General features: G+C 71.3%; 45 protein-coding genes, 5 tRNA genes and 1 pseudogene (1 of these 51 running past the window's edge). 31 read left to right on the plus strand and 20 right to left on the minus strand.

Annotated features, from left to right (window positions below):
* Nucleotides 1-244 precede the first annotated feature (244 nt).
* The 7 genes from CSC68_RS12315 to cyoA form a co-directional block, all read right to left on the minus strand.
* Complete coding sequence (locus tag CSC68_RS12315; RefSeq protein WP_162203851.1) at nt 245-793, minus strand: response regulator transcription factor; 549 nt, start codon at nt 791-793, stop codon at nt 245-247.
* Nucleotides 786-2,162 carry an ATP-binding protein gene (locus CSC68_RS12320; protein ID WP_162203852.1) on the minus strand — a complete coding sequence of 459 codons (1,377 nt, stop codon included), beginning with the start codon at nt 2,160-2,162 and terminating at the stop codon, nt 786-788. Before CSC68_RS12320 ends, CSC68_RS12315 begins: the two co-directional genes overlap by 8 nt.
* Nucleotides 2,125-2,940 (minus strand): SURF1 family protein, encoded by an 816-nt coding sequence (locus tag CSC68_RS12325; RefSeq protein WP_162203853.1) that lies wholly within the window; start codon nt 2,938-2,940, stop codon nt 2,125-2,127. The genes CSC68_RS12320 and CSC68_RS12325 overlap by 38 nt, the downstream gene beginning before the upstream one ends.
* A 63-nt stretch (nt 2,941-3,003) precedes the next feature.
* Complete coding sequence (gene cyoD / locus CSC68_RS12330) at nt 3,004-3,423, minus strand: cytochrome o ubiquinol oxidase subunit IV (protein WP_162203854.1); 420 nt, start codon at nt 3,421-3,423, stop codon at nt 3,004-3,006.
* On the minus strand, nt 3,420-4,055 hold the full coding sequence (gene cyoC / locus CSC68_RS12335; protein ID WP_162203855.1) for a cytochrome o ubiquinol oxidase subunit III: 636 nt from the start codon (nt 4,053-4,055) through the stop codon (nt 3,420-3,422). The genes cyoD and cyoC overlap by 4 nt, the downstream gene beginning before the upstream one ends.
* Nucleotides 4,048-6,024, minus strand: coding sequence for a cytochrome o ubiquinol oxidase subunit I (cyoB, locus tag CSC68_RS12340; protein ID WP_425501250.1), 1,977 nt, complete (start codon nt 6,022-6,024; stop codon nt 4,048-4,050). The genes cyoC and cyoB overlap by 8 nt, the downstream gene beginning before the upstream one ends.
* A gap of 99 nt (nt 6,025-6,123) precedes the next feature.
* Nucleotides 6,124-7,182 carry a ubiquinol oxidase subunit II gene (cyoA, locus tag CSC68_RS12345; protein ID WP_162203857.1) on the minus strand — a complete coding sequence of 353 codons (1,059 nt, stop codon included), beginning with the start codon at nt 7,180-7,182 and terminating at the stop codon, nt 6,124-6,126.
* 199 nt (nt 7,183-7,381) lie between these two features.
* Here cyoA and CSC68_RS12350 point away from each other — a divergent pair, with 199 nt between their 5' ends.
* The 5 genes from CSC68_RS12350 to lolD all read left to right on the plus strand — a co-directional run bounded on the left by CSC68_RS12350 (nt 7,382) and on the right by lolD (nt 11,434).
* Nucleotides 7,382-8,710, plus strand: coding sequence for an MFS transporter (locus CSC68_RS12350; RefSeq protein WP_162203858.1), 1,329 nt, complete (start codon nt 7,382-7,384; stop codon nt 8,708-8,710).
* A gap of 145 nt (nt 8,711-8,855) precedes the next feature.
* On the plus strand, nt 8,856-9,053 hold the full coding sequence (locus tag CSC68_RS12355; RefSeq protein WP_246193562.1) for an FAD assembly factor SdhE: 198 nt from the start codon (nt 8,856-8,858) through the stop codon (nt 9,051-9,053).
* Between the two features lie 22 nt (nt 9,054-9,075).
* Complete coding sequence (locus CSC68_RS12360) at nt 9,076-9,453, plus strand: hypothetical protein (protein ID WP_246193559.1); 378 nt, start codon at nt 9,076-9,078, stop codon at nt 9,451-9,453.
* A gap of 39 nt (nt 9,454-9,492) precedes the next feature.
* A complete protein-coding gene (locus CSC68_RS12365; protein ID WP_162203861.1) occupies nt 9,493-10,734 on the plus strand; it encodes a lipoprotein-releasing ABC transporter permease subunit in 1,242 nt (413 codons plus the stop codon).
* A complete protein-coding gene (gene lolD / locus CSC68_RS12370; RefSeq protein ID WP_211365750.1) occupies nt 10,727-11,434 on the plus strand; it encodes a lipoprotein-releasing ABC transporter ATP-binding protein LolD in 708 nt (235 codons plus the stop codon). Before CSC68_RS12365 ends, lolD begins: the two co-directional genes overlap by 8 nt.
* A 27-nt stretch (nt 11,435-11,461) precedes the next feature.
* Here the strand turns inward: lolD and CSC68_RS12375 are convergent, their stop codons facing one another.
* The gene (locus CSC68_RS12375) at nt 11,462-11,755 is read right to left on the minus strand and encodes an Rdx family protein (protein WP_162203862.1); all 294 of its coding nucleotides are present in this window, start codon (nt 11,753-11,755) and stop codon (nt 11,462-11,464) included.
* 176 nt (nt 11,756-11,931) lie between these two features.
* Here CSC68_RS12375 and CSC68_RS12380 point away from each other — a divergent pair, with 176 nt between their 5' ends.
* From CSC68_RS12380 to CSC68_RS12440, 13 genes and pseudogenes are all read left to right on the plus strand, one after another.
* Nucleotides 11,932-14,337, plus strand: a complete 2,406-nt coding sequence (locus tag CSC68_RS12380; RefSeq protein WP_162203863.1) for a DNA internalization-related competence protein ComEC/Rec2 — start codon at nt 11,932-11,934, stop codon at nt 14,335-14,337.
* 145 nt (nt 14,338-14,482) lie between these two features.
* A complete protein-coding gene (locus tag CSC68_RS12385) occupies nt 14,483-15,151 on the plus strand; it encodes a MotA/TolQ/ExbB proton channel family protein (RefSeq protein WP_162203891.1) in 669 nt (222 codons plus the stop codon).
* Nucleotides 15,152-15,160: 9 nt separating this feature from the next.
* Nucleotides 15,161-15,580, plus strand: a complete 420-nt coding sequence (locus CSC68_RS12390) for an ExbD/TolR family protein (protein WP_162203864.1) — start codon at nt 15,161-15,163, stop codon at nt 15,578-15,580.
* Nucleotides 15,577-17,328 carry a lipid A export permease/ATP-binding protein MsbA gene (gene msbA / locus CSC68_RS12395; RefSeq protein ID WP_162203865.1) on the plus strand — a complete coding sequence of 584 codons (1,752 nt, stop codon included), beginning with the start codon at nt 15,577-15,579 and terminating at the stop codon, nt 17,326-17,328. The genes CSC68_RS12390 and msbA overlap by 4 nt, the downstream gene beginning before the upstream one ends.
* Nucleotides 17,329-17,401: 73 nt before the next feature.
* Nucleotides 17,402-18,459: pseudogene (lpxK, locus tag CSC68_RS12400) on the plus strand (tetraacyldisaccharide 4'-kinase).
* Between the two features lie 82 nt (nt 18,460-18,541).
* Nucleotides 18,542-19,318, plus strand: a complete 777-nt coding sequence (gene kdsB / locus CSC68_RS12405; RefSeq protein WP_162203866.1) for a 3-deoxy-manno-octulosonate cytidylyltransferase — start codon at nt 18,542-18,544, stop codon at nt 19,316-19,318.
* Nucleotides 19,315-19,812, plus strand: a complete 498-nt coding sequence (locus tag CSC68_RS12410) for a low molecular weight protein-tyrosine-phosphatase (protein ID WP_162203867.1) — start codon at nt 19,315-19,317, stop codon at nt 19,810-19,812. The genes kdsB and CSC68_RS12410 overlap by 4 nt, the downstream gene beginning before the upstream one ends.
* Nucleotides 19,809-21,221 (plus strand): redoxin domain-containing protein, encoded by a 1,413-nt coding sequence (locus CSC68_RS12415; protein ID WP_162203868.1) that lies wholly within the window; start codon nt 19,809-19,811, stop codon nt 21,219-21,221. Before CSC68_RS12410 ends, CSC68_RS12415 begins: the two co-directional genes overlap by 4 nt.
* The gene (gene uvrC / locus CSC68_RS12420) at nt 21,218-23,092 is read left to right on the plus strand and encodes an excinuclease ABC subunit UvrC (protein WP_162203869.1); all 1,875 of its coding nucleotides are present in this window, start codon (nt 21,218-21,220) and stop codon (nt 23,090-23,092) included. The genes CSC68_RS12415 and uvrC overlap by 4 nt, the downstream gene beginning before the upstream one ends.
* Before the next feature lie 5 nt (nt 23,093-23,097).
* A complete protein-coding gene (gene pgsA / locus CSC68_RS12425; protein WP_162203870.1) occupies nt 23,098-23,730 on the plus strand; it encodes a CDP-diacylglycerol--glycerol-3-phosphate 3-phosphatidyltransferase in 633 nt (210 codons plus the stop codon).
* A 37-nt stretch (nt 23,731-23,767) separates the two neighbouring features.
* Nucleotides 23,768-23,843, plus strand: a tRNA-Gly gene (locus CSC68_RS12430).
* Nucleotides 23,844-23,960: 117 nt separating this feature from the next.
* Nucleotides 23,961-24,034: transfer RNA gene (locus tag CSC68_RS12435), tRNA-Cys, on the plus strand.
* 26 nt (nt 24,035-24,060) lie between these two features.
* Nucleotides 24,061-24,136 (plus strand) — tRNA-Gly (locus CSC68_RS12440).
* A gap of 102 nt (nt 24,137-24,238) precedes the next feature.
* On the opposite strand, the gene CSC68_RS12445 is transcribed toward CSC68_RS12440, so the two are convergent.
* A complete protein-coding gene (locus tag CSC68_RS12445; protein WP_281353870.1) occupies nt 24,239-25,249 on the minus strand; it encodes a LacI family DNA-binding transcriptional regulator in 1,011 nt (336 codons plus the stop codon).
* Between the two features lie 113 nt (nt 25,250-25,362).
* Here CSC68_RS12445 and CSC68_RS12450 point away from each other — a divergent pair.
* The 7 genes from CSC68_RS12450 to CSC68_RS12480 all read left to right on the plus strand — a co-directional run bounded on the left by CSC68_RS12450 (nt 25,363) and on the right by CSC68_RS12480 (nt 37,777).
* Nucleotides 25,363-25,449, plus strand: a tRNA-Leu gene (locus tag CSC68_RS12450).
* An 84-nt stretch (nt 25,450-25,533) separates the two neighbouring features.
* Entirely contained in the window at nt 25,534-26,832 is a 1,299-nt protein-coding gene (locus tag CSC68_RS12455; RefSeq protein ID WP_162203872.1) for a nucleotide sugar dehydrogenase, read from the plus strand.
* A gap of 66 nt (nt 26,833-26,898) precedes the next feature.
* Entirely contained in the window at nt 26,899-28,521 is a 1,623-nt protein-coding gene (locus tag CSC68_RS12460) for an FMN-binding glutamate synthase family protein (RefSeq protein ID WP_162203873.1), read from the plus strand.
* A 258-nt stretch (nt 28,522-28,779) separates the two neighbouring features.
* Nucleotides 28,780-28,854: transfer RNA gene (locus CSC68_RS12465), tRNA-Val, on the plus strand.
* Between the two features lie 136 nt (nt 28,855-28,990).
* On the plus strand, nt 28,991-30,817 hold the full coding sequence (locus CSC68_RS12470; protein ID WP_162203874.1) for a sensor histidine kinase: 1,827 nt from the start codon (nt 28,991-28,993) through the stop codon (nt 30,815-30,817).
* Nucleotides 30,814-31,257 (plus strand): response regulator, encoded by a 444-nt coding sequence (locus CSC68_RS12475; RefSeq protein ID WP_162203875.1) that lies wholly within the window; start codon nt 30,814-30,816, stop codon nt 31,255-31,257. Before CSC68_RS12470 ends, CSC68_RS12475 begins: the two co-directional genes overlap by 4 nt.
* 4 nt (nt 31,258-31,261) lie before the next feature.
* Nucleotides 31,262-37,777 carry an alpha-2-macroglobulin family protein gene (locus CSC68_RS12480; RefSeq protein ID WP_162203876.1) on the plus strand — a complete coding sequence of 2,172 codons (6,516 nt, stop codon included), beginning with the start codon at nt 31,262-31,264 and terminating at the stop codon, nt 37,775-37,777.
* 75 nt (nt 37,778-37,852) lie between these two features.
* Here CSC68_RS12480 and CSC68_RS12485 read toward each other — a convergent pair whose 3' ends face one another.
* The 5 genes from CSC68_RS12485 to CSC68_RS12505 form a co-directional block, all read right to left on the minus strand.
* The gene (locus tag CSC68_RS12485) at nt 37,853-38,059 is read right to left on the minus strand and encodes a cold-shock protein (protein WP_013535008.1); all 207 of its coding nucleotides are present in this window, start codon (nt 38,057-38,059) and stop codon (nt 37,853-37,855) included.
* A gap of 94 nt (nt 38,060-38,153) precedes the next feature.
* Nucleotides 38,154-38,921, minus strand: a complete 768-nt coding sequence (locus CSC68_RS12490) for an S-methyl-5'-thioinosine phosphorylase (protein WP_162203877.1) — start codon at nt 38,919-38,921, stop codon at nt 38,154-38,156.
* A gap of 4 nt (nt 38,922-38,925) precedes the next feature.
* Entirely contained in the window at nt 38,926-39,513 is a 588-nt protein-coding gene (locus tag CSC68_RS12495) for a hypoxanthine-guanine phosphoribosyltransferase (RefSeq protein WP_162203878.1), read from the minus strand.
* 42 nt (nt 39,514-39,555) lie between these two features.
* Complete coding sequence (nagZ, locus tag CSC68_RS12500; protein WP_162203879.1) at nt 39,556-40,554, minus strand: beta-N-acetylhexosaminidase; 999 nt, start codon at nt 40,552-40,554, stop codon at nt 39,556-39,558.
* 86 nt (nt 40,555-40,640) lie between these two features.
* Nucleotides 40,641-41,159 (minus strand): CYTH domain-containing protein, encoded by a 519-nt coding sequence (locus tag CSC68_RS12505; protein ID WP_162203880.1) that lies wholly within the window; start codon nt 41,157-41,159, stop codon nt 40,641-40,643.
* 150 nt (nt 41,160-41,309) lie between these two features.
* Between CSC68_RS12505 and CSC68_RS12510 the strand changes: the two genes are divergently transcribed.
* Nucleotides 41,310-43,373 carry a GGDEF/EAL domain-containing response regulator gene (locus CSC68_RS12510; protein ID WP_162203881.1) on the plus strand — a complete coding sequence of 688 codons (2,064 nt, stop codon included), beginning with the start codon at nt 41,310-41,312 and terminating at the stop codon, nt 43,371-43,373.
* A gap of 41 nt (nt 43,374-43,414) precedes the next feature.
* On the plus strand, nt 43,415-45,049 hold the full coding sequence (locus tag CSC68_RS12515; protein ID WP_162203882.1) for an acyl-CoA dehydrogenase family protein: 1,635 nt from the start codon (nt 43,415-43,417) through the stop codon (nt 45,047-45,049).
* Between the two features lie 9 nt (nt 45,050-45,058).
* On the opposite strand, the gene CSC68_RS12520 is transcribed toward CSC68_RS12515, so the two are convergent.
* The 4 genes from CSC68_RS12520 to CSC68_RS12535 form a co-directional block, all read right to left on the minus strand.
* Complete coding sequence (locus tag CSC68_RS12520) at nt 45,059-46,825, minus strand: ABC transporter transmembrane domain-containing protein (RefSeq protein ID WP_162203883.1); 1,767 nt, start codon at nt 46,823-46,825, stop codon at nt 45,059-45,061.
* Nucleotides 46,822-47,427, minus strand: a complete 606-nt coding sequence (locus tag CSC68_RS12525) for an IMPACT family protein (RefSeq protein WP_162203884.1) — start codon at nt 47,425-47,427, stop codon at nt 46,822-46,824. Before CSC68_RS12525 ends, CSC68_RS12520 begins: the two co-directional genes overlap by 4 nt.
* Before the next feature lie 33 nt (nt 47,428-47,460).
* Nucleotides 47,461-48,219 carry a hypothetical protein gene (locus CSC68_RS12530; RefSeq protein WP_162203885.1) on the minus strand — a complete coding sequence of 253 codons (759 nt, stop codon included), beginning with the start codon at nt 48,217-48,219 and terminating at the stop codon, nt 47,461-47,463.
* Nucleotides 48,220-48,458: 239 nt separating this feature from the next.
* Entirely contained in the window at nt 48,459-49,016 is a 558-nt protein-coding gene (locus tag CSC68_RS12535) for an RNA polymerase sigma factor (protein ID WP_162203886.1), read from the minus strand.
* 183 nt (nt 49,017-49,199) lie between these two features.
* Here CSC68_RS12535 and CSC68_RS12540 point away from each other — a divergent pair, with 183 nt between their 5' ends.
* Nucleotides 49,200-52,088, plus strand: a complete 2,889-nt coding sequence (locus CSC68_RS12540) for an EAL domain-containing protein (protein WP_246193560.1) — start codon at nt 49,200-49,202, stop codon at nt 52,086-52,088.
* A gap of 16 nt (nt 52,089-52,104) precedes the next feature.
* Here the strand turns inward: CSC68_RS12540 and CSC68_RS12545 are convergent, their stop codons facing one another.
* A complete protein-coding gene (locus CSC68_RS12545; protein ID WP_162203887.1) occupies nt 52,105-53,532 on the minus strand; it encodes an aldehyde dehydrogenase family protein in 1,428 nt (475 codons plus the stop codon).
* 135 nt (nt 53,533-53,667) lie between these two features.
* On the opposite strand from CSC68_RS12545, the gene ispG reads away from it, so the two are divergent.
* Entirely contained in the window at nt 53,668-54,936 is a 1,269-nt protein-coding gene (ispG, locus tag CSC68_RS12550) for a flavodoxin-dependent (E)-4-hydroxy-3-methylbut-2-enyl-diphosphate synthase (RefSeq protein ID WP_162203888.1), read from the plus strand.
* Nucleotides 54,917-55,618 carry a phosphatase PAP2 family protein gene (locus tag CSC68_RS12555; protein ID WP_125111835.1) on the plus strand — a complete coding sequence of 234 codons (702 nt, stop codon included), beginning with the start codon at nt 54,917-54,919 and terminating at the stop codon, nt 55,616-55,618. Before ispG ends, CSC68_RS12555 begins: the two co-directional genes overlap by 20 nt.
* 1 nt (nt 55,619) lies before the next feature.
* On the opposite strand, the gene CSC68_RS12560 is transcribed toward CSC68_RS12555, so the two are convergent.
* A complete protein-coding gene (locus CSC68_RS12560; RefSeq protein WP_162203889.1) occupies nt 55,620-56,717 on the minus strand; it encodes an SGNH/GDSL hydrolase family protein in 1,098 nt (365 codons plus the stop codon).
* A 467-nt stretch (nt 56,718-57,184) separates the two neighbouring features.
* Here CSC68_RS12560 and CSC68_RS12565 point away from each other — a divergent pair, with 467 nt between their 5' ends.
* Nucleotides 57,185-57,671: the 5' end (the start) of a Fic family protein gene (locus tag CSC68_RS12565; RefSeq protein WP_029577187.1), read on the plus strand. The gene runs 635 nt beyond the window's last position; only the first 487 of its 1,122 coding nucleotides appear in the window; its start codon is at nt 57,185-57,187; the stop codon falls past the right edge of the window.

The following is a 57,671-nucleotide window of genomic DNA, read 5'->3' on the forward strand; positions in this document are numbered from 1 at the left end:
CCAGCTTCGGCTTCACGCAGGAAGCCGATGATCTGCTCTTCGGAAAAGCGCTTCTTCACGTCCAATCTCCGTCTGGTTGGGGATTGGACTCCAAATCGACCTGCTACTCAAAGATGGGGGGACGTCGCCGCCAGCGCGGTCACCGCAGCGGATGGTGCGCTCCACCCGCTGGGTGACGCACCCATCGGGAATGTCGGTCGCATGGACGCCTTCTTACCAATCACCAATCCCGAATCCCCGCAGGCTACTTGACCTGCTGCTTGCCCAGCTTGCGGGCGAGGGTGCGGCGGTGCATGCCGAGGCGGCGAGCGGTTTCGGAGACGTTGAAGCCGGTTTCGGCCAGGACCTCGTGGATCCGCTCCCATTCCAGGGTCTTGATCGAGGTCGGGCGCTCGCCAAGGCCGACTTCGGCATTGCCCTGGGCCTTGCCGAAGGCGGCCTCGATGTCGTCGGTGTTCGAAGGCTTGGCCAGGTAGTGGCAGGCGCCCAGCTTGATGGCTTCGACCGCGGTGGCGATGCTGGCATAGCCGGTCAGCACCACGATCAGCATCTCCGGGTCGTGCGCATGCAGGGCCTGCACGCAGGCCAGCCCGGAGCTGCCGCCTGCCAGCTTCAGGTCGACCACGGCGTACCCCGGTTCGAAGACCTGCAGCACCGCGTCGAGCTCGGCCTGGCCGGGAACATGCCGCACTTCGTAGCCACGCCGTTCGAAGGAACGGACCAGGGTGCGGGCAAAAGCCTCGTCGTCCTCGACGACCAGCAGCCTGCGCGGCTGCCCAACAGGTTCACTCATCGTCATCGGCATCCGGATCAGGGGGCGCGGGCTGGGGCGGAACCAGGGCCGACAGGGGCAGTTCCAGCACCACCTTGGCGCCTCCGGTCGCGCGGTTGGAGGCGTTCAGGCGGCCGCCCAGGCTGCGCGCCACGTTGAGCGAAAGGAACAATCCGAGGCCGCCACCCGGACGGCCCTTGGTCGAATTGTACGGTTTGCCGAAATTGGCCAGTGTCTCGTCGCTGAACCCGGGGCCTTCATCGCTGACTGCAAGCACGAGCATCTGGCCATCGGCGCCCTCGAGCCTGACCTCCATGCCCACCCATTCGGGCGAGGCCTCGAGCGCGTTGTCGAGGATGTTGCCGATCATCTGCTTGAGGCCGGAGTCGGAAATGATCGGCAGGTCAACGTCGAGGTGGCGGCGGTAGTCCAGCGTGCGAACCGGGCGAGTGGCGCTCCATTCGCTGACCAGGCCGTCGAGGAAGGTCGCCAGGGTGGTCTGCGCGGGCGCTTCGCCGCGGGCGTCGCCGGCCGACAGCAGGATGCCGGTGACGATCGACTTGCAGCGACCCAGCTGGGCCTGCATCTCGTCCAGGTCCTGCTGCAGTTCGGGATGCTCGGTGAACGGCGCCATCCGCCGCCAGTCGCCCAGCAGGACCGAGAGCGTGGCGAGGGGCGTGCCCAGTTCATGGGCGGCACCGGAAGCCAGCAGTCCCATGCGCACGATGTGCTCCTCCTCGGCCGCCTGCTGGCGCAGCGCGGCGAGGCGCGCGTCGCGGTCGCGCAGGATGCGGGCGATGCGCCCGATGAACAGGGCCGCCAAGGTGGCGGTGAGCAGGAAGCACGCCAGCAGGCCCTGGACATAGGGATCGGCGATCCCGCGCGCCGGGTCGGCGTGGATCGTGACCGGGCTGGGGAACATCACCATGCCGAGCACGCCCACGCAGGTCGCGCCCACGACCACCCAGCTGGCCCAGGCGGGCAGGAGCACCGCACCCAGGGCGACCTGCAGCAGGTAGAGGAAGACGAATGGATTGGTGATGCCGCCGCTGAGGTAGAGCTGGGCGCTCAGCGCGCCCACGTCGACCAGCAGCCCGGCCAGCAGGGCCACGTCGCCGACTTCGTGGCGCGGCCGCCAGAACACCAGGCTGGCGAGATTGAAGGCGGCCAGGCAGCCGGCGATGCCGAGCATGGTGACCAGCGGCAGCTCGATGCCCAGCGCGAAGTGGACGAAGCCGATCGTGAGCATCTGGCCCACGATGGCGTACCAGCGCAGCTCGATGAGCTGCTGCATGTTGCGCAGGCCGGCGCCGTGGCCGCCGTCGCTGGGTACCGACTCGAACAGGTCGGGATTAGCGGGTGTCGACGTCCCGGGACTGCGGGGATCCATCCGGAAGCTCCGTGTTGCGCTGGCGCCAGTGGCGGCGGATGCGCCGTTCCTCCAGCGCGAAGCGCCAGGCGCCGAAGGCCACCAGCAGGGCCAGCGCGAACCAGGTCAGCGCGTACCCCAGGTGGTTGTCGCGGAACCGTACCACCGTCAGGCCGCCACGCGGCCACGGGGTGCCGGCCTGGACCGCGGAAGCGGCATCGGCATCGATGAAGTAGGGCAGGGCGTCCGTGAGGCCGCGGTGCGTGGCGATGGCTTGCACGTCGCGCGAGTACCAGCGTTCCTGCTCGGGCGCGTTGCGCCGCAGGAAGCCGCCATCCGGCTCGCTCAGGCGCAGCAGGCCGGTGACCTCGACCGTGGCATCCGGATCCGGTGCCGGCGGCTCCCAGCCTTCGGGCACGAAGCCGAGGTTGACCAGGACCACGCTGCCGTCTGCCCGGTGCAGCGGCCGCAGCAGCCAATAACCGGCGCCGGCCTCGCTCAGCGCCTGGGTGCGCGTATCCAGGCCAGGCAGCCAGCGGCCACGCACGCTCACGCGACGGTATTCGTGGTCGACGGGTGCCGAAGCCTGCCAGGCGGCGGCATCCGGTGCGGAAACAGGGGCGGCATGGACCCGCGCTTCCACGCGGGCGATCAGGTCGTGCTTCCAGCCCAGGCGCTGGACCTGCCAGAGGCCGAGCGACAGGAAAAGCAGGAACCCGGAAACGAAAGCCACCGCCAGGAGGACGGTGGCGATCGGGCCGTGTGGCCGCCGCGCGGCGGCCTCAGGCAGGCTGTTCATGGCGGTGGACTCTGGAACCGTTGTCCATGTGGCCAGCGTAACAGCCGCGGCACGAAGCCAGCGTCAGGGCATGACCCGCGCGTCGTGGGTGGAGATGTGCGGCATCATGTTGGCGTTCATGTGGTGCATCACCCACAGCGAGCCGGCCAGCACGATGACCACCAGGACCACGGTGAACATCAACGCGAGCATGTTCCAGCCGCCTTCCGACCGCGCGTTCATGTGCAGGAAGTAGACCATCTGCACCACGATCTGGACCACGGCGAAGCCGAGGATCACCAGGGCGGTGGTGCCCGGGTCCTGGATCACGTTGCCCATCACCAGCCAGAACGGGATGGCGGTGAGGATCACCGACAGCACGAAGCCGATGACGTAGTCGCGCATGCTGCCATGCGCGCCTTCCTCGTGGGCGTGGTGCTCGCCGCCGTGCTCGTCGTGGGAATGGCCGTGGGCCATGGCATGGGTGTCGTGGGGCTGGCTCATGGCAGCACTCCCATCAGGTAGACGAAGGTGAAGACGCCGATCCAGACGACGTCCAGGAAATGCCAGAACAGCGACAGGCACATCAGGCGGCGGCGGTTGGCCTCGTGCAGGCCGAAGCGCCGCACCTGCACCATCAGCACCACCAGCCACACGATGCCGAAGGCCACGTGCAGGCCGTGGGTGCCGACCAGGGCGAAGAACGAGGACAGGAACGCGCTGCGCTGCGGGCCGGCGCCTGCATGGACCAGGTGCGCGAACTCGTACAGCTCCAGGCCCAGGAAGGCCAGGCCGAACAGGCCGGTCACCGCCAGCCAGCCGAGCACGCCGGCGGTGCTGCGACGCTGCATGGACAGCATCGCGAAGCCGTAGGTGATCGACGACAGCAGCAGCATGGCGGTGTTCACCGCCACCAGCGGCAGGTCGAACAGGTCAGCGCCGGTGGGGCCGGCGGCGTAGCTGCGCCCGAGCACGCCGTAGACCGCGAACAGGCAGGCGAAGATGAGCAGGTCGCTCATCAGGTACAGCCAGAACCCCAGCAGGGTGCCGTTCTGCGGGTGGTGGTGGCCGCCGGTGTCGTAGAACCGGGTCGGATCGCCGGCTAGCGGCGAGGAGGCGAGGGCAGCGTCAGACATTGGCGTTCTTCAGCAGTTCGGTACGGGCGGCTTCCGTCGCGGCCACGGTTTCGGCCGGGATGTGGTAGTCGCGCTTGTAATTGAAGGTGTGCACGATCGAGGCGATCACGGTCGCGGCGAAGGCGGTGCCAGCCAGCCACCAGATGTGCCAGATCAGGCCGAAGGCGCAGGCCGTGCTCAGGCCGGCGATGACCACGCCCGCGGCGGTGTTTTTGGGCATGTGGATCGGCAGGAAGCCGGACAGGGGGCGCTGGGCGCCGCGCTGCTTCATGTCCCACCACGCGTCGTTGTCATGCACCACCGGGGTGAAGGCGAAGTTGTACTCCGGCGGCGGCGAGGAGGTGGACCACTCCAGGCTGCGGCCGTCCCACGGGTCGCCGGTCACGTCGCGCAGCTGCTCGCGCTTGCGGAAGCTGACGAAGATGCAGATCAGGAAGGCGGCGATGCCGATGGCGACCAGCACCGCGCCGAAGGCGGCGACCTGGAACCAGATCTGCAGCGACGGATCGGTGAAGTGGCTCATGCGGCGGGTGACGCCCATCAGGCCCAGCACGTAGAGCGGGGTGAAGGCGAACCAGTAGCCGGCCAGCCAGAACCAGAACGAGACCTTGCCCCAGAACGGATCGAGCTTGAAGCCGAAGGCCTTGGGGAACCAGAAGGTCATGCCGGCGAACAGGCCGAAGACGACGCCGCCGATGATCACGTTGTGGAAGTGGGCAATCAGGAACAGGCTGTTGTGCAGCACGAAGTCGGCCGGCGGGACGGCCAGGAGCACGCCGGTCATGCCGCCCACCACGAAGGTGACCATGAAGCCCACCGTCCACAGCATCGGCACCTCGAAACGGATGCGGCCGCGATACATGGTGAACAGCCAGTTGAAGATCTTCGCGCCGGTGGGGATCGAGATGATCATCGTGGTGATGCCGAAGAACGAGTTGACGCTCGCGCCCGACCCCATGGTGAAGAAGTGGTGCAGCCACACCAGGTACGACAGGATGGTGATGCACACGGTCGCGTAGACCATCGAGCTGTAGCCGAACAGGCGCTTGCCCGAGTAGGTCGACACGATCTCCGAGAAGATGCCGAACACCGGCAGGATCAGGATGTAGACCTCCGGGTGGCCCCAGATCCAGATCAGGTTCACGTACATCATCGGGTTGCCGCCGAGGTCGTTCGTGAAGAAGTTGGTCCCCACGTAACGGTCCAGCGACAGCAGCGCCAGGACGGCGGTCAGCACCGGGAAGCTGACCACGATCAGCACGTTGGTGCACAGCGCGGTCCAGGTGAACACCGGCATCTTCATCAGGGTCATGCCCGGCGCGCGCATCTTGACGATGGTCACGATCAGGTTGACGCCCGACAGCAACGTGCCGACGCCTGCGATCTGCAATGCCCAGATGTAGTAGTCCATGCCCACGTCGGGGCTGTACTCGATGCCCGACAGCGGCGGGTAGGCCAGCCAGCCGGGCTTGGCGAACTCGCCCACGAACAGCGACAGCATGACCAGCACCGCGCCGGCGGTGGTCATCCAGAAGCTGAAGTTGTTGAGGAACGGGAAGGCGACGTCGCGGGTGCCGATCTGCAGCGGCACCAGGTAGTTCATCAGGCCCGTGACCAGGGGCATGGCCACGAAGAAGATCATGATCACGCCGTGGGCGGTGAACACCTGGTCGTAGTGGTGCGGCGGCAGGTAGCCCAGGTTGTCACCGAAGGCGATCGCCTGCTGGGCGCGCATCATCAGCGCGTCGGCGAAGCCGCGCAGCAGCATCACCAGGCCCAGCACCATGTACATGATGCCGATCTTCTTGTGGTCGATGCTGGTGAACCAGTCGCGCCACAGGGTGCCCCACAGCTTGTACTTGGTGATGACGGCCAGCAGGGCCAGGCCGGCCACGCAGGTGCCGATGAAGGCCGACAGGATCACCGGGTCGTGCAGCGGGAAAGATTCCCAGCCCAGGTAGCCGGTCAACGGGTTGTATGGAGCCGAGGTGGAATGCGGGGAGGACATGTTTCGGGACTTCCGTCGTCAGGCCGCCGCGCCACGTTGCGGGCGCGGCGACGGACCGCTTCAGGGAGCGGAGCGGGAGAGGGTGGTGACCAGGCCGGGCGCCGGGGCATCGCCGGAGGCGCACATGGCCGACTGCACGTAGCGCCCGCCACGCAGGTCGCCGCGGCTGCGCGCCTCCAGGCCTTCCATGCGGGTGCGGCCCGGGCCGTTGCCGGCATCGATGGCCATCATCTCGTGCATGCACATCCGGCGCGGGTCGACGCAACGGTTGAGCACGGCCTCGTACAGGGCCGGGTCGACCGAGGCGAAGTGGTGCACCGGCTCGCGGACGCTGGGCTTTTCGAGCTCGAGGTAGCCTTCGCGGCCCAGTTCCTGGCCGCTTTCGCGGACCTTGCCGACCCACTGCTCGAATCCGGCCTCGTCCAGGGCGTGGAAGCGGAAGCGCATGCCGGAGAAGCCGGCGCCGCTGTAGTTGGACGAGAAGCCCTCGTACTCGCCCTGGGTACCGATGACCGCGTTCAGCTCGGTCTGCATGCCCGGCATTGTGTAGATCATGCCGGCCAGCGCCGGGACGTAGAACGCGTTCATCACCGTGGAGGAGGTGAGCTTGAAGTGGATCGGGCGATCCACCGGCGCCGCCAGCTCGTTCACGGTGGCGATGCCCTGCTCGGGGTAGATGAACAGCCACTTCCAGTCCAGCGAGACCACCTCGACCACCAGCGGCTCCACGCCCTCCGGCACCGGCTTGCCCTCGGCGATGCGCTCGAGCGGCCGGTACGGGTCCAGGGTGTGGGTGCTGATCCAGGTGATCGAGCCCAGGGCGATGATGATCAGCAGCGGGGCCGACCAGACCACCAGCTCCAGCTGCAGGGAGTGGTCCCAGTCCGGCTTGTAGGTCGCCTTCCGGTTCGAGGCCCGGTACCGCCAGGCGAAGAACAGGGTGAGGGCGATCACCGGGACGATGATGATCAGCATCAGGATCGTCGCGATGATGATCAGGTTGCCCTGCTGGCGGGCGACGTCGCCCGGGGCGTTCAGCAGGATGGTATTGCAGCCGCCCAGCAACACGGCCAGGCTGGCAGCCGCCATGAGGCGGCACAGGGTCTTGGGAAGGGACATCGTGCTAGGTTTCGCGCTTGGCGGGGATGCGCTGCACCGCGCACTTTAACTCCGGCGGCCTGGGGCGGCGATTGGACGTTTTGTCCTATCGCCGGGGCAACGGTTTGGTGTCACCCTGCCCGGGCCGGGTTGTATACCCGGCCGTGGCCGTGCAACCTTGGCCGCAGCGACACCTTTCCCGCCGCTTGCTCAGTTGCCGATGACCTCGATTCCCGTGTCCAGCCATACCGTCTCCGTCCACGGCCAGGATGCCGCCCAGCACGAGGTCGCGCCCGGCGAGATCGCCGTCGGCGTGGTCATCGGCCGGGCCTCGGAGTACTTCGACTTCTTCGTCTACGGCATCGCCTCGGCCCTGGTCTTCCCGAAGGTGTTCTTCCCCTTCGCCGAGCCGCTGCAGGCGACCCTCTACTCCTTCGCGGTCTTCGCCCTGGCCTTCATCTCCCGGCCGCTGGGCACGGCGCTGTTCATGCGCATCCAGGCCCGCTGGAGCCGGGGCACCAAAATGACCGCGGCCCTGTTCCTGCTGGGTACGGCCACGGCCGGCATCGCCTTCCTGCCCGGGTACGCGCGGCTGGGGGCGACGGCAATCGTGCTGCTGGCCCTGCTGCGCCTGGCCCAGGGCGTGGCCCTGGGCGGATCCTGGGACGGCCTGCCGTCGCTGCTGGCGCTCAATGCGCCCAAGCACCGCCGCGGCTGGTACGCCATGCTCGGCCAGCTCGGCGCGCCGGTGGGCTTCATCGTCGCCGCGGCCCTGTTCGCCTTCCTGCTGTCCAGCCTGCCGGCCGAGGATTTCTATGCCTGGGGCTGGCGTTACCCGTTCTTCGCGGCCTTCGCCATCAACGTGGTGGCGCTGTTCGCCCGCCTGCGCCTGGTCGTGACCCACGAGTACGAGCAGCAGATGGGCCAGCGCGAGCTGGAGCCGGTGCCGCTGCGCGAGCTGTTCCACGAGAAGGGCCGGCACGTGGTGATCGGCGCCTTCGCGCCGCTGGCCAGCTATGCCCTGTTCCACATCGTCACCATCTTCCCGGTGTCGTGGATCCTGCTGTTCTCCGAGCAGCCGATCACCGACGTGCTGCTGGTGCAGGTGGTGGGCGGCTTCCTCGCCATCGGCGGCGTGCTGGCCTCCGGCCTGATCGCCGACCGGTTCGGCCGGGTCCCGACGCTGGGCGCCCTGGCCCTGGCGATCGCCATGTTCAGCGGCTTCGCCCCGACCCTGCTGGGCGGGGGAGAGGTGGCCCAGTCCGTGTTCCTGCTGCTGGGCTTCGTCCTGCTGGGCCTGTCCTACGGCCAGTCCTCCGGCGCGGTGACCCGCAATTTCGGTTCGCGCTACCGCTACACCGGAGCGGCGCTGACCTCGGACTTCGCCTGGCTGATCGGCGCGGCCTTCGCCCCGCTGGTGGCGCTGGGCCTGTGCGCGAACTTCGGCCTGGCCTACATGGGCGCCTACCTGCTGTCCGGCGCGCTGTCCACGCTGCTGGCCCTGCTGGTCCATCGCTGGCTCAAGCAGCGCGAGGGTGCGGCCGCCTGATCCGGTGGCCGTGGTCCCGCCGGCGTTGCGGCGGGGCGCCGGCTAGAATGGCGCCTCCGCCCGTCGTGATCCGTTTGCCGTGACCGCTCCTGACACCGATTCCGAAGTCCAGCTCCGCCGGATCCGCTGGCGCTGCCGGCGTGGCATGCGCGAGCTGGACCAGCTGTTCGAGCGCTGGCTGGCGAACCGGTGGGAGCAGGCTTCCGACGCCGAGCGGGCGGTATTCCTACGGATGCTCGATTGCGAAGACGATAGGCTCTGGCGCTGGTTCATGGGTTACGAGGCCTGTCCGGATGCCGAGCTCGCCGAACTCATCGCCCGCATCCGCGCCCTTCCGGCTTGAGTGGCGGCCATCGCGCTGGCCGGTGCTGGCGCTGCTGGTCCTTGCGCCGTTCTCGGCGGCCTGCGTCCTGCTGTCGGGCATTCCGCCGCTCCCGGCGCGGCTGCTGGCCGGAGCCGCCTTGGCGTGGGGGCTGTGGCAGGCGCGCTCCCAGGCGCGGCGCCAGCCGCACGCCCTGGTCGTGGACGCGGATGGCGTCGCGATCCTCGACGGATGCGCCGTGCAGCGGTGGAAGGTCCACTGGCGCGGACCGCTCGCGTTCGCGCAGTTGGTGGACGTCGCCGGCCGCAGGCACACCCTGGCCTGGTGGCCGGATACGCTGCCGGCGGCGGCGCGGCGTGAACTGCGACTGGCCGCGCGACGCGGCCACGCTTCGCTGCACACACCGCCGATGGCACCATAGCGGCCCCAAGCCGGGTCCCCGGCGCACTCCCAAGGCCCCATGTTCAGACCGGTATCCGTCGCCATCGGCCTGCGTTACCTGCGCGCGAAGCGCCGCAACGCCTTCATTTCCTTCATTTCCCTGGCTTCGATCATCGGCATCGCCCTGGGCGTCATGGTCCTGATCACGACCATGGCGGTGATGAGCGGCTTCCAGAAGGAGATCCGCGACCGCCTCCTGCAGTTCGCCGCGCACGCTACGGTGTCCGCCAGCGGCGAGCCGATGCGCGAGTGGCAGGAGGCGCTGGACGTGGCCGCCCGCGATCCGCGCGTGGCCGCCGCCGCCCCTTACATCGAGACCGAGGCCCTGCTGTCGGGGCCGCGGCGGCAACCGGCCATGGTCCGGGGCGTGGTCCCCGCACTGGAGGAGCAGGTCTCGGAAGTGGGCCGGAAGATCAAGAACGGCAGTGCCAGTTCGCTGGAACCCGGGTCGTTCAACATCCTGCTGGGCCGGGAACTGGCGCTGTGGCTGGGCGTGGACGTCGGGGACCAGGTGCTGGTGATGCTGCCGGAGTTCCAGGGCTCGCCGATGGGCGCGATGCCGCGCTACAAGCGCTTCACCGTCAGCGGCGTGTTCGAGGCCGGCTACAACGACATCGATCGCGGCCTGGCGATGGTGCACATGGACGACCTGCAGCGGGTGCTGCGCGTGGACGGGGCGACCGGCGTGCGCCTGAAGCTGCACGACCTCAACCGTTCCTACGAGGTCGCGCGCGACCTGGCCGTCCAGCTCCCGGGCTTCTACCGCGTCAGCGACTGGACCCAGGAGAACGCCAACCTCTACCAGTCGCTGAAGATGGAAAAGACAGTGATGGGCATCCTGCTGTCGCTGATCATCCTGATGGGCGCCTTCACCCTGGTGAACTCGCAGGTGATGCTGGTCACCGACAAGCAGGCCGACATCGCCATCCTGCGCACCCTGGGCCTGACCCCGGGCGGCGTCATGCAGGTGTTCATGGTGCAGGGCACGCTGATCGGCATCGTCGGCACCGTGCTCGGCTTCATCGGCGGCGTGGTCCTGACCTGGAACCTGGAGCGCATCCTCGACGCGATCGAGGCCATCTTCGACATCACCCTGCTGCCGGAGGACGTCTACTACATCACCGGCCTGCCCACCGACATGCAGACCGGCGACGTGGCCACGACCCTGGTGGTGGCGCTGGTGATGAGCTTCCTGGCCACGCTCTATCCCGCCTGGCGCGCGGCCCGTACCCAGCCGGCGGAGGCGCTGCGCTATGAGTGAGCCGACCATGCATACCGAGGAGGCGCTGCGCGCCGAGGGCCTGGGCAAGACCTACGCCGAGGGCAAGCTGCGCACCCATGTGTTCGACGGCCTGGACCTGCGCGTGGCGGCGGGCGAGACGGTCGCGATCGTCGGTGCCTCGGGCGCCGGCAAGAGCACCCTGCTGCACCTGCTTGGCGGGTTGGATACGCCCACCGCCGGCGAGGTCTACGTGGCCGGACAGAAGATGTCCGCGCTTTCCGATGCCGCGCGTGGCCGCCTGCGCAACCGTGCGCTGGGCTTCGTCTACCAGTTCCACCACCTGCTGCCGGAGTTCACCGCGCTGGAGAACGTGATGATGCCGGTGCTGCTGGCCGGCGGCGAACCGGCCGACGCGCGTGCGCGGGCGGTGGCGCTGCTGGAGGCGGTGGGGCTGGCCAAGCGCCTGGACCACAAGCCCGGCGAGCTGTCCGGCGGCGAGCGCCAGCGCGCCGCGGTGGCGCGGGCGCTGGTCAACCGCCCCGCCTGCGTGCTGGGCGACGAACCGACCGGCAACCTCGACGAGAAGACCGCGGCGACCGTGTTCGATCTGATGCTCGGGCTCAACCGTGCCCAGCGCACCAGCCTGGTCCTGGTGACCCACGACCGGCGCCTGGCTTCACGCCTGGACCGGGTACTGGAGCTGCACGAAGGCCGCCTGCGCGAGCTGCCGGCCGCCTGATCCCGGCGCCGTCGCGCGGCGCGCCGATCAATCCTGCGCGGGGCCGGCGTGCCGGTCCACGTGCCCCAGGTCGCGTCCTGGCGCGATGCGGTCGCGCACCCGCTGCTTGAGCTCGGCGATGTCGGGGAAACCGCCGTCCGCGGCACGCGACCAGATGCGCTCGCCGTCGGCATGGACCTCGAACACGCCGCCCGTGCCAGGCACCAGCGACAGCCGGGCCAGCTCGTTCTGGAAGGTGGAAAGCAGCTCCTGCGCCATCCAGGCGGCCCTCAGCAGCCAGCGGCAGCGCGTGCAGTAGTGGATCTCGACGTGGTGTTCCAAGGCGGTCCTCCGGTGCGACCGGCAGTATCGCGCGCGTAAGCCGCGGGTGCAGCCGGCGTCACGTCGCTGCCGTCCGGAAAAATTCCTACAGGCGACGACACGCGTCCTGATGGAACCGCCGCACCGCCTGGCTAGGCTGGTTGCCAGTGGGAGGCGCAGGGACGCGGATGGAGGCGATGGCGCGGAATGCCGGCCCCGGGCTGGCGGAGGCCGTGGCGGTGGCTGTCGGCGAAGGCCCCGGGCAGGGAGCCGGGCAGGGCACCCGCGCCCCCGGCCTGGCCTGCGCCGCGGCGGTGCTGGCGGGGGTGACCGCCTGCCTCTTCCTGCCCGTGCTGCCCTCCGCGCCGCTGCTCTGGCTGGCCGCGCTTGCCGGCTTCGGAGGCTGGGCGTGGCCATGGCGGGGACGCATCCTGGGGGCGCTGGCCCTGGGGTTCGGCTGGGCGGGGTTGCACGCGGCATGGGGCCTGGCCGCGCAGCTGCCGGCCGCGCTGGAAGACAGCGACGTGCGGGTGGAGGGGCAGGTGGTGGGCCTGCCGGCGCATGAGGCAAGGCGCACCCGCTTCCTGTTCCGGGTGGACGACCAGGCCCGGCCGGAACTGCGTGGGCGGCTGCTGCAGCTGTCCTGGTATGACGATTTCGAGGCGAAGGAACCCGGGCCGCGCCTGCGGTTGCAGGCCGGGGCGCGCTGGAACATGTATGTCCACCTGCGCGCACCGCGTGGACTGTCCAACCCGGGCGGCTTCGACGCCGGCCGGCACGCGCTGGCCCAGGGCATCGCCGCCACGGGCTACCTGCGCGCCCCGCAGCTGGCCCGCGAGGTGGCGCCCGCCGACGGCATCGACGCCTGGCGCGGCGCGATGGCCGCGCGCATCGACGCAGCGGTCGCGTCGCCCGCCGCGCGTTTCGTGCGGGCGCTGGCACTGGGGGATACCCGTGGACTCGGGGATCCGGACTGGGCGGCCCTGCGCGCCGTGGGCCTGACCCACCTGATCGCGATCTCGGGCTTCCACGTGGGCCTGGTCGCCGGATTCGGCGCATGGCTGGCGATGGGGGCCTGGTGGCTGCTGCCCGGCCTGGCCCGGCGCCTGCCACGGTCGCAGGCGGCGGCGCTGGCGGCAGTGGCGGCGGCCCTGGGCTACGCCGCGGTCGCCGGCTTTGCCCTGCCGACGGTGCGCACCGTGCTGATGATCGCGGTGGTGGCGCTGGCGCGGCTGGTCCGGCGTCCGCTCGGGCGGTGGGAAGGCCTGGCGCTGGCGCTGCTGGCGATCCTGCTGGTGGCGCCCCTTTCGGTCCTGCAGGCGGGCTTCTGGCTCAGCTTCGCCGGCGTGGCCTGGCTGGTCTGGTGCCTGCCGCCCGAAGGCGGCCGCAACTGGCTGCGCGAGTTCCTGCAGGCCCAGGGCGTGGCCACGCTGGGGCTGCTGCCGCTGGGTGCCGTGCTGTTCCAGCAGGCCTCGCTTGCCGGGCCACTGGCCAACCTGCTGGCGATCCCGTGGTGGAGCCTGGTCGTGGTGCCCTTGTGCCTGCTGGGCACGCTGCTGGAAGCGCTTTGGCAAGGGGGCGGTGGCTGGGCCTGGCGGCTGGCCGCAGCCTGCTTCGACCCGAGCTGGCGCCTGTTCGAGGCGATGGCTGGCAGCCGGTTCGCCCTGTGGTGGCTGCCGGAGGCGCGCGCCTGGGCCGTACTGCCGGCGCTGGCCGGGGCGTTCTGGCTGCTGCTGCCGCGTGGCGCGCCCGGCAAGCCACTGGCCGTGCTGCTGTGGCTGCCGCTGCTGTGGCCGGACCGCGAGTTGCCGCGGCCCGGCGGGCTGGAGCTGCATGTATTCGACGTGGGGCAGGGGCTGGCAGTGCTGGTACGCACCGCCAACCATGCCCTGCTGTACGACGCCGGGCCCGCCGTCCGCGACGGCTACGACGCCGGTGAGCGCGCGGTGCTTCCGGCGTTGCGCGCGCTGGGCGTGGACCGGTTGCACCGGGTGGTGGTCAGCCACGGGGACAATGACCACGCCGGCGGCTGGCCGGCGGTGCGCGAAGCCGTTGCCGTGGACCTGGCGCTGGCGCCCGAGGGTTCTGCGGTGGAGGTGGAGGAACCCTGCCTGCGCGGCGTTGGCTGGCGCTGGGACGGCGTGGATTTCCGCTTCCTGCATCCGCCCCGGCATTTCCCCTACCTGCGCAACGAGGCCAGCTGCGTGCTGCGGGTCGAGTCGCCCCACGGCGCGGGGCTGCTGCCGGGCGACATCGGCGAGGTGATCGAACGGCGCCTGCTGCGGCAGCCCGCCGACCTGCGCGCGGAAGTGGTGGTGCTGCCGCACCACGGAAGCGCCACGAGCTCCGGCCCGGGGTTCGTGGCCCCCCCCGGCGCCCGCCTGGCCCTGGTGGCGGCCGGCCATGGCAACCGCTTCGGCCATCCGCATGCGGGCGTGGTCCGGCGCTGGCGCCACCACGGCGCCGAGGTGCTGGCCACGCCGCGTTCCGGCGCCATCCGGGTCTGGCTGGATGCCGACGGGCTGGCCGTGCGCGAGCGCCGGGCCTGGCGGCGGAGGCTCTGGGACAGGCCCGTCCCCCCGCCCGGTGGACCAGGGGAGTAGGGGGATGCCCGCCCCATGGACCCCGCCGGTGGTCCGGGGGAGCGGCGCCGGCATGCGCCTCCGTCTGGTGGGCTGGCGTCATGCAGGCGTTTGCCGTCATCCTTACGCCCCTGTGCAAGTCGGCCGCGGGCCGGAGGTGATTCAGGTGTGGGAACTGGTCAAGGCTGGCGGCTGGCCGATGTTGCCGTTGATCCTGTTGGGGCTCGTGGCACTGGCGATCATCATCGAGCGGCTGTGGAGCCTGCGCCGGGTGGAGGTGATGCCGCCCCGCCTGGGCGAGGAGGTCCGTAACTGGGCTTCCCGCGGCGAGCTGGACCCGGCCCACATCGAATCGCTGCGGCGCAACTCGCCGCTGGGTGCGCTGCTGGCCGCCGCGCTGGACGTGCGCAACCGGCCGCGCGAGCTGATCCGGGAGCGCCTGGAGGACACCGGCCGCCACCTGGTGCACCGCATGGAGCGATTCCTGAACGCGTTGGGCACGATCGCCTCAGCCGGGCCGCTGCTGGGCCTGCTGGGCACCGTGGTCGGCATGATCCAGATGTTCCTGGGCATCCTCGACCACGGACTGGGCGACGTGAACCAGCTGGCCGGCGGCATCGGCAAGGCGCTGGTGTGCACCGCCACGGGCATGATCGTGGCCGTGCCGTCGCTGATGTTCCATCGCTTCTTCCGCAGCCGCATCGCCGGCTACGTGATCGAGATGGAAGAGCAGGCGACCGCCCTGCTGGACGCGCTGGAGCGCACCCCCGGCGCGGCGGCCGCACGCCCGGCCCGCCCGGCGCAGCGGCCGGCGACGGCCCCGGTGCGCGGCTGAGGGCCGGCCATGCGTATCCGGGACCAGCGCGCCCATGACGAGCCGGCCATCGACCTGGTGCCGCTGATCGACGTCATCCTGGTGCTGATCATCTTCTTCGTGATCACCACCACCTTCGACGTGCGCTCGACCCTGCAGTTGCAGCTGCCGGTGGCCAGCGCGCAGCAGCCGGCGCCGCCGAAGACCCTCAACATCCTGGTCAACGCCGACGGCCGCTACTTCGTCGGCGAGCAGGAGGTCCTGCGTACCGACGTGGAGGCGGTGAAGCAGGCCATCGCCGCGGCCGCCGGCGACGACCGCGAGCTGCCGGTGATGCTGCGCGCCGACGCCCGCACCCCGTACCAGGCGGTGGTCACCGCCCAGGACGCGCTGGCCCAGCTGGGCTTCCGCCGCATCGCCATCGCCACCGCACCGGAGCCGCAGTCTTGAGTCGTACCCCCCGGCAACCGGTCTGGCCGATCTACCGCCGCCTGCTCGGCTACACCGCGCGCTACCGCGTGTTCCTCGGCGCCGCGCTGCTGGGCATGCTGGTGGAGGCGGGGGCCGGCGCGACCTTCATCTGGCTGATGGAGCCGCTGACCAACCGCGGCTTCGTCCAGCCCGAGCCGCAGATGGCCGTGCTGCTGCCGCTGGCCATCATCGGCCTGTTCGTGCTGCGCAGCCTGGCCACCTTCGTCACGGACTACGGCATGGCCCGCACCGGGCGCAGCGTGGTCCGCGACCTGCGCGAGGAAGTGTTGTCCAAGTACCTGCGCCTGCCGTCGAGCCAGTTCGACACCGAGGCCACGCCGGTCATGGTCAGCCGGCTGAACTTCGATACCGAGCAGGTCACCCAGGCCAGTTCCGAGGCGCTGAAGACCCTCATCACCGACAGCCTGACCATCGTCTACCTGCTGGGGCTGATGCTCTACATGAGCGTCAAGGTCACCCTGGCGATGCTGCTGATCACGCCGCTGATCGGCCTGATCGTGTGGTACGTGGGCAAGCGCTACCGCCGCATCAGCGGCGGCATCCAGGACGGGATGGGGCGGATGGCGGCCAGCGCCGAGCAGTCGCTGTCGGCCCAGCAGGACGTGAAGATCCACGGCGCCCAGGAGCTGGAGATCTCGCGCTACTCCGGCCTGGCCAACCGCATCCTCGGCCTGAACATGAAGGTCGAGAGCACCCGCGCCGCGGCCTCGGGCCTGGTCCAGCTGCTGGCCGCGCTGGCGCTGTCGCTGATCGTGGCCGTGGCCACCCGCGAGGCGCTGGCGGGGCGGCTCAATGCCGGCCAGTTCATCAGCCTGATGACGGCGATGATGGGCATCATTCCGTCGCTGCGCCGGGTGACCAGCGTGCAGACGGCGGTTTCGCGCGGCGTGGCGGCCGCCGAGCGGCTGTTCTCCATCCTCGACGCCGAGGAGGAGGTCGACGACGGCACCCGCCCGCTGCAGCGCGCACGTGGCGAGCTGGCGTTCGAGCACGTCAGCCTGCGCTACCGCGACCAGCCCGGCTTCGCCCTGGACGATGTCAGTTTCGTCGCCACGCCCGGCACGGTGACCGCGATCGTGGGCCGCTCCGGCTCGGGCAAGACCAGCCTGGTGCGGCTGGTGCCGCGCTTCTACGAGCCCAGTGCCGGGCGCATCCTCCTGGACGGAGTGCCGCTCGACGAGTACCGCATGAGCGACCTGCGCCGGCAGATCGCCCTGGTCGGGCAGAAGGTCATGCTGTTCGACGACACCGTGGCGGCCAACATCGCCTACGGCTCGGATGCGGACCATGCCGCGATCCGCGCCGCGGCCGAGGCGGCCAACGCCTGGGAGTTCATCGAACGGCTGCCGCAAGGCCTGGACACGCCCATCGGCGAGAACGGCGCGCTGCTGTCCGGCGGCCAGCGCCAGCGCCTGGCGATCGCCCGCGCGATCCTGCGCGACGCCCCGATCCTGATCCTGGACGAGGCCACCGCGGCGCTGGACAACGAGTCCGAGCGCCTGGTGCAGGATGCGCTGCAGCGGCTGATGCCCGAGCGCACGACCCTGGTGATCGCGCACCGCCTGTCGACCATCGAGCATGCCGACCAGGTGCTGGTGCTGGACCAGGGCCGTATCGTCGAGCGCGGCACCCATGCCGAACTGCTCGCCGCCGGCGGCCTCTACGCCCACCTCCACAGCGCGCAGTTCCGCGAGCGCCAGGCGTGATGGACGGAAGGCTGGACACGACGCGGCCGGCGCCCGTTGCGCCCGCCCGCCGCATGCACCGGGAGGGCGGGCGGTGAGCCGCGGCGCCCCGAAGACGCCTTCCTGGTGGTTCGACGGCGGCCCGGTTCCGCGGCCGGCGCGGCTGCTGGCGCCGGTCTACGCGGGTGCGATCGCCCTGCGCCAGCGCCTGTTCCGCTGGGGCCTGCTGCGGAAGGAAAGCGTGCCGGTCCCGGTGATCGTGGTCGGCAACCTCGCCGCCGGCGGCGCCGGCAAGACCCCGCTGACCCTGGCCCTGGTCGAACGCCTGCGCCAGGCGGGCTGGCGCCCGGGCGTTGCCAGTCGCGGCTACGGCCGCGCCGACACCGCGCCGCGCTGGGTGCTGCCCGAAACCCCGGTGGAGCAGGGCGGCGACGAACCGGTGCTGATCGCCCGCCGCGCCGCGGTGCCGGTGCGGGTCGACCGCAACCGCGTCGCCGCCGCCCGCGCCCTGGTCGAGGCCGGTTGCGACGTGGTCGTGTGCGACGACGGCCTGCAGCATTACCGACTGGAGCGCGACGTCGAGATCGAGGTGATCGACGGCGCCCGCCGCTACGGCAACGGCCGCATGCTGCCGGCCGGTCCGCTGCGCGAGCCGGCCGAACGCGGGCGGCGCTGCGATTTCCGGGTGGTCACCTTGGCCATGGCGGCGCCCCCGTGACCGCGCCTGGCACCGGGCGCGCGCAGGCGCGGGCCACGCCGGTCGGCGAGACCGGTTTCGGCGAATGGCCGATGTACCTGCGCACCCGCAACGTGCTGCCGCTCGCAGGCGGCCGCCCGCGCCCCCTGGCGGCCCTCTCCGGGTTGCGCGTGCATGCGGTGGCAGGGATCGGCAACCCGGAACGCTTCTTCGACACGCTGCGCGCGGCAGGGATCGGCGTGGTCCCCCACGCGTTCGCCGACCACCACGCCTACCAGCCGTCCGACCTGGAGTTCGGCAGCGACCTGCCGGTGCTGATGACCGAGAAGGACGCGGTCAAGTGCGCCGCCTTCGCCGACGACCGCTGCCACGCGGTGCCGGTCGATGCCGAGCTGCCGGCGGCGTTCTGGGTGGCCCTGCTGGACCGCCTCGGTCCGCCGCCCCACGGATCCTGAGCTTTCCCGCCTCCCGGGAGGCAGGATCCGGGCGCATCCGGCGCGGGCTTCCTACAATGGCCCATCCCTTCGGAGAGAGCGCATGTCGCAACTGGATTTCGTCGTCGCCGTCCCGGCCCGGTACGCCGCCAGCCGCCTGCCAGGCAAGCCGCTGCGCCTGCTGGGTGGCGAGCCGCTGGTGCTGCACGTGGCGCGGCGCGCGCTGGCAGCTGGCGCGCGCGAGGTCTGGCTGGCCACCGACGACGCGCGCGTGGCCGAGGCGGTGGCCGGGGAGGCGGGCGTGCGCGTGGCCATGACCTCGCCCGACCATGCCTCCGGTACCGACCGCCTGGCCGAGTGCGCCGCGATCGCCGGCTGGGACGACGACACCCTGGTGGTGAACCTGCAGGGCGACGAGCCGTTCGCCCCGGCCAGCGGCATCCGCGAGGTGGCCCGCACCCTGGCCGACAGCGGCGCCGCCATGGCGACCCTGGCCGCGGTGGTGCAAGAGGCGGGGGTCCTGTTCGACCCCAACACGGTCAAGCTGGTGCGGGCCGCCAATGGCGATGCCCTGTATTTCAGCCGCGCGCCGCTGCCGTGGCCGCGCGATGCCTTCGCCCGCGACCGCAGCGTCCTGCCCGAAGGCGGGCACTGGCTGCGCCACATCGGCATCTACGCCTACCGGGCCGGCTTCCTGCGCGCCTTCGCCGCCATGCCGCCGGGCGTGCTGGAGCGGATCGAATCGCTGGAGCAGCTGCGCGTGCTCGAGGCCGGGCACCGCATCGCCGTGGCCCTGACCCCCGAGCCGTTCCCGGCGGGGGTGGACACGGCGGAGGATCTGGAGCGCGCCGAGCTCCGCCTGCGGGAGTCGCGCGGATGAGCACCACCCGGATCCTGGTCGTGTGCCTGGGCAACATCTGCCGCTCGCCGATGGCCGAAGGCGCGCTGCGGGCACGCATCGCCGGCTCGCACCTGGCCGGGCGGGTGGAGGTGGATTCGGCCGGCACCGGTGGCTGGCACGCCGGCGAGCCGCCGGACCGCCGCGCCATCGCCTGGGCCCGCCGCCATGGCGTGGACATCGGCGGACTGCGGGCCCGCCAGGTCCGTGCCCGCGATTTCGAGGACTTCGACTGGCTGCTGTGCGCCGACGCGGACAACCTGCGCGACGTGCGCCGCCTGGCCCCTCCCGCCGCGCGCGAGCGGGTGGCGCTGCTGCTGGACTGGGCCGGCACCGTGCCCGGCGGAGAGGTGCCCGATCCCTATTACGGCGGCGATGACCACTTCGAGGAAGTCTGGGAAATGGTCGACGCGGCGGCACTGGCTGCGATCGAACGTCTTTCCAGCAGCGCCGGCTCCGGCATAATCGTCCCATGAACGCGGCGACCCTCCAGGAACTGCCTGCCGGCCTCGACTGGCTCAATGCCAACCCGGCGTCCCTCAACGCATTGCGCGGCCGCCCGGTCGTGCTGGCCTTCGTCAATGCCGCCTCGGCCTGGTGCGCCCAGCGCCTGCAGGAACTGGCGTACTGGCAGGCCCGCAACCCGGGCAAGCTGCACGTGCTGGTGCTGCAGGTGCCGCGCTTCGACAGCGAACGCCAGCCGCAGCGCTCGCTGAAGCTGCTGCGCCGCCACGGCAGCGCCTTCCCGGCGGTGCTGGACGCCGACTGGGCGGCCTGGCAGCGTTACGGCATCGAGTCCTGGCCGACCCTGCTGCTGGTCGACGCCCAGGGGCGCGAGCGCGAGCGCATCGTCGGCCTGGCGACCGACCTCGACCGCGCGCTGACGGCGCTGGCCGCGGATGCGCCGCCGCCGGGTCCCGAGGAGATCCGGCTGGTGGAGACGGTGCCCGAGCCGCGGCTGACGCTGCGTTTCCCGGCGGCCGTCGCCGCCAATGCCGAGCGCCTGTTCATCGCCGACAGCGGCAACCACCGCATCCTCGAGTGCACCCATTCCGGCCGCATCCTGCGCCAGTTCGGCCTGGGCACGGCCGATGCGATGGACGGCCCGCACGACCATGCCGCCTTCAACCGGCCGCAGGGCCTGGCCCTGGAGCGCGAGTACCGGTACGTGGCCGACACCGGCAACCACTCGCTGCGCCGGATCAACCTGCTCAACGGGACGGTCGACACGCTTTGCGGCAACGGCCGCGCCGGCGACCCGGTCGAAGGCCCGGTCGCCAGCACCCATACCTCGCTCAACCACCCGGTCGGCCTGGCGGTGGCCGCCAACCAGGTGCACCTGGCCTGCGCCGGCGACAACCGGCTGTGGAGCTACGACCTGGGCCGCGGCGAACTCACCCTGCGGGCCGGCACCGGCCGCCTGGAGATGCGCGACGGCAACGCACGGACAATGGCCTCGTTCGCCCAGCCCGCCGCCGTGGCGGCGGTGCAGCAGGTGCTGTACGTGTGCGACGCGCTGGGCTCGGCGATCCGCTCGCTGCAGCTGCGCAGCGACCTGGTCCAGACCCTGGTGGGGCACGGCATGTGGGACTTCGGCGATGCCGACGGCCCGCGTGCCAACGCCCGCCTGCAGCATCCTCAGGGCATCGCCCTGAGCGCGGATGCGCCGCTGCTGTGGATCGCCGACAGCGGCAACGGCAGCCTGCGTACCCTCCGTCTTGGCGGCGGCGAGCTGAGCACCGTCAGCCTGCCGCGGCGTCTCCATGGCCCCTCCGGCCTGGCCATCGGCGGCGGCGCGGTCTGGATCGCCGAGACCGACGCCCATGCCGTGCTGCGCTACGACATCGTCACCGGCGAACTGGGCGACGTGAACATCAGCGAATGAGCAGTACCGCGGTGCCGGAGTTCGATGGCAAGGCCTTCGTCTCCGGCCTGAGCCTGGCCCCGGGCGTGTACCGCATGTACGCGGCCGACGGCAGCCTCCTGTACGTCGGCAAGGCCGGCGCGCTGAAGCGGCGCGTGGCCAGCTATTTCAGCAACACGCCCAAGAGCCCGCGGATCCAGGCGATGGTCGCCCAGATCGCGCGCATGGAGGTCACGGTCACCCGCACCGAGGCCGAGGCGCTGCTGCTGGAAAACCAACTGATCAAGTCGCTGTCACCGCGCTACAACGTCTCGCTGCGCGACGACAAGAGCTATCCCTACGTGCTGCTGACCCGCGAGGAGTGGCCGCGGCTGGCCTTCCACCGCGGCCCGCGCGCGGTGCCGGGACGCTACTTCGGCCCGTATGCCAGCGCCGGCGCGGTGCGCGAGACCATGAACCTGATGCACAAGCTGTTCCGCCTGCGCAGCTGCGAGGACAGCGTGTTCCGCAACCGCAGCCGGCCCTGCCTGCAGTACCAGATCGGGCGCTGCAGCGCGCCGTGCGTGGACCTGGTCGCGGCCGCGGACTACGCCGAATCGGTGCGCCGCGCCTCGCTGTTCCTGGAGGGCCGCAGCGACGAACTGGGCAAGGAACTGTCGGCGGCGATGGAGAAGGCCAGCCAGGCGCTGGAGTTCGAGGAGGCCGCGCGCCTGCGCGACCTCATCACCCAGCTGCGCGGCATGCAGGCGCGCCAGTACGTGGACGGCCATGCCGCCAACCTGGACGTGATCGCCTGCGAGATGCAGGGCAGCCATGCCTGCGTGCTGCTGCTGGCGTTCCGCGATGGCCGCAACCTGGGGACCCGCGCGTTCTTCCCGCGCACCAATGGCGAGGACAGCGCCGAGGAAGTGCTGGCCGCGTTCGTGTCGCAGTACTACGCCGAGCAGCCGGCGCCGCCGGAGATCGTGCTGGACCGGGCGATCCCCGACGCCGACGTGATCGAGGCCGCGCTGGCCGAGGGTGCCACCCGCAAGGTGGTGCTGAAGTCCAGCGTGCGCGGCGAGCGCGCCGGCTACCTCGAACTGGCACGACGCAACGCCAGGGTCGCGCTGGCCAGCGAACTGGCCAGCCGCAACGCGCAGCACGCCCGCAGCGAGGCGCTGCGCGAGCTGCTGGGACTGGAGGAAGTGCCTTCCCGGGTGGAGTGTTTCGACATCAGCCACACGCTGGGCGAGGCCACCGTCGCCTCGTGCGTGGTGTTCGACCCGGCCGGCCCGGTGCGCAACCAGTACCGCCGCTACAACATTACCGGGATCGAGCCGGGCGACGACTACGCCGCCATGCGCCAGGCGATCGAGCGCCGCTTCCGCCGCGCGATGGAGGCCGAGGCCGGGGTCGCGCCGGCTGGCAGCAATGCGGTGCTCCCGGACGTGCTGCTGATCGACGGCGGGGCGGGGCAGCTGGCCCAGGCGCGCGCGGCGCTGGCCGACCTGGGCGTCGAGAACGTGCTGCTGGTCGGCGTCTCCAAGGGCGAGCAGCGCCGTGCCGGCGACGAGACCCTGGTGTTCCCCGACGGACGCGAAGTGCGGCCGGGCGCGGCCTCGCCGGCGCTGCAGTTCATCCAGCAGGTGCGCGACGAGGCGCACCGCTTCGCCATCACCGGCCATCGCGGCAAGCGCCAGAAGGCGCGCACCACCAGCCGGCTGGAGGACATCCCCGGCATCGGCCCGCGCCGCCGCGCCGCGCTGCTGAAGCATTTCGGCGGCCTGGGCGGGCTAAAGGCCGCCGGCGAGGAGGAGATCGCACGGGTGGAAGGCATCAATGCGGCCCTTGCCGCGCGCATCTACGCTAACCTGCACGGGCTGCCGGTGCCCGGCGACGATTCCCCGTAAGACTGATGACCCTGACTGTCCCCACCTGGCTGACCCTCGCCCGGATCGTGATGATCCCGGTGCTGGTGCTGGTGTTCTACCTCCCCTACGGGTGGACCAACTTCGTCTCCGCAGGCGTATTCATCCTCGCGGCGGTAACCGACTGGCTCGACGGCTGGGTGGCCCGCCGCTATGGCATGCACTCGGCCTTCGGGGCATTCCTGGACCCGGTGGCCGACAAGCTGATGGTCGCCGTGGCCCTGTTCCTGATCGTGCAGGGCCATCCCACGCCGTGGATGGCGTTCTGGGCGGCGGTGATCGTGGGCCGCGAGATCGCGGTCTCGGCCCTGCGCGAGTGGATGGCCGAGCTGGGCCAGCGGGCGATGGTGAAGGTGGCCATGATCGGCAAGGTCAAGACCACCGCGCAGATGATCGCGCTGTCCTGCCTGCTGTATTCGGTCAGCCCGAACCTGGCGCCCTCGGGCATCTGGATGGGCGAACTGGTCTTCCACATCGGCGACTGGCTGCTGGCCATTGCCGCGCTGCTGACCCTGTGGTCGGGTTTCCAGTACCTGCACGCGGCGTGGCCGGCGCTGCGCGAGGACGAGGCCGCTTCGGCCGCCCGTTCGAAGGCGAAGAAAATGCACGGGACCAGTTGACAGGTTTCGTGAAAACCCTAAAATGCGCGTCTCCCAAGCGGGAATAGCTCAGTTGGTAGAGCGCAACCTTGCCAAGGTTGAGGTCGCGAGTTCGAGTCTCGTTTCCCGCTCCAGATCGATGGTCGTGGCGAACCCCTGAAGGGGTTGGGCGACGACTCGACAAGGCCCCGGAGACGGGGTTTTGTTTTGAGGGTCTCTCCGGCGGCTTGCCGCTGGCGGTACCGGTCACCGGCCTGGTGGCAGAGTGGTTATGCAGCGGACTGCAAATCCGCGTACGCCGGTTCAATTCCGACCCAGGCCTCCATCGGTACCGGCGCAAGAAAAACTCATGCGGGAATAGCTCAGTTGGTAGAGCGCAACCTTGCCAAGGTTGAGGTCGCGAGTTCGAGTCTCGTTTCCCGCTCCAATCCGCCGGCCACCCACGGGTGGCAGGCAAGACGAAGCCCCGGTCCCCCGGGGCTTCGTCGTTTTCCTGCACCAGCCAGGGCCGCGCCTGCGCTGGGTGGCCTCAGCGGCCCGGCGCCGGCCCGGTGGAGTGGCGGATCTGCAGCTGGTACGGCACGCGCACCATGTGCGCCGGCCCGTGGCCGTCGATCGCGGTGATCAGCTGCTGGGCGGCGATCCGTCCCATCTCGCGGCTGGGCTGGCGCACCGTGGTCAGGCTGGGCCAGACCTGGCGCGAGATCGGGGTGTCGTCGAACCCGAACACCGAAAGCTGCCCGGGCACGGGCACGCCGCGCGCGGCCGCCTCGTAGAGCACGCCGCAGGCGGTGTCGTCGTTGGCGGCGAAGATCGCGGTCGGCGGGTCGTCCATGTCCAGCAACTGGCGCGCGCCGGCGATGCCGGGTTCGAACGAGAACTCGCCTTCCACCACCAGGTCCGGATCCGGCTCGATGCCGGCCTGGCGCAGGCCGTCGAGGTAGCCGGCCAGTCGCCACGCGCGGCCGCCGTGGCTGCGGTGGCCGGTGATGTGGGCGATGCGCCGGTGCCCGAGGGCGACCACGTGGGCCATCATGTCGGCCGCTGCGGCGCGCTCGTCCAGGATCGCGCCGATGCCGCCGTTGTCGCGCTTGGCGGAGATGGTCGCGTAGCGCACGTTGAGCTCGCGCAGCCGCTTGAGCAGGGCGGCGTCGTCGGTCAGCGGCGGGGTCAGGATCAGGCCGTCAGGGCGGTACTGGGTGATCAGCGTCTCGACCGAATCGACGTGGCCGCGCTGGCCGAAGTCCACCGGCCGGAGGGTGAGCCCGTAGTGGGACTGCTCGCAGGCCGCCAGCACGCCCTCGATCACTTCCATGATGTAGCTGGGCGAGGGGTTGTCGTACAGCAGCGACACCAGGTACGAGCGGCGGCCGGCGAGGCTGCGCGCGGAGGTGTTGGGGCGGTACTTCAGCTGGCGCGCGGCTTCCTCGACCCGGAGCCGGGTTTCCTCGCGGACGTTGGGCTCGCGGTTGAACACCCGCGAGACGGTCTTCATGGACACGCCCGCGGCGGCGGCAACATCCTCGATCCTGGCTCGCACTGGTCCTCCCCGAACCCCGCGACAGGCGGCGGGTCGCGACATTCTAGCGGAGCGCGCCCCGGCAACGGCCGCGCCGGTGGCACAATGCCCGCGCGGTGCGACCGGCAACCTCCGCCCGGGTGGTGAAACTGGTAGACACTGGAGACTTAAAATCTTCCGGCCGCAAGGCCATGCGGGTTCGAGTCCCGCCCCGGGCACCACATCCGGAACCGGACCGCCCGCCGGCCAGGCGCCGCGCGCGGGCCGCCGCCGGTCCGGCCCCGCAATCCCCACGCTGGAGCCACATGCAGGCGATCGAGAACGAGGTCCCGCTTCCCCCCGACGACGCCCCGGTCGCGGTCATCGGCCTTGGTTACGTGGGACTTCCGCTGGCAGCGGCGCTCGGCGCAAGGCGGCGGGTGGTCGGCTTCGATGTCGACGCGTCGCGCGTGGCCGAGCTGCGCAGGGGCCACGACCGTACCCGCGAGCTGTCGGCCGAGACCCTGGCCGCGGCCGCCGGCCTGGAGCTGTCTTCCGATCCGGCCGTGCTGGAAGGCTGTGCGGTCTACATCGTGGCCGTGCCCACGCCGATCGACCCCTCCCACGAGCCGGACCTGGGGCCGCTGCGCGAGGCGACGACGCTGGTGGCCGGCGTGCTGAAGCGGGGCGACCTGGTCATCTACGAATCCACGGTCTACCCGGGCACGACCGAGGAGATCTGCGTGCCGATCCTGGAGGCCGGTTCCGGGCTGCGCTTCAACGTGGACTTCAGCTGCGGCTACAGCCCCGAGCGGGTGAGCCCCGGCGACCACCTGCGGCGCCTGGCCGACATCCGCAAGATCACCTCCGGCTCGCATCCGGCCGCGGCGCGCGCGGTCGACGCGCTGTACCGCTCGATCATCACCGCCGGCACCTGGCCGGCGCCGTCGATCCGGGTGGCCGAGGCGGCCAAGGTGGTGGAGAACATCCAGCGCGACGTGAACATCGCCCTGGTCAACGAACTCGCCCTGGTGTTCGACCGGCTCGGCATCGATACCGGCGACGTGCTGGAAGCGGCGGAGACCAAGTGGAACTTCCTGCCGTTCCGGCCCGGCCTGGTCGGCGGCCACTGCATCGGCGTGGACCCGTACTACCTGCTGCACAAGTCGCGCAGCGCCGGCTTCCATCCCGAGCTGATCCACACCGCGCGCGAGGTCAACGAACGCGTGGTCGGGCACGTGGCGGCGAAGGTGCTGGCCCTGCTCGGCGAGCGCGGACGCACGCCGGCGCAGGCGCGCATCCTCGTCCTGGGCGTGACCTTCAAGGAGAACTGCCCGGACCTGCGCAACAGCCGCGCGCTGGACCTCGTTCGCGGGCTGGGCGCAGCCGGCGCCAGGGTCGATGCGGTCGACCCCTGGGCGGATCCGGCCGAATCCGCGGCACTGGGCGCACCGTTGCGTCCGGAGCCGGAGGAGGGCGCCTATGACGCCATCGTCCTGGCGGTGGCGCATGCCCAGTTCCGCGACTGGGACGCGGCGCGCGTGCGCGCGCTGGGACGTCCCGGCGCGGTGGTCTACGACGTCAAGTCGGTGTGGCCGCGCGAGGCCGTGGACGCGCGGCTGTAGGCGCCTCCGCCCCGGTCCGCGTCGCGGATGGCTAGACTCGTGGGCCTGGTCCCGCGAGGAGGCAAGATGCACCGCTATCTCGGCTACGTCGCCGCCTGGGTACTGCTGCTGGTTTCGATCCCGCTGGCCCTGCGCTGGCCTGGCTGGACGTGGGGCGCGGGCATCGGCCTTGCGCTGGTCGCCATCGGCACCTGGGACCTGCTGCAGACCCGCAGCACCCTGCGCCGCAACTACCCGCTGCTGGCCCACTTCCGCTACGGGCTGGAGTCGATCGGTCCGGAGATCCGCCAGTACTTCGTGGAGGCCGACACCGACCGGGCGCCGTTCTCGCGGCAGCAGCGGGCGCTGGTGTACCGGCGCGCCAAGAACGTGATGGACGTGCTGCCGTTCGGCACCCTGCAGGACGCGTACGCCGGGGACTACGAGTGGATCAACCACTCGCTGGCGCCCACGAAGATCGCCGACCACGATTTCCGCATCACCGTCGGGCCGGATACCGCGCAGCCGTACCGCGCCAGCGTGTTCAACATCTCGGCGATGAGCTTCGGCTCGCTTTCGGCCAACGCGATCAGAGCGCTCAACGAGGGCGCGAAGCGGGGCGGGTTCTACCACGACACCGGCGAGGGATCGATCTCGCCCTACCACCTGGAGAATGGAGGCGACCTGGTCTGGGAGCTGGGCTCGGGCTACTTCGGCTGCCGCGACGCCGAAGGCCGCTTCGATCCGCAACGCTTCGCCGCGCAGGCCGCACGGCCGCAGGTGAAGATGATCGAGGTGAAGCTGTCGCAGGGTGCCAAGCCCGGCCACGGCGGCGTGCTGCCCGCGGCCAAGGTCAGCGCCGAGATTGCCGCCACCCGCGGCGTGCCGATGGGCGCGGACTGCGTGTCCCCGGCCAGCCACACGGAATTCGACACGCCCATCGGCCTGCTGCAGTTCGTGGCACGGCTGCGCGAGCTGTCCGGCGGCAAGCCCGTGGGTTTCAAGCTGGCCATCGGCCACCCCTGGGAGTGGTTCGCCATCGCCAAGGCCATGCAGCAGAGCGGGCAGTTGCCGGATTTCATCGTGGTCGACGGTGCCGAGGGCGGCACGGGCGCGGCGCCGGTGGAGTTCATGGACCACATCGGCGTGCCCATGCACGAGGCGCTGATGCTGGTGCACAACACCCTGGTGGGGCTGGACCTGCGCGACCGCATCCGCCTGGCCGGGGCAGGGCGGATCACCAGCGCCTTCGACATCGCCCGCACCCTGGCCATGGGTGCGGACTGGTGCAACGCCGGGCGCGCCTTCATGTTCGCGCTGGGCTGCATCCAGTCGCTGAGCTGCCATACCGACCGCTGCCCGACCGGCATCGCCACCCAGGATCCGCGGCGCTGGCGCAACCTGGACCCGGAGGACAAGGCGACGCGGGTCTACCAGTTCCACCTCAACACCGTGCGCGCGTTGCGCGACCTGCTGTGCGCGGCCGGGCTGGAGCATCCGTCCGAACTGGGCCCGGAGCACATCCTGCGCCGGGTGTCGCCCACCGAGATCCGTTCGCTGGCCGCGCTGTACCGGTTCCTGGAACCGGGCGAGCTGCTGCACGGGGTTCCCGCGCATGCGGTGTTCCGGGCTTTCTGGGCCGACGCCGACCCGCGCAGCTTCGGCCCGCCGCCGCGGCTGGCCGCGCTGCGCGCCAGCAAGAGCCGCTGAACGCGCAGCGCGGGCTCCTGCCTGTGCTGCCCGGGAAGCTGCATCGATGCGGGGCCGCCAGGCACGGAGCGGAGACGCCTGGGGGCCAGGCTGAAGCGCTCCGCCGGGTGCCATCGCGACCATGCACGGGTGCGGCAGTGCGGCCGGACCAGCCGGATGGCCTGCTGCACGAAGGGAAGGCCCGAACGCGCGAAGACCGTTGACCTTCCCGCCACGCCCCTTTAACATGCGCAGCCCGCACTGACCGGTGCGGGCATCGGGCGGTTAGCTCAGCGGTAGAGCATTGCCTTCACACGGCAAGGGTCGCAGGTTCGATCCCTGCACCGCCCACCATATTCCGACAAGGCCGGCTGAAAAGCCGGCCTTTGTTCTATGCGGCCTTCACGCGCCATGGCTTAACAATGGAGCAATTTGGCCCCATCATCCGGGGCGTTTGAGGGCCTTGGCCACGAACAGGGAGTCGGGAACTTTGCCGGGAGCCAACCCACCGAGGTACATCCGCTGGCGCCTGCCGCTACTGATTGCCGCGGCTGTCCTGATCCTGCTGGTGCCGTTCCTGCTGGTCCGGGAGTGGACCACCTACAGCCACGAAGCCGACGAACGCGTCCAGCACAGCCTCCAGGTGGAAGCCACCGCGCAGCGCCTGCACGCCTTGGTCCGCGAGATCGACTCCCTGGCCTTCGCCATCAGCGGCGGGGCCGACGGGCCGCACCTGCGGCGGCGGCTGGAGCTGGACCTGGCCGAACTCGATCCGGCGCTGGACCGCCTGGCCAGCCTGACCCGCGACAACCCCGACCAGCAGCAGCTGATCGGGCGGATGCGCACCTTGGTGCGCCAGCGCGAGGACCTGGTGCGGACGTTGACCAGCGGCCATGCCACCCCGGAGCAGCGCACCGGGGCGGCCGAGGAGATGTACGGCCGCTACCAGATCCGCGACCTGTTCCTGGAGTTCATCCAGAACGAGTACACCCTGCTGACCGGGCGCTCCTCGTATGCCGACGTGCAGCGTTCGCGCGCCAGCTGGCTGGCGCTGGCCGCGCTGCTGGGCCAGGTGCTGCTGACCGGAGGCGTGTTCTGGCTGCTGTACCGCCAAGAGGCGCGCCGCACCGCATCCGAGGCCGAGCTGGCCCGCGCCAGCGCCCGCGCGCTGGCGGTGCTGCAGACCGTGCGCGAGCCGATCGTCCTGCTGGATGCGCAGCAGCGCGTGCTGATGCACAACGCCGCGTTCTCCGAGCTGTACGGGACCGAGGGCAACGAGGACAGCCACCAGGAGCGCCTGCAGGACGTGGGCAGCGGCGCCTGGGACGACCCGGTGGTGCTGCAGCGCCTGGCGGACGTGCTCAGCCGCGACCGCGAGCTGTGGGACTACGAGCACGTCCAGCGCACCACCGACGGCCAGACCCGGACCATGCTGATCAACGCCCGGCGCATGCAGCTGCCGGACCGCGCGGACGAGGTGGTGCTGATGACCGTCAGCGACATCACCGCGCAGAAGGCCGCGCAGCAGCGCATCGCCGACCTGAACCGCCAGCTGGAGGGCAAGATCGAACAGGTCTCCGAGGTCAACCGCGAGCTGGAGGCCTTCAGCTACTCGGTCTCGCACGACCTGCGCGCCCCGCTGCGGCACGTGGCCGGGTTCGCCGACAAGCTGTCCCGCCACCTCGGCGACTCGCTGGACGACCGCGGCCGCCACTACCTTGACGTGATCAGCAATTCGGCCCGGCGCATGTCCTCGCTGATCGACGACCTGCTGGTGTACTCGCGCCTGGGCCGCAGCGCGCTCAAGCTGCAGGCGGTGGACATGCAGTCCCTGGCCGAGGAGGCCAAGGCCGTGCTGGATACCAACCGCATCGTCGACGCCGAGGAGACCGGGCGTCCGCTGCACCGGATCGAATGGCGGATCGCGCCGTTGCCGATCGTGGTGGCCGACGAGAACATGATGCGGCAGCTGTGGCTCAACCTGCTGGGCAATGCGGTCAAGTACTCGGCCCACAGCGAGCCGGCGGTGATCGAGGTCGGTTGCGAACCCACCCCCGAGGGCGGCCACCACTTCACCGTGCGCGACAACGGCGTCGGCTTCGACATGGCCTATGCCGGCAAGCTGTTCGGCGTGTTCCAGCGGCTGCACAAGGCCAGCGAATACCCCGGCACCGGCATCGGCCTGGCGAGCGTGCGCCGGGTGCTGGCCCGCCATGGCGGCCGCATCTGGGCCGAGTCCGAGCCCGGCAAGGGTGCTACCTTCCACTTCGTCCTGCCTCCGCAGGATTCCGCTGACCCCGGGAGCGTCATTGCATGAGTCCCATCCGTACCATCCTGCTGGCCGAAGACAGCGCAGCCGACGCCGAGATGGCGATCGACGCCCTGCGCGAGGCCAACCTCGCCAATCCGATCGTCCACGTGGAGGACGGCGTGGAGGCGATGGAATACCTGGAGCGCACCGGCAGGTTCGCCGACCGCGCCGACGAGAACCCGGCCGTGCTGCTGCTGGACATCAAGATGCCGCGGATGGACGGGCTGGAGGTGCTGCAGCGGATCCGCGCCAACGACAAGCTGCGGCGCCTGCCGGTGGTGATCCTGTCGTCCTCGCGCGAGGAGAGCGACCTGGCCAGGAGCTGGGACCTGGGCGTGAACGCCTACGTGGTCAAGCCGGTGGACATCGACCAGTTCTTCGGGGCGGTCAAGACCCTGGGCCAGTTCTGGGCCCTGATCAACGCCACGCCGGATATCGAAGGTTGAGCCGATGCCGCTGCGCGCCATAAGCCGCGACGCCAAAGTCAGGGTCCTCTTCATCGAGGACTCTCCCGAGGATGCGGAGCTGATCCGCTTCCAGCTCGAGGACGCGCACCTCAACGCCGAGTACCTCCGGGTCGAGGACGAGGAGGGCCTGCGCGAGGCGCTGGCCGGGTTCAAACCGGACATCGTGCTGTCCGACCTCAGCATGCCCGGGTTTTCCGGGCACGATGCCCTGCAGATCGTGCGCGAGCATTCGCCGCAGGTGCCCTTCATCTTCGTGTCCGGGACCATCGGCGAGGACGTGGCGGTGGCGGCCCTGCGCGAGGGCGCCAGCGACTACATCCTCAAGCACAGCAGCGCACGCCTGCCGGCGGCGGTGGAGCGCGCGCTGCGCGAGGCGCGTACCGAGGCCGAGCGCCAGCGCGCCGAACGCGAGCTGATGCGCACCCAGCGCCTGGAGAGCCTGTCGCTGCTGGCGGCCGGCCTCAGCCACGACCTGCGCAACATCCTGCAGCCGCTGCTGATCGTGCCGGACCTGATCGCCCAGCGCAGCGACGATCCGCGCCTGAAGCAGCTGGCCGCGGTGGTGGCCGAGTGCGGGCGGCGCGGTCACGAGATGGCCGAGTCCATGCTGTCGTTCGTGCGCGGCTCGCGCCGTGCCAGCGAGCGCTTCCGCATCGCCGACCTGTTCCGCGCCGTCGAGCTGCTGCTCAAGGGCAGCCTGCCGCGCACCGTGGAGTTCGAGCAGAAGCTCGAGGATCCGGACGTCGAACTGCATGGCAACTACACCGAGCTGCAGCAGTGCCTGCTGAACCTGTGCCTGAACTCGGTGCAGGCGATGCCATCCGGTGGCCGGCTGGAGCTGACGGCGGGGGTACGCGGCGAACGCGTGGTCCTGGTGGTGGCGGATACCGGCGTGGGCATGGACGAGCACACCCTGGAGCAGCTGTTTACCCCGTTCTTCACCACCAAGAGCGACGGCACCGGCCTGGGCCTGGTGTCGTGCCGGCGGATCATCGAAGGCATGGGTGGCCAGATCAGCGTGGCGAGCCGGCCCGGCGAGGGCACGCGCTTCGAGATGCTGCTGCCGCTGCCTTCGGAGCCGGTGGACGAGGAGCCCGGGATGGCGCCGGTGGTGCCGGGGCAGGGCGAGCGGATCCTGATCGTGTTCCGCGACGGCACCCGCCTGTCGCTGCTGGGCAATGCCCTGGCCAGCCAGGGCTACGCACCGGAACTGGCCAGCGACGGCGCCGCGGCCCTGCGCGTGTTCGCCGAATCGGGCGAGCCGGACGTGGTGGTGGTCGACAACAGCATCACGCTGTTCCCGGCCGCCGCGCTGCTGTCGACCATGTACGAGTCCGGTTACCGCGGCCCCGCGATCCTGGTCGGCGACGGCGGCAAGGCGTTCGACCGCTCGGTGCTGCCGGATGGCGTGGTGCTGGAGATGCTGCCGCAGCCGCTGGACATGCCCCGCCTGTTTGCCGCGGTTGCCGAAGCCCTGCCCCGGCGCCCCGCGCGCTGGGCGGCCCCCGCCTATACTCCCTCCAGCCGCAAGGGAGGGTGTATGGGGATTGCAGCACGTCGCCGGTTCGGCGCCTGTGGGGTGTGGGGAATCATGCTGGCGTCGCTGCTGGCGGGCGGATGCGGGCGCGATCCCGGCGGCCAGCTGCCCGGCGTCGGCGGCGAGAAGCTGCAGGCCGGACGCGAGGAGATCGCCGGCCTCGGCCTGGCGCGTGCCTGGGCGGACCAGCATGAGGGCCGCCTGGCGCTGGCGCTGGAGTTCTCCCGGCCCCTGGTAGGCACCCAGGACTTCGACGCCCTGCTCAAGGTCGAGCCCGCTGGCACCGCCCGCGACGGCAGCGGCTGGACCCTGTCCGACGACGGAAAGGTGCTGCGCTATCCCTTCGTGGAAGCCGCGCGCGACTACACCGTGTCCCTGGCCGGCGCGCTGCTGGCGGCCGACGGCAGCCGCCTGGAGCCGCCGCTGGAGAAGACCATCCATACCGGCGAGCTGGAGCCGGTGGCCGGCTTCGCCTCGCAGGGCAGCGTGCTGCCGGCGCGCGAGAGCCGCGGCCTGCCGGTGGTCTCGGTGAACGTCGACGAGGTGGACGTGGAGTTCCTGCGCGTGCGCGAGGACGCGCTGCCGCGCTTCTTCGCCCAGTTCCAGCGCGGCGGGCGCCGCGGCGGCTGGGAGCTGGACCGGGACTATGGCGATGGCGCCCCGCTGCGCGAACTCGCCGAGCCCGCCTACCTCAACCGCTTCGTGCTCGGCGGCGGGCGCAACGAACGCGTCGTGAGCCACCTGCCGGTGCAGGACATCGCCGAGCTGCAGCAGCCGGGCCTGTACTTTGCGGTGATGCGCCGCGTGGGCCGCTATTCGGATTCCTACGACACCGCGTTCTTCACCGTCAGCGACATCGGCCTGCATGCGCGCGCCTACCGGGACCGGCTTTACGTGCATACCGCCTCGCTGCGGGATGGCGCGCCCCTCAAGGGGGTGGAGCTGCGCGTGCTGGACGCCAGGGGCCAGGCGCTGCTGAAGTCGGCCACCGACGGCAACGGCAACGCGCTGCTGGACTACCGCCTGGACGCCGGCCACGTGCTGGTTGCCCGGCGCGGCCGGGACGTGTCACTGCTGCCGTTCAACCAGCCGGCGCTGGACCTGTCCGAGTTCGCCGTGGCCGGTCGCGCGCAGGCGGCATTCGACGTGTTCGCCTGGTCCGGGCGCGACCTGTACCGCCCGGGCGAGACCCTGCGCATTTCCGCGCTGCTGCGTGACTTCGATGGACGTGCCATGCCGGCGCCGAAGGATGGCGCCGGCCAGCCGTTGTTCCTGCGCCTGAAACAGCCCGATGGCCGGGTGTTCCGCGAGACCCGCCTGGACCCGGGCGTCCAGGGTTACTACGCCTTCGAACAGGCGATTCCCGACGACGCGCCTACCGGGCGCTGGCAGGTGGAGTTCCGCACCGATCCTGCCGATGGCCAGGCGGTGCAGGGCATGAGCCTGCGCATCGAGGAGTTCCTGCCCGAGCGGTTGAAGCTTGAGCTGTCCACGGCAACCGCCGGTGACACCCTGGCCCCGGGCGCGCCGCTGGAGCTGCGCGCCGAGGCCGCTTATCTCTACGGCGCACCCGCGGCGGGGAACCGCTTCACCGCGCGCATGGCACTGGCGGTGGCGCGCGATCCGGTGGCCGGCTGGCCCGGCTATGCCTTCGGCGACGCGACGGTGGAGCTGCCGCGCGAGCCGCGCGATGTCCTGGATGCTCAATTCGACCCGCATGGGCGCCTGGAGGCCAGGCTGGCCCTGCCGGAAGAGGCCGTGCGCGCGAAGACCCCGGTGAAGGTCACCGTGCTGGGCGATGTCCACGAAAGCGGCGGGCGGCCGGTCAGCCGCAGCCTGCAACGCGTGCTGTGGCCGGCGCCGGCCCTGGTCGGCGTGCGCCCGCTGTTCGAGCCGCAGGACGGAGCCCCGGCCGAGGCCGATGCCGGCTTCGAGCTGGTGCGCGTGGATGCGCAGGGCAGGCCGCAACCGGCCAAGGGCCTGCAGCTGACCCTGGTGCGCGAGCTGCGCGACTACCACTGGCGCCATGACGACGATGGCGGCTGGAACTACGACTTCACCCGGCGCTTCGAGAACGTCCAGACCCGCACGCTCGACGCCGGCACCAGTCCGGTGCGCTTCGACGTGCCGGTGGCCTGGGGCGAGTACCGGATCGACGTGTTCGACCCGGCCACCGGCCTGACCATGCGCTATCCCTTCCATGCCGGCTGGAGCTGGGGCGACGAGAACCGTGGCCCGGACGCTCGCCCGGACAAGGTGAAGCTGGCGCTGGACCGCACCGCCTACCGTGCCGGCGACACCCTCAGGGTCACCGTCACCCCGCCGCAGGCCGGTCGCGGCGTGCTGCTGGTGGAGAGCGACCGCCTGCTCTACGTGCACGACATCGAGGTGCGCGGCCAGGCCGGCAAGGCCGCGGCGACGTTCGAGATCCCGGTGACGGCGGACTGGGAGCGCCATGACGTCTACGTGACCGCGCTGGTGTTCCGTCCGTCGGCGGCAGACACGCTGGTGGCGCCGGCGCGCGCCGTGGGCGTGGTGCACGTGCCGATGCGCCGCGACGAGCGCCGCGTCGCCGTCGGCCTCAAGGTGCCGGAACAGGTACGCCCGCAACAGGAGCTGCCGGTGACGGTCAGCGTCCCGCAGCTGGCCGGCAAGCTGGCCCACGTGACCGTGTCGGCGGTGGACGCGGGCATCATCAACATCACCCGCTTCCCGGTGCCCGACGCGGCCGCCCACTTCTTCGGCCAGCGCCGCCTGGGCACCGACGCCTACGACGTGTACGGCAGGGTGATCGGCAGCTACGACGGCGGCACCGCGCGCCTGCGCTTCGGCGGCGACATGGCCCTGCAGGCCTTGCCGCAGGCGCGCCGGCCCACGGCCCGGGGGCAGACCGTGGACCTGTTCTCCGGCCCGGTACGCCTGGATGCCCAGGGCAACGCACGGATCGCGCTGCCGGTGCCGGATTTCAACGGCACCGTGCGGGTCTCCGCGCTGGTCTACGCCGACGCGCACTACGGCAAGCGCGATGCCGAGGTCCTGGTGCGCGCGCCGGTGGTGGCCGAAGCCGGGATGCCACGCGTGCTGGCCCCGGGCGACCGCGGCATGGTGAGCCTGGACCTGCAGAACTTCACCGGCCGCGCCGGCGAGTTCCGGGTGCGGGTGGAGGGCGAGGGTCCGCTGGATGTCGGCGAGGGCGAGCGCCGCGTGCGCCTGGATGATGGCGCCAAGGCCACGCTGGAGTTTCCGCTCGCGGCGCGCTCCGGCAGCACCGTGGCGAAGGTGCGCGTGAGGGTGGACGGCGGCGGCCACTCGGTGGACCGCCGCTACGACCTGCCGGTGCGCCCGGCGTGGCCGGCCGTGCTGCGCAGCCAGACCCGGGTGCTGGAGGAGGGCGCGTCGCTGGCGCTGGACGCCTCGCTGGCCGAAGGCCTGCTCGGCGAGACGGTCAACGCCTACCTGCGCATCACCACCGCGCCGCCGGTGCCCTATGCCAGCGCACTGCAGGGCCTGCTGGACTACCCCTATGGCTGTGCCGAGCAGACCACCAGCAAGGGCTACGCGGCGCTGCTGATGGATCCGCGCATCGCCGCGCAGCTCGGCGGTCCTTCGCTGCCGGCCGAACAGCGCCGCGCGCGGGTGGAGGGCGCGATCGGGCGCCTGGTGGCGATGCAGACCGCCGGCGGGCACTTCTCGATGTGGGGCGGGCAGGGCGGCGCCGAACCGGCGCTGACCCCGTACATCGCCGACTTCCTGCTCGATGCACGCGAGGCAGGCTTCGTCGTTCCCGCCAATGCCCTGCAGAAGGCCCTGGACCGCCTGTCCGAGGACCTGCTGTCGGGCGATCCGCAGTTCTACGGCCGCGACCACCGCGAGCACCTGCGCTTCGCCTATCGCGCCTACGCGGGCTACGTGTTGGCGCGGGTCAACCGCGCCCCGCTGGGCACCCTGCGTGCGCTGTACGACCAGGAGAAGGGACGCAGCCTCACCGGGCTGCCGCTGGTGCAGCTGGGCCTGGCGCTGTCGCTGCAGGGCGATGCGCGGCGCGGGGAGGCGGCCATCGCCGACGGCTTCGCGCTGGATCCGCGCAAGCGTCCGCGCTGGCTCGGCGACTACGGCAGCCAGATCCGCGACGAAGCGTTGATGGTCGCGCTGCTGCACGAACGCGAACGCGCCGACGCGAAGTTCGACGCGCGGGCGCTGGACTTGGCGCGGGCGCTGCAGGCGCGCCGTTCCGCCGACGGCAGCGGCCGGCTGTGGCTCAGCACCCAGGAGCAGATGGCGATCGCGCGCCTGGGCCGTGCGCTGCAGGCCGGCGACGGGCGCCAGGTCACCGGCCAATGGCGTGCGGGGCACGGCGGCGAGGAGGTGGAGTCGAGCGTATTCGCGCGCACCCTGGACGCGGCGGCGCTGGCCGCCGGCGCGCGTTTCCAGGCCCGGGGTGGTCCCTACTACGCCAGCATCGACGTGGCCGGCGTGCCGCGCCAGGCCCCGTCCGAGGACCGCAGCGTGGCCGGCGTGTCGCGCGACTGGTTCTGGCCGGATGGCCGGCGCTGGAGCGGTGGCACGCTCAAGGAAGGGCAGGTGCTGGTGGCGCGGCTGACGGTCGAGACCGGCGAGTCGATGCCCGATGCGCTGGTCACCGACCTGCTGCCGGCCGGGCTGGAGGCGGAAAACCTCAACCTCGGCGACGCCGCGCAGTGGGAAGGCATCCGCATCGACGGCGTCGTGCTGTCCGAGCGTTCGGGCGAGGCCGAGATCCGCCACGAGGAACACCGCGACGACCGCTACGTGGCCGCCATCTCCCTGCGTGGAGGTGGACGCGCGCGGCTTTACTACCTGGTGCGCGCGGTCACGCCGGGGACGTACACCGTGCCGCCGCCGCAGGTGGAGGACATGTACCAGCCGACCCTGCGCGGCACCGGCGCGGCGCGTCCGTCGCAGGTCACCATCGTGCAACCCTGACCCGCGCGGCGGGCAAAGAAAAACCCCGCCTCGCGGCGGGGTTTTCCTTATCGCCGGGATAATCCCCGGAGGGGATCAGTCCAGCGGAGTGATATTCGATGCCTGAGCGCCCTTCGGGCCCTGGGTGACCTCGTAGCTCACGCGCTGGCCTTCCCTCAGCGAGCGGAAGCCCTTGGCGTTGATCGCGGAAAAGTGCGCGAAGACATCCGCGCTCCCGTCTTCCGGCGAGATGAAGCCAAATCCCTTGGCGTCGTTGAACCACTTGACGGTACCGTTGGCCATGATGCTGCGTAATCCTTGCGTTTGATGGAGATGCGGCGGCCGCCGCGAGCGGAGTATGCAAATACATGCGCCCGCTGACAATCAGCACAGTGAATCAATTTCCGATGTTACCGGTATCTTCACCTTTCGTTAACAGCCCGCCGAGCAGGTCCGGCAGGCCCGAGGAAGCGGCCGCGACATTCTCCAGCACCTCGTCCAGGGTGATCTCGGCCGAATCTCCGCAGCCGGCCGCCCAGTTGGCGACGATGGCCAGGCAGGCATATTCCAGGCCCAGTTCCCGTGCAAGCGCCGCCTCGGGCATTCCGGTCATGCCGACCAGGTCGCAGCCATCGCGGCGCATGCGCGCGATCTCGGCGTTGGTCTCCAGGCGCGGCCCCTGGGTGGCGCCGTAGCAGCCGCCATCCACGACCTGCAGGCCGGCCTTGCGGGCCGCCGCCAGCACATCGGCGCGCAGGCCGGGGCTGTAGGGATGGCCGAAATCCACGTGCAGCGGCTCGCCCTCGCCATCCCAGAAGGTGGACTCGCGACCCCAGGTGTAATCGATCAGCTGGTCAGGACAGGCCAGTACGCGCGGGCCGTAGGCGTCGGTGATGCCGCCGACGGTGTTCAGCGCCAGCACCCGGCGCGCGCCCGCCTGGTGCAGGGCATGCAGGTTGGCGCGGTAGTTGACCCGGTGCGGGGGCAGGGCGTGGCCTTCGCCGTGGCGGGCAAGGAAGGCCACGGTGGACCCTCCGAGGCGGCCGACCCTGACCGGGCCGGAGGGCTTTCCGTACGGGGTATCGAAGCTGCGTGCTTCCACGTCCTCGAGGGCGGCCAGGCGGTAGACGCCGGTGCCGCCGATCACGGCAAGGTCCAGCGCCACGGCCTCAGTCCTTCAGCGCGTAGATGGCCGGCAGGTTGCGGCCCTGCTCGTAGTAGTCCATGCCGAAGCCGAACACGTAGCGGTCCGGCAGGTGCAGGCCGGCGTAGTCGGCGCGCACGCCTTCCACGCAGCGGTCGTGGTCCTTGACCGTCAGCGCGGCGATGCGCACGTCGGTCGCGCCCTGTTCGATGCACCAGCGGCGCACTTCCTTGAGGGTCTGGCCCTCGTCGAGGATGTCGTCGGCGATCAGCACGCGGCGGCCGTACAGCGAGGTGGCCGGGCGGTGCTTCCACACCAGTTCGCCACCCTGGTTCTGGCCGCGGTAGCGGGTGGCGTGCATGTAGTCGAACTGCAGGTCCAGGCCGCGCCTGCCCAGCTCCAGCGCGAGCTGGCCGGCGAACAGCATGCCGCCGTGCATCACGGTCAGGAACACCGGGACGAAGCTGTCGCCGAGGCGGTCGGGCGGGACGTCGCCGATGTAGTCGCGGGCGATCTCGTCGGCCATGCGGCCGATTGCCGCGTCGATGGTGGGCCGGTCGACCAGCAGGTCGGACTTGGCCAGGACTTCGGAAATGATGAGCGGAGTGGACATCGGTTCAGGCTACAGGAAGGGAAGGCGGATGTGTTGTGGCGGTCAGGCGGCGGAGGTCGGCAGGCGGCCGCGGGCGGCGCCGTAGCGGGCGTCGGCCAGCAGGCCGTCCCAGCCCAGTGCGCCGCGGCCGATCAGGCCGAGCAGGGCGGCGGTGTTGGGCCGGCGGTCGCGGACCGCATCCAGCGATTCGTCCACCAGCTCCGGGTGGCAGACCAGGACCGCGTCGCAGCCGGCGTCCAGGTGGGCCAGCACGCGGGCGCGGACTCCGCCGGCCGCATGCGCGGCGGCCATCCCGATGTCATCGGAGAAGACCACGCCGCGGAAACCCAGCTCGCCGCGCAGGAACTGTCCGATCCAGAACGGCGAGTAGCCGGCCGGGTCCGGGGCGATGGCCGGGTACTGCACGTGGGCCATCATCACCGCGTCGGCACCCGCCTCGATGCCGGCGACGAACGGGACCAGGTCCTCGGCGCGCAGCGCCTCCAGCGGGCGCGGGTCGATGGCGTGGTCGACGTGGGTGTCCTCCAGCACGGTGCCGTGGCCGGGGAAGTGCTTGAGGGTGGCGGCCATGCCCACCGAGTGCATGCCGCGCACGTAGGCGCGGGTGAGTTCGGCCACCACCTGCGGATCGGCGCTGAAGGCACGGTCGCCGATGGCGCGGTTGCCGCGGCCCAGGTCGACCACCGGGGCAAAGCTCAGGTCCACGCCGCTGGCGCGGATTTCGCTGGCCATCAGCCAGGCGTGTTCCTCGGCCAGGGCGAGGGCGGACCGCGGGTCGCGGGCGTACAGTTCGCCGATCCGCTGCAGCGGCGGCAATTCGCTGTAGCCCTCGCGGAAGCGCTGCACGCGGCCGCCCTCCTGGTCCACGCAGACCAGCTGCGGGCGCGGCGCGGCCTCGCGGATGGCGGCCGACAGTTCGGCGACCTGCGCGCGCGAGGCGAAATTACGCTTGAACAGGATCACGCCGGCGACCGCATCGTGCTGCAGCCAGTCGCGCTCCTGCGCGGTCAGTTCGGTGCCGGCGACGCCGATCACGAGCATGCGGTGGGACTCCGGGGCGCGCGGATGGGCGCGGCCGGCCATTGTCGCAGATGCGGGGCGACGGCCGCGACGCCGGGAGCGTGGCCTCAGCCCGGCGCCGGGCCGGCGCGCTCGGCCTCGCTCCAGCGCGACCAGGGGCGCTCGGCCAGGGCCAGGTTGTAGTAGCGCTTGAGCTCGGTGACCTCGGCGCCAAGCCAGTCCGGGCGCTCGAAGGCCTCGTCCACGGCGTCGAGTTCGATCTCCGCCACCACCAGGCCGGCGTTGTCGCCCTCGAACTCGTCGATTTCCCACAGGTGGCCGCCGTGGCGCACGTAGTGCCGCCGCTTGCGCACCACGCCGCCCACGCACAGCTCCAGCAGCTGGCGGGCATCCTCCACCGGGACCGGGTAGTCGAACTCCAGCCGGCTGGGGCCGGCCTGGGCCGACTTGATGTTGAGGAAGGCGGACGGGCCCTCGATCCGGACCCGGACCGAGGCCTTCTGGAGGCCGCCGTCCAGCACCCGCAGGTCGTTGAGGTAGCCCTGCGCCATCGGCTGGGGGCGCTCCACCGCCGCGCGCCAGCCGTCGCCGGCCAGCAGGAACTTGCGTTCGATCTCCACGCCCATGGGAGGGGCTCCGTCGAAAGGGGGCGACATGATGCCAGCGCGGGCGGGCTGGCGGCCGCCCGGGGGCCGCCATGCGGGGGGTCATGGACGCTCCGACCCCCGTTCGTGTATTAAACCCGCTGCCCTTGCACCTGGAACCAGGACCGCTGCATGCAGAAAGACAGCACGATCCGCCTGCTTATCGTCGACGACCGCGTGGAGGATGCCGAAGCGGTCGTGACGGCCCTCCGCAATGGCGGCATCGCCGTGCGGCCCCTGCGCCCGCAGGATCCGGCCGAGCTCGCGCAGATGATCGCCAGCCAGCAGGTGGACCTGGTCCTGGCCAGCAATTCCAACGCCATGCCCCTGCCGCAGGTGTGCGCCAACGTGGCCGCCAGCGGCAAGGACCTGCCGCTGCTGGTCCTGGTGGACCGGATCGACGACGCGACGGTGCTGTCCGGCCTGGTCGACGGCGCGCGCGCGCTGGTCCTGCGCCACCGTTCCGAGCACCTGCTGGCGACGGTGCGCCGCGAGTGGGCCGACCTGGAGGCGCGCCGCGGCCTGCGTCGCCTGGAGGCGCAGTTGCGCGAGACCGAGCGTCGCTGCGACGCGCTGATCGCCTCCTCGCGCGATCCGGTGGCGTACATCCACGAGGGCATGCACATCCGCGCCAACGACGCGTACCTGGAGATGTTCGGGTTCGAGTCGTTCGAGGACGTGGAGAGCATGTCGCTGCTGGACCTGGTCGCGGCCCAGCACATCGATGGCTTCAAGCAGCTGCTCAAGTCGCTGTCGCGCGGCGAGCCGCCGCCGGCCGAATACCTGATGGAGGCGCGCCACCTCGACGGCACGACCTTCCCGGCGAAGATGGAGTTCGCCACCGCCAGCTACGAGGGCGAGCCCTGCATCCAGGTGGTGTTCCGCCGCCGCGAGGAGCTGGATCCGGAGCTGGCGCGCGAGGTCGAGGAGCTGCGCCAGCGCGACCAGGTGACCGGCCTGCTCAACCGCCCGACCTTCATGCGCCTGCTCGAGGACGTGGTGGCGCGCGTGGGCCGCGATGGTGGCCAGTACGGCTTCCTGCTGCTGGAACCGGACCACTACGCGCGCCTGCTGCCCGACATCGGACTGGACGCGGCCGACGCCCTGGTCGCCGCCCTGGCCGACCGCGTGCGCAGCGTGCTGGACCCGGACGTGCCGGTGGCGCGCTTCGGCGAGCACAGCTTCGCGGTGCTGGTCCAGGGCAACCACGCCATTACCCGCGGCGTGGCCGAGGCGCTGCGCGATGCCATCGCCACCCATGTCTTCAGCGTGGGCGCGCGTTCGGTCGCGGTGACTGCGAGCATCGGCGGCGTGCAGGTGGGCGAGAAGATCGCCAGCGTGCCGCAGATCCTGTCCAAGGGCAGCCACTGCCTGCACGCGGCGGTGGAGATGGGCGGCAATACCGTCCAGGTCTTCGACCCCGGCGCGGCCGACCGGGCCGAGGAGGAGCGGATCGCGCGCTGGGTGGAGCGGCTGCGCGAGGCGCTGGCCGGCAACGGTTTCGTGCCGCACTACCTGCCGGTCCAGGGCCTGCAGGGCGACGGCGGCGAGCTGTACGAGGTGCACCTGCGGATCGACGTCAACGGCGAACTGGTGAAGCCGTCGGCGTTCACGGCCATCGCCGAGGAGCACGGCCTGCTGGGCGAGATCGACCGCTGGGTGGTGCGCCAGGCGATCGCCACCCTGGCCGAGCGCCACCGCGCCGGCCGCAACACCCGCCTGCTGGTGCGGGTGTGCCCGGACTCGTTCTCCGAGGGCATGGCCAACCTGATCCGCACCGAGCTGGCCATGCATGGCGTTTCCGGCGACCGGCTGTGGCTGGAGGCACCGGAGGCCAAGGTGTTCACCCACCTGCGCGATGCCCAGCAGTTCCTGTCCGCCGTCTCGGCGCTGGGCTGCCGCATGGGCCTGGAGCAGTTCGGCTCGGGGCTGGATTCGTTCCAGCTGCTGTCGCACTTCAGGCCGGCGTTCCTGAAGATCGACCACGGCCTGACCGAGGACCTCGGCAAGGGCGGCGAGGCGCAGGAGAAGGTGCGCGAGATCACCTCGCGCGCCCAGGCCGATGGCATGGCCACCCTCGCCGAGCACGTCGGCGACGCCCAGACCATGAGCCAGCTGTTCACGCTGGGCGTGGACTATGTGTCCGGTGACTTCATCGCGCCGGTGGGCCCGGCGATGAACTTCGAGTTCGGCTGACCGCACGCGGTCGGCCGCCACCCCTGGTGGAGGAGGACCGCATGCAGCCGTCGCGTTTCGAAACCCACGTCGTCGACAACCAGCCGCCCGCTTTCGCCCCGCGCGACCTGTGGGGCGATGACCTGGCCCTGCGCGAGGCGGTGGCGCGCGGCGGTGCCGGCGCCTTCGCCGGCCGCCTGCAGGCCTACGGCACCCTGGCCGGGGACGAGCTGTACCGGCTGGGCTTCGACGCCAACCGCGACCGGCCTCGCCTGCGCACGCACGACGCCCAGGGACGGCGCATCGACCTGGTCGAGTTCCACCCGGCCTACCACCGGCTCATGGAAGCGGCCAAGGCGCACGGCGTGGCCGGCCTGTCCTGGCAAGAACCGGTCCGCGGCGCCCATGTGGCGCGGGCGGCGCTGGCCTATCTGCACCACCAGGCCGAGGCCGGCACCAGCTGTCCGCTGACCATGACCCACGCCGCGGTACCGGTGCTGCGCCAGGCCCCGGCGCTGGAGGCATGGGCGCGCGGCGCGGCGACGCCGGCCTACGACCCGCGCGACATCCCCATGGCGGAGAAGACCGGGCTTACCCTGGGCATGGGCATGACCGAGAAGCAGGGCGGCTCGGACGTACGCGGCAACACCACCACCGCCACGCTGCTGCCCGGCGGCGAGGCCTGGCAGCTCGTCGGGCACAAGTGGTTCTTCTCCGCGCCGATGTCCGATGGCTTCCTGGTGCTGGCGCAGACACCCGACGGGCTGGGTTGCTTCCTGCTGCCGCGGCGCCTGCCGGACGGGTCGAAGAACGCCTTCCGGCTGATGCGGCTGAAGGACAAGCTGGGCGACTGGTCCAACGCTTCTTCCGAAGTGGAGTTCTGCGACGCCCTGGCCTGGCCGGTGGGCGAGCCGGGACGCGGCGTGGCCACCATCATCCCGATGGTGATGCTCACCCGCCTGGACTGCATGCTCGCCGCCGCGGCGCAGGTGCGCTGGGCGATGGCCAATGCGCTGCACCATGCCCGCCACCGGAAAGCCTTCGGCCGCGTGCTGGCCGGCCATCCACTGATGGCCAACGTGCTGGCCGACCTGGCGATCGAATCGGAGGCGGCCACCGTGTTCGCGCTCGACGTGGCCGCCGCGGTCGAGGCCGGGCAGGGCGATCCGCAGGCCGCGGCCTACGCCCGCGTGGCCACCGCGGTCGGCAAGTACTGGCTGTGCCGGCGCGCGCCGACCCTGGTCAACGAAGCCCAGGAGTGCCTGGGCGGCGCCGGCTACGTGGAGGAATCGGTGCTGCCGCGGCTGTACCGGCAGGCGCCGCTGAACTCGATCTGGGAAGGCAGCGGCAACATCCAGTGCCTGGACGTGCTGCGCGCGCTGGCGCGCGAGCCGCGGGCGACGCAGGCGCTGCGCGTGGCGCTGGAACGGGCGGCGGGGCTGGAGCCGGTGCTGGCGCGCGAGGCCGGGGCCATCGCCGGTCTCCTCGCCGGATCGCAGGACGTGCTGGAGGTGCGTGCGCGCTACCTGGTCGAACGTATCGCCCTGGTGCTGCAGGGCGCGGCGCTGCATGCGGCCGGCAGTCCGGTCGCCGAGGCGTTCGTGCGCAGCCGCCTGGACGGGGCCCACGGCCTGGCCATGGGCACGCTGCCACCCGGCATCGATTTCGCCGCGGTGATGGAACGGGCGCTGCCGTAGCGCCCGCGGTCAGTCGAGGAACTGCAGTTTCGCCAGTTCGGCGTAGAGCCCGCCCTGGGCCAGCAGCTGCTCGTGGGTGCCTTCGGCCACGATCCGGCCACGGTCCATGACCACGATCCGGTCGGCCTGCAGCACGGTGGCCAGGCGGTGGGCGACCACCAGGGTGGTGCGGCCGCGCATCAGGTTCTGCAGCGCGTGTTGCACCGCACGCTCGCTCTGCGCGTCCAAGGCACTGGTGGCCTCGTCCAGCAGCAGCACCGGCGCGTCCTTGAGCAGGGCGCGGGCGATCGCGATGCGTTGCTGCTGGCCTCCGGACAGGCGCGCGCCGCGCTCGCCCAGCTCGCTGGCATAGCCCTGGGGCAGGGTGCTGATGAAGGCGTCGGCCTCGGCCGCCACCGCCGCCGCGCGCACGTCCTCGTCGCTGGCCTCGAGCCGGCCATAGCGGATGTTGTCCATCGCGCTGGCGGCGAACAGCACTGGCTGCTGCGGCACCAGAGCCACCTGCGCGCGCAGTTCGGCCGGATCGAGTTCGCGCAGGTCGATGCCATCCAGGCGCACGTTGCCGGACTGCGGGTCGTGGAAGCGCAGCAACAGCGACAGCACCGTGCTCTTGCCCGCGCCGGAAGGACCGACCAGGGCCACGGTCTCGCCCGGGCGCACTTCCAGGTCGAAGCCGTCCAGCGCGGGGGTGTCCTCGCGCCCGGGGTAGTGGAAGTGCACGTCCTCGAAGCGGATCGCGCCGCGCACCGGCCGCGGCAGCGGCCGCGGCCGCGCGGGCGCGGCGATCGCCGGCTGCTCGTGCAGCAGCTCGGAAATGCGGCCCATGCCGCCGGCCGCGCGCTGCAGTTCGTTCCAGACCTCGGCCAGGGCGCCGACCGAGCCACCACCGATCAGCGCGTACAGCACGAACTGGCCCAGGGTGCCGGCGCTCATGGTGCCGGCGACCACGTCGTGCGCACCCGACCACAGCACCAGCACGATCGCGCCGAACACCAGCACGATGGCGACCGCGGTCACCAGTGACTGCGCGGCGATGCGCCGCCGCGCGGTCGCCACCGCCACCCGCAGGGCATCGCCGAAGCGGGCGCGCTCGTACGGCTCGCGTGCGTAGGCCTGGACCGTGCGCACCGCGCCCAGGCTTTCGGCGGCCAGGGCGTTGGCGTCGGCCACGCGGTCCTGGCTGGCGCGCGAAGCCTTCTCCAGGCGTCGCGCGCCGAGCACGATCGGCAGCACCGACAGCGGGATGCCCACCAGCGAATACGCCGCCAGCCGCGGGCTGGTGACGAACAGCATGACCAGGCTGCCGACCACGGTGACGCTGCTGCGCAGGGCCACCGACATGGTGGTGCCGATCACGCTGCGCAGCAGCTCGGCGTCGGCCGACAGGCGGGAGACCAGCTCGCCGCTGCGGCTGCGGTCGTGGAAGGCCGGGTCCAGCCCGACCAGGTGCGCGTACAGGCGTTCGCGCAGGTCGGCCACGACCTTCTCGCCGAGCAGGGACACGAAGAAGAAGCGCGCGGCGGTCGCCAGCGCCAGTACCACGGCCACCGCGAAGAGCACGGCGAAGGCCTGGTTGATCATGGCGCCGCCGCCGAAGCCGCGGTCGATCATGTAGCGCACCGCCACCGGCAGGCTCAGGGTGGCGCTGGAGGACAGCGCCAGCGCGCCGAGCCAGGCGATGAACAGGCCACGGTGGCGGCCGACGAACGGCCACAGCGTGCGCAGGCTTCCGATCCGCTGCAGGCGGCTGCCGGTGTCTGGTTTGTCGTTGCTCACGGGGGGCTTCCGGGAATGGCGACCCGCACGCGGTCGCGGGTGGCGTCGCGCAGGCGCGTGCGCAGGGGTTCGGCCTGGGACGCCGGCAGGCGCAGTCCCAGGCGCGCGCCGTCGGCCACGAAGGCCTCGGAGGTCTTCTCGGCCGAGTGCGCGGCCAGGGCCGCGTGCACCGCGCCCAGTGCCTCGAACGGGCACTCCAGTTCCAGCTCGACCATCTGCACCAGCGGCTCGCGCGCGGCCAGGCGCAGGCATTCGGCGGCCGCGCCGCCGTAGGCACGGACCAGGCCGCCGGCCCCGAGCTTGATCCCGCCGAACCAGCGCGTCACCACCACCACCACGCGGTCGTAGCCCTGGCCGTCGATCGCCGCCAGGATCGGGCGGCCGGCGGTCCCGGCCGGTTCGCCGTCGTCGCTGGAACGGTAGTCCTGGCCGATGCGGTAGGCCCAGCAGTTGTGGGTGGCATCGGCATGGGACACGGAGGCCACGAACTCCAGCGCCTGCTCCGGGGCGGTCACGGGGGCGGCGTTGGCGAGGAACCGGCTGTGCTTGACCTCGAGGAGGTGGCTGGCAGGCGCGGCGAGGGTATCGGTCATCGCCGCCATTCTAACCGGCGCGTGTCCACGCGCCGGACGCGTTCAGGGCCCGTGGTCGAGCAGCGGCCGCAGGTCCCCGGGCACTTCCAGCCCGGGATGCTCGCGTACGAACCATTCGAGGCTTGCCCGCGCACCTTCGATGTCGCCGTCGGCCTGCAGGTCGCGGATCAACTCCAGCCATTCCTGTGGATCGGCGACGGCCACGGCCACCGGGGGCTGCGGCCCGGCCTGGACCGCGGGCGCGGCCACGGGTGCCGGTGGGGCTGGCGGTGCGGCTGGCGGCGCATGGTCCGCCTTCGGCAGCGCCGCGGCGGCCGCGGGGCGCATCGTCCGCGCCTGGCGACGGGCACGTTCGGCTGCGACCCGTGCAGCATCCTGCGCCTGCCGTGCGCGGGCAATGTCCCCGGCCGCGCGGGTGGTCTCCGCGTACGCGGAAGCCCCGGCATCCGGCGCCGGGGCGGGCATCGGCGCGGCCGTCACCGTGTCCGGCGCTGGTGCGGCAGGCAAGGGCGCGCGTGCCATCGCCGCGGAAGCTTCTTCCCGCAGCGGCGGTTGCGGGCCACCTGAGTCCACGGCGGAAGTCGCCAGGCTCGATACCGCGGCCGGAGGAACAGTGGCGCCCGTGTCCGCACGCGACGGCACGTCCTCCGTTGCCCGTGCATCTGCCGGCTGCACCTCCCGCGGTTCGGCCAGGATGGCGGCTGCCGGCGCTTCCGGCGAGGTTCCGGCCGGGCCGGTCGCAGGCCGGTCCGCCTGCCGCGCCTGTCCGGGTGCCGGGGGTTCGCGCAGCTGCCATGCCACGCCGAAAGCCAGTACCAGCGACGCCGCCAGGCTCAGCGGCGCGATCCAGCGACGCGGCCGGGCGCGGCGCCGGTGCAGCGGCGACGGAGCGGCCGCCGGCCCCGTGGCGCCGGCAGGGGCCTGCCCGCGTGCGGCGGCAAGGATGCGCGCGTCCAGCCCGGGCGACGGACCCGGGCCGGCAGCCGCCTCCAGCTGGCGCCGCAGCTCCAGTTCTTCCGGGGACAGCGGATCGTGCCTGCTCATGCCTGGAGTCTCCCGCGCAGGCGGTCCATTGCGTAGCGCAGCCGTGACTTCACTGTCTCCCGGCCGACCCCGGTGATGTTGCCGATCTCCTCCAGCGACAGCTCGCCGTGCAGGCGCAGGAGCACGGCCTGGCGCTGTTCCGGCGGCAGTTCGTCCAGCGCCTGGTGCAGGCGCATCGCCTGCTGCGTGCGGCTGGCATGCTGTTCCGGGTCGTCGCCGGCAGCCAGCGCGGCCGTGCGCTGCTCGGCGTCGGCCGGCGCCGGCGGACGGTGCTTCTGCGCGCGCCAGTGGTCGGTGAGCCGGTTGTGGGCGATGCGGTAGAGCCAGGCGCCGAACGGCGCGTCCGGCCTCCAGCCGTCGCGGGCGGCGATGACCCGTTGCCAGACGTCCTGGAACAGTTCCTCCGCCAGGGGGCGGTCGTGCACGTGGCCGACCAGGAAGCGGAACAACGGCAGTCGATGGCGGGCGTACAGCGCCTCGAACGCGGACGCGTCGCCGGCGGCCCAGGCCTGCATCAGGGTTTCGTCGCCGGGTGCGTCCACCGCCTGGTCCATGGGCAGCACCCTACCGTGGCCTCCGCGCGAAGCAAGCGGCGGTGCGGCAGGCGGGCAGGGCAGGGCAGGACCAGGGTGGCGGTGGATGGCATGGAAACTGGAACGCACGGGAGCGCCGGATGGGGTCGAGCGCCGCGGACCCAGGCGCTATGCTGGCGCCTGCAGCAAGGCCATGCGGGACAGATGATCCAACCCAGTCGCCTCGAGGGCGCGGCGCCAGCCGCCGGCATGGTCGTGCCAGCAGAGGCGACCCGCCTGCACGCGGCACTGCGCGGCCTGCTCCCCGAGGCCGGGTGGGTGGCGGTGGGCTGGCGCCAGGACGGGGTCCCCGGCTGTGCCGAGGCCGGCGATGGCGGGCCTGCGGCCCTCGGGCTGCTGCAGCGCGTGCTGGCTGGCGAGTCCGTGGTGGCTCCGGGCGTGGAGGTCGAGGCCTGGAGCGACGGTGACGCCCGCCTGGCGGTGCTTGCGGGCGGTGCAGGTACGATCGACGCCGACCGCCTGCTCGCCTGGCGCGGCGCGGCGCAGGCCCTGCTGGAGGCCGGGTTGCACGCGGCGCGCCTGCAGGCACGAGTGCAGAAGCTGGAGCGGTCGCGCAGCCTGCAGAAGGCGCTGTACGAGATCGCGGACCTGGCCGGCGGCGAGGTCGAGATGCAGGAGATGTTGGCGCGGCTGCACGGCATCATCGGCACGCTGATGTACGCGCCCAGCTGCTACATCGTCGAATACGACGAGCCGCGCGGGACCCTGCGCTTCCTGTACTTCGCCGACGACCGCGACCCGTACCTGGCCGAGGGCGGCCGCGAGTGGTCGGTGGAGGAGATGGCCGACACGCTGACTTTCGCCCTGCTCAGGCACGGCCAGGCCCTGCGCGGCCCGTCGCGCCGGATCCGCCGCGCGCTGGGCCTGCCCGAGGACGTCCAGGCCCACGGCTCGGAAAGCCTGGACTGGCTGGGCGTGCCGATGCGGCGCGGCGAGCGCGTGTGCGGCGCGATCGTGGTGCAGAGCTACGACCGCGCCGGGTGCTACACGGAGGAGGACCGGGCCCTGCTGGGCTTTGTCGCCCAGCACGTGCAGACCACGCTGGACCGCCGCCAGGCGCAGGCCGAACTCGAACGCCGGGTCCTGGAGCGGACCCTGGAGCTGGAACGGGCCAACCGCGAGCTGCAGGAGGAGGTGCTCGAGCGCCAGCGCGCCGAGCGCCTGCAGCACGCGCTGTACCGCATCGCCGAGATGGCGGTCAGCAGCGAGAGCCTGGAGCAGTACTACGCCAAGGTCCATGCCGCGGTGGACGAACTGCTGTACGCGCGCAATTTCTACATCGCCCTGCTGTCCGAGGACCGGGCGAGGATCGAATTCGTGTACTCGGTCGACGAGGCCGGCAACCATCGGCCCTCGCGGCAGCCGGGCAGGGGGCTGACCGAGTACGTGATGCGCACCGGCTCCACCCTGCTGGCGCACCGGGAGGACATCGACGCGCTGATCGCCGCCGGCGAGGTGCAGGACCCCGGGCAGGTGCGCGCCAGCAGCTGGCTGGGCGTGCCGCTGCATCTGGACGGTGCGGTCGTCGGGCTGATCGCGGTGCAGAGCTACGACCCGCAGATCCGCTTCAGCCGGGACGACGAGCGGCTGCTCTCCTTCGTCGCCCACAACATCGGCACCGGCCTGGCCCGCCAGGCGGCGCAGGAGCGCCTGCGCGTGGCCCACGCCGAACTGGAGCTGCGCGTCGGCGAGCGCACCGGGGAGCTGGAGCGCGCCAACGAGCAGCTGCTGGCGCAGATCGGCGAGCGCCTGCGCGCCGAACAGAGGCTGACCCACCAGGCCCTGCATGACGCCCTGACCGGACTGCCCAATCGCAGCTGCCTGCTCGAATCCCTGGCCGCATCGCTGGATCGCGCCGGCGGTGGCGGGGGACATCCGTTCGCGGTGCTGTTCCTGGACCTGGACCGCTTCAAGGTGGTCAACGACAGCATCGGCCACGCGGCCGGCGACGAGCTGCTGGTCGAGGTCTCGCGGCGGCTGGTGTCGGCGGTGCGCCCGGGCGACGTGGTCGCCCGCCTGGGCGGCGACGAATTCGCGGTGCTCGTGGCCTGCTCCGGCCACGAGGAAGCGCGCGAAATGGCCCGGATGCTGCTGGCCTTGGTCGGGCAGCCGCTGTGGGTCGCCGGACGCGAACTGTTCCCCTCGGCCAGCATGGGCATCGCCCTGTGGCATCCGCGCTACCGCCGCGGCGAGGAACTGCTGCGCGACGCCGACGCGGCCATGTACAGGGCCAAGAACGAAGGCCGGGACCGCTTCGCGATATTCGACGAGGCCATGCGCGAACAGGCCATGCGCAGCCTGGACCTGGAAGCGGACATGCGCAGGGCGATCCAGCGCCGCGAGTTCATGCCGTACTACCAGCCGATCGTGCGCCTGCACGATGGAGCGGTGATCGGCCACGAGGCCCTGCTGCGCTGGCGCCACGAACGCCGCGGCCTGCTCTCGCCGGCCGCCTTCATCGCCCTGGGCGAGGAGAGCGGCCTGATCGAGCATGTGGACTGGCTGCTGTACGAACAGGTCATCGGGGAACTGGCGCGCGGCGGCACCGGCTACATCTCGGTGAACGTGTCACCGCGCCACTTCCGCTCGCCGGATTTCGCCAGCCGCCTGCTGGGCCTGCTGGACGGCGCCGGCGCCGACCCGGCGCGGCTGCGCCTGGAGATCACCGAGGTGGCGCTGATGGACGACGCGCCGCGTACCCGGCGCATGCTCGATGCCCTGCGCGCCCGCGGCGTGCGCGCCCTGCTGGACGACTTCGGCACCGGTTTCTCGGCGCTGTCCTACCTGCACCGGTTCCCGATCCTGGGGCTGAAGATCGACCGCAGCTTCGTCGCCGGTCTGGATGCCGAGGGCGGGCGCGAGGAGAGCCTGGCCCTGGTACGCGCCATCCTGGCGCTGTCGCGCAGCCTGGGCATGGAGACCGTGGGCGAGGGCATCGAGACCATGGCCCAGCGCGACACCCTGCAGGAACTGGGATGCACCGCCGGGCAGGGCTACCTGCTGGGGCGGCCGGTATCCTGCCCGGTGCGCTGAGCCGGCCGCGCCGCGCTCAGCTGCGGATCACCAGCAGCCGCAGCTCGCTCATGTCCTCGATGGCGTACTTCACGCCCTCGCGGCCGAAGCCGGAGTCCTTCACCCCGCCGTAGGGCATGTTGTCCATGCGGAAGCTGGGCACGTCGCCGACGATGACGCCGCCGACCTGGAGCCTGTCCCAGGCGCGCATGGCGTGCGCGAGGCTGTCGGTGAACACGCCGGCCTGCAGGCCGAAGTCCGAGTCGTTGACCGTCTCCAGCGCCGCGTCGAAGTCCTCGAAGCGCTGCATCAGCGCCACCGGGCCGAAGGCCTCCTGGCGCTGCAGTTCGCAGTCGCGCGGCACGTCCTCCAGCAGGGTGGCCTCGAGCATGTTGCCCTTGCGGCCGCCACCGATGACCACCTTCGCCCCGGCCTTGCGCGCCGATTCGATCCAGCCTTCCAGCCGGCGCGCCGCGGCCTCGTCGATCATCGGGCCGATGAAGGTCTTCTCGTCCTTCGGGTCGCCGGCGACGAAGGTGGCGATCTTCGCCGCCAGCTTCTCCTTCAGCGCGTCGTAGACATCGGCGTGGGCCAGGATCCGCTGCACGCTGATGCAGCTCTGCCCGGACTGGTAGTAGGCGCCGAAGGCCAGGCGCTCGACCACGTGGTCCAGGCGTCCGCCCTGGTCGGCATCGACGATGCAGGCGGCATTGCCGCCCAGCTCCAGGGTGACCTTCTTGCGCCCGGCGCGGGCCTTGAAGTCCCAGCCGACCAGGCCGCCGGTGAAGGACAGCAGCTTGATCCGGTCGTCCTCGACCAGCGGCGTGGCCACCGCGTTGTCGCAGGCGAAGATCGAGAACGCGCCCTTCGGCAGGTCGGTCTCGGCCAGGACCTCGGCGATGATCAGCGCCCCCACCGGGGTCTTGCCGGCCGGCTTGAGCACGAACGGGCAGCCGGCGGCGATCGCCGGGGCGACCTTGTGCGCGACCAGGTTGAGCGGGAAGTTGAACGGGGTGATGAAGCTGCAGGGGCCGATCGGCACCCGCTTCCAGACGCCGCGGTAGCCGCGGCCGCGCTCGGAGATCTCCAGGTCGACGGTCTGGCCCTCGATCCGGGTGGCTTCCTCGGCGGCGATGCGGAAGGTGTCGATCAGCCGGGTCACTTCGCCCCGCGCATCCCTGATCGGCTTGCCGGCCTCGATGCACAGGGCCTCGGCCAGCTCCCCGGCGCGCTCGCGGAAGCGGGCGATGCAGTGCTCCAGTACCGCCTGGCGGCGGTAGGCGGGCAGGGCGGCCATCGCTGGGGCGGCTTCGACCGCCGCGGCGATCGCCCGCTCCACCGTGGCCGCGTCGGCCATGGCCACCCGGGTCGCCACCTCGCCACTGTACTTGTCGCGCACCTCCAGGCCGGCATTGGGGGATTCGGCGACGTTGGCGACGTAGAGCGGGTAGGTCGGCTTGAGCATGGGACTGTCCTGGACACGGCGGGCCGGTGGCCGGAGTATGCCGTGGCCGGCGGGAAGGCCGCGTGGCCGGCCGCCGGGACGTTCCGGTTCGTCGCGGTTCGGCCATGCCAGGGCGCGGGCGTCTAGAATGCGCACATGCAGCACGATGCCGTTACCCAGCCCACGCCGCCCGCTTCCATCGGACCCTGGCCGCGCCGTCCCCCCCGCCGGGTCCTGGTCGGCGGGGTGGCCGTCGGCGGTGGTGCCCCGGTGGTCGTCCAGTCCATGACCAATACCGATACGGCCGACGTGGCCGGCTCGGTGAAGCAGGTGGCTGAGCTGTGGCGCGCCGGCTCGGAGCTGGTGCGCCTGACCGTCAACACGCCGGAGGCGGCCGCGGCGATCCCGCGGATCCGCGAGAAGCTGCTGATGATGGGCATCGACGTGCCCCTGATCGGCGACTTCCACTACAACGGCCACCAGCTGCTGGCCGGCGAACCGGCCTGCGCGCAGGCCCTGGCCAAGTACCGGATCAACCCCGGCAACGTCGGTTTCGGCAAGAAGAAGGACACCCAGTTCGCCTCGATCATCGAGAAGGCGATCGAGTACGGCAAGCCGGTGCGCATCGGCGCCAACTGGGGCTCGCTGGACCAGGCCCTGGCCGCGCGCCTGATGGACGAGAACAGCCAGCGCGCCGAGCCCTGGGACGCCGGCCGGGTGCTGCGCGAGGCACTGATCCGCTCGGCCGTCGATTCGGCCGACCGCGCCGTGGAGCTGGGCCTGCCGGCCGACCGCATCGTGCTCAGCTGCAAGGTCAGCGGCGTACAGGAGCTGATCGCGGTGTACCGCGACCTGGCACAGCGCTGCGACTACGCCCTGCACCTGGGCCTGACCGAGGCCGGCATCGGCAGCAAGGGCATCGTGGCTTCGGCCGCGGCGCTGGCGGTGCTGCTGCAGGAAGGCATCGGCGACACCATCCGCATCTCGCTGACCCCCGAACCGGGCCAGCCGCGCACCGCCGAGGTGGTGGTCGCGCAGGAACTGCTGCAGACCACCGGCCAGCGCGCCTTCACCCCGATGGTCACCGCCTGCCCCGGCTGCGGCCGCACCACCAGCACCTTCTTCCAGGAACTGGCCAAGACGGTGCAGGAGCACGTGCGGGCGAAGATGCCGGAATGGCGCATCTCGCACCCGGGCGCGGAGAACCTGTCGCTGGCGGTGATGGGCTGCGTGGTCAATGGCCCGGGCGAGTCGCGCCATGCCGACATCGGCATCTCCCTGCCGGGTACCGGCGAGGCGCCCTCGGCCCCGGTATTCGTCGACGGCGAGAAGAAGGTCACGCTCAAGGGCGAGAACATCGCCACCGAGTTCGTGGCCCTGATCGACGAGTACGTCGAGACCCGGTATGCCCGGAAGGCCGGCTGAGCCGCCTCCGGGAGACTCCGCGGCGCCGGTGCTGCCGCCGCGCCGCAGGCTGGGCCTGCTGCTGTTGCTGTTCCTCGGGGTGCTGGCCCCGCTGTGGCTGTTCGCCGAGCTGGCCGACGAGGTCCACGAGCTGGAGGAAATGGTGCACGCCGACGAGGCGCTGCTGCGCTGGCTCAACGGCCTGGCCGGGCCGCGCCTGGACGCGTTCTTCGTCGCCGTCACCCATGCCGGCTACGAGCACGGGGTGATCCCGCTCGACGTGCTGCTGTCGCTGGTCCTGTTGCTGAAGCGCAAGTGGCGCGAGGCGACCTTCGCGGTGGTGTCCTTCGTCGGCTCGGCGCTGCTGAACCTGGCCGCCAAGCACAGCTTCCAGCGCGCGCGCCCGGACCTGTGGGAATCGATCGCCCCGGAGACCACCTTCAGCTTCCCCAGCGGCCATGCCATGGGCTCGATGACCCTGGCCATGGTCGCGATCCTGCTGGCATGGCGCACCCGCTGGCGCTGGCCGGTGGTGGCGGCGGCGGCCGCGTTCGTGCTGCTGGTGGGGCTGTCGCGCCTGTACCTGGGCGTGCATTACCCCTCGGACGTGCTGGCCGGCTGGGCCGCGGGCCTGGCCTGGGTCGCCGGGAGCTACCTGGTGCTGTTCCGCGCACGGCGGCCGTGGCACCCGCGCTGGCGCTGAGTCAGTCACCGTCCCAGGGCGGGGGCAGGGCGTCGATGTGCGCGACCAGGGCCTCGCGCAGGCGGACATGGTCGGCCGCGGAGGGGTGCCAGTGGCAGGCCTGCATGTCCAGGCCGGATACCGGCAGGAAGCTGATCCTGCGGTCGCCCTCGCCAAGCAGCTTCATGGCGACCTGGCGCGCGTGGTCGCGGATCTCGCCGTCGACCGCATCGGTGGCCCACAGCACGAAGTGCGCCCGCGGCCAGCGCGCGCGCAGCTGGCGCACGAAGCGGGCATAGGTCCGCACGTAGTCCTCGCGCAGGGCGGCGCGGTCGGCCCAGGGCTCGCCTTCGTGCAGGGCGGTGGAGAAGTCGTTGGTGCCCAGGGCGATGACGACCAGCTGCGGCTGCCAGGCGGTGTCCTCGTCCGGATGTCCGTGCGAAAGCAGCAGGTACGGCCAGGCGGCGGGCAGGGTGTCGCCGGCGTGGCCATCGTAGTTGCGCACCACGCCGCGGCCGGAAATGGCATGGATCCGGTAATCGGCGCCGTAGTGCCTGGCCACCTGCGGGCCGAAGGCGGCGCTGGTGTCCGTCGTTGCATCGACTTCCGCGCTGCTGCACTCGCGGGTGGTCGAGGTGTTGCCATAGCCGACCGTGTGCGAGTCGCCGATGAACTCGATCCGGCGCGCGCGCGCAGGCAGTTCCAGAGCGCGGCTGCCGCGCGGCAGCAGGAAGCCGCCGAACACGTGCGCCGCGGCCTGGTTCTCGCTGGCCGTCTCCAGGCGCAGCACGTGCCGGCCCGGGGCGAGGCCGTCCACGCGGTAGCGGCCCGGCGCCGGCTGGCGCAGGGTGGCGACGCGCTCCCCGTCCACCAGCACGTGCAGGGTCAGCGGTGGCGCCACCAGCTCGAACCCGGCCTGGTCGCCCTCGAACGCGGTCTCGAAATGGACCCCCGGCCACTGGTGGGCCAGGCCCGCCGGATGCGGCGCGGTGCGCCCGCCGATGGCCACGGGCGCGGGCGTGCCCTGCAGCGCGGCATCGGCGCGCACGCGCGGCTGCGCCTGCGCGCTGGCGGCAATGCCCAGCAGCAGGGCGAGGACGATCGCGGTGCGGCGTGCCATGGCTTCCCCTCCTGGCCAGGTCGGCGGAGCGCGGAGGATCGCAGCGGGAGCGCGGAAAGAACAAGGCCCGGGGATTGCCCGGGCCTTGACTGGAATATTGGTGGTGGGGCGGCAGCCCGCGCCAAACGACCGTTGAAAGTACGCGATACCGTCGTTCCGGCAAGTTGATAAGTCCTGCTGGCTGCTGCGAAAAGCGGGGGTTGACAGGCCAGAGGCAGCGGACGATCAAGCGGTTTTTCCCGTGGATCGGTCACCGATATGGCCGTTCAAATTCGTATGCTTCTCTGGTCCGGTTCGATTCCGGAATCGGGAATTGAACCCGCGTCCGTCCCCCCGACCAAGAGCACACCCATTCACACCCATTCCGGGGTAAGGCAGCCCGGGGTGCGGGGGATCGCACCTTCTATCGCCGCATTATATGCGGTGAATAACTTGCGCATGCGGAGAATGAAGCCCATAATCTCCGCATGAACAGCGGCGATTACAAGTACATCTGGCAGGCCAGTGACTGGCCGGACTGGCGCTTCGACCTGGCGGCGCTCGCTGGCCCTATGGCGGATGTGAGTCGTGCTCAAGGGCTCTTGCTGGGGCGTCTGGCCGACGTGGGCATGGCGCTGCGCGATCAGGCCAGCCTGGCGGCGCTCACCGAAGACGTGGTCAAGACCAGCGAAATCGAGGGCGAGCAGCTCAACGTCGAGTCCGTGCGCTCAAGCATCGCTCGCCGGCTGGGCGTCGACATCGGGGCGTTGGCTCCAGTCGATCGTCATGTCGAAGGCGTGGTGGAGATGGTGCTCGACGCCACGGTCAACTGCGCGGCGCCGGTGACCCGCGAGCGGTTGTTCGGCTGGCACGCGGCGCTCTTTCCCACTGGTTACTCCGGCCTCTCCAGGATCAAGGTCGGCAGTTGGCGCGACGACGCCAGTGGCCCCATGCAGGTGGTCTCCGGCCCCATCG

It is taken from the genome of Pseudoxanthomonas suwonensis (assembly GCF_010093235.1).
Lineage (GTDB): Bacteria > Pseudomonadota > Gammaproteobacteria > Xanthomonadales > Xanthomonadaceae > Pseudoxanthomonas > Pseudoxanthomonas suwonensis.

Coding starts and splice junctions, on each gene's coding strand:
- CSC68_RS12415 (WP_162203868.1), top strand. CDS start 19,809: ATGAACGCGGCGACCCTCCAGGAACTGCCTGCCGGCCTCGACTGGCTC.
- uvrC (WP_162203869.1), top strand. CDS start 21,218: ATGAGCAGTACCGCGGTGCCGGAGTTCGATGGCAAGGCCTTCGTCTCC.
- CSC68_RS12380 (WP_162203863.1), top strand. CDS start 11,932: ATGGCGCGGAATGCCGGCCCCGGGCTGGCGGAGGCCGTGGCGGTGGCT.
- cyoD (WP_162203854.1), bottom strand. CDS start 3,423: ATGAGCCAGCCCCACGACACCCATGCCATGGCCCACGGCCATTCCCAC.
- CSC68_RS12540 (WP_246193560.1), top strand. CDS start 49,200: ATGATCCAACCCAGTCGCCTCGAGGGCGCGGCGCCAGCCGCCGGCATG.
- CSC68_RS12560 (WP_162203889.1), bottom strand. CDS start 56,717: ATGGCACGCCGCACCGCGATCGTCCTCGCCCTGCTGCTGGGCATTGCC.
- CSC68_RS12505 (WP_162203880.1), bottom strand. CDS start 41,159: ATGGGCGTGGAGATCGAACGCAAGTTCCTGCTGGCCGGCGACGGCTGG.
- CSC68_RS12365 (WP_162203861.1), top strand. CDS start 9,493: ATGTTCAGACCGGTATCCGTCGCCATCGGCCTGCGTTACCTGCGCGCG.
- CSC68_RS12315 (WP_162203851.1), bottom strand. CDS start 793: ATGAGTGAACCTGTTGGGCAGCCGCGCAGGCTGCTGGTCGTCGAGGAC.
- ispG (WP_162203888.1), top strand. CDS start 53,668: ATGCAGCACGATGCCGTTACCCAGCCCACGCCGCCCGCTTCCATCGGA.
- CSC68_RS12535 (WP_162203886.1), bottom strand. CDS start 49,016: ATGGACCAGGCGGTGGACGCACCCGGCGACGAAACCCTGATGCAGGCC.
- CSC68_RS12515 (WP_162203882.1), top strand. CDS start 43,415: ATGCAGCCGTCGCGTTTCGAAACCCACGTCGTCGACAACCAGCCGCCC.
- CSC68_RS12325 (WP_162203853.1), bottom strand. CDS start 2,940: ATGAACAGCCTGCCTGAGGCCGCCGCGCGGCGGCCACACGGCCCGATC.
- CSC68_RS12460 (WP_162203873.1), top strand. CDS start 26,899: ATGCACCGCTATCTCGGCTACGTCGCCGCCTGGGTACTGCTGCTGGTT.
- lolD (WP_211365750.1), top strand. CDS start 10,727: ATGAGTGAGCCGACCATGCATACCGAGGAGGCGCTGCGCGCCGAGGGC.
- CSC68_RS12485 (WP_013535008.1), bottom strand. CDS start 38,059: ATGGCCAACGGTACCGTCAAGTGGTTCAACGACGCCAAGGGATTTGGC.
- CSC68_RS12410 (WP_162203867.1), top strand. CDS start 19,315: ATGAGCACCACCCGGATCCTGGTCGTGTGCCTGGGCAACATCTGCCGC.
- cyoA (WP_162203857.1), bottom strand. CDS start 7,182: ATGTCCCTTCCCAAGACCCTGTGCCGCCTCATGGCGGCTGCCAGCCTG.
- CSC68_RS12545 (WP_162203887.1), bottom strand. CDS start 53,532: ATGCTCAAGCCGACCTACCCGCTCTACGTCGCCAACGTCGCCGAATCC.
- CSC68_RS12555 (WP_125111835.1), top strand. CDS start 54,917: ATGCCCGGAAGGCCGGCTGAGCCGCCTCCGGGAGACTCCGCGGCGCCG.
- CSC68_RS12355 (WP_246193562.1), top strand. CDS start 8,856: ATGCGCGAGCTGGACCAGCTGTTCGAGCGCTGGCTGGCGAACCGGTGG.
- CSC68_RS12525 (WP_162203884.1), bottom strand. CDS start 47,427: ATGGCGGCGATGACCGATACCCTCGCCGCGCCTGCCAGCCACCTCCTC.
- CSC68_RS12390 (WP_162203864.1), top strand. CDS start 15,161: ATGCGTATCCGGGACCAGCGCGCCCATGACGAGCCGGCCATCGACCTG.
- CSC68_RS12510 (WP_162203881.1), top strand. CDS start 41,310: ATGCAGAAAGACAGCACGATCCGCCTGCTTATCGTCGACGACCGCGTG.
- CSC68_RS12495 (WP_162203878.1), bottom strand. CDS start 39,513: ATGTCCACTCCGCTCATCATTTCCGAAGTCCTGGCCAAGTCCGACCTG.
- kdsB (WP_162203866.1), top strand. CDS start 18,542: ATGTCGCAACTGGATTTCGTCGTCGCCGTCCCGGCCCGGTACGCCGCC.
- CSC68_RS12480 (WP_162203876.1), top strand. CDS start 31,262: ATGCCGCTGCGCGCCATAAGCCGCGACGCCAAAGTCAGGGTCCTCTTC.
- CSC68_RS12320 (WP_162203852.1), bottom strand. CDS start 2,162: ATGGATCCCCGCAGTCCCGGGACGTCGACACCCGCTAATCCCGACCTG.
- nagZ (WP_162203879.1), bottom strand. CDS start 40,554: ATGCTCGTGATCGGCGTCGCCGGCACCGAACTGACCGCGCAGGAGCGC.
- cyoC (WP_162203855.1), bottom strand. CDS start 4,055: ATGTCTGACGCTGCCCTCGCCTCCTCGCCGCTAGCCGGCGATCCGACC.
- CSC68_RS12350 (WP_162203858.1), top strand. CDS start 7,382: ATGACCTCGATTCCCGTGTCCAGCCATACCGTCTCCGTCCACGGCCAG.
- CSC68_RS12455 (WP_162203872.1), top strand. CDS start 25,534: ATGCAGGCGATCGAGAACGAGGTCCCGCTTCCCCCCGACGACGCCCCG.
- pgsA (WP_162203870.1), top strand. CDS start 23,098: ATGACCCTGACTGTCCCCACCTGGCTGACCCTCGCCCGGATCGTGATG.
- CSC68_RS12475 (WP_162203875.1), top strand. CDS start 30,814: ATGAGTCCCATCCGTACCATCCTGCTGGCCGAAGACAGCGCAGCCGAC.